The organism is Xenorhabdus sp. PB61.4 (genome assembly GCF_963894935.1).
Taxonomy (GTDB): domain Bacteria; phylum Pseudomonadota; class Gammaproteobacteria; order Enterobacterales; family Enterobacteriaceae; genus Xenorhabdus; species Xenorhabdus stockiae.
In genome coordinates, this window is sequence record NZ_CAWQJR010000135.1 from 1 (window position 1) to 49207 (window position 49207).

Annotated in this window: 44 protein-coding genes and 1 pseudogene; 27 read left to right on the top strand and 18 right to left on the bottom strand. The window is 41.3% G+C overall.

Annotated elements, in window-relative coordinates:
• Positions 1-274: 274 nt before the first annotated feature.
• A complete protein-coding gene (gene yiaA, locus AACX68_RS07360; RefSeq protein WP_228858660.1) occupies positions 275-736 on the top strand; it encodes an inner membrane protein YiaA in 462 nt (153 codons plus the stop codon).
• Between the two features lie 197 nt (positions 737-933).
• On the opposite strand, the gene apbC is transcribed toward yiaA, so the two are convergent.
• On the bottom strand, positions 934-2046 hold the full coding sequence (apbC, locus tag AACX68_RS07365; protein WP_228858661.1) for an iron-sulfur cluster carrier protein ApbC: 1113 nt from the start codon (positions 2044-2046) through the stop codon (positions 934-936).
• 415 nt (positions 2047-2461) lie between these two features.
• Here apbC and AACX68_RS07370 point away from each other — a divergent pair, with 415 nt between their 5' ends.
• The 7 genes from AACX68_RS07370 (at position 2462) to sanA (ending at position 10492) form a co-directional block, all read left to right on the top strand.
• Positions 2462-3097: an MFS transporter gene (locus AACX68_RS07370; protein WP_228858662.1), complete on the top strand. Its 636-nt coding sequence runs from the start codon at positions 2462-2464 to the stop codon at positions 3095-3097.
• Between the two features lie 202 nt (positions 3098-3299).
• Positions 3300-5327, top strand: coding sequence for a methionine--tRNA ligase (gene metG / locus AACX68_RS07375; RefSeq protein WP_228858663.1), 2028 nt, complete (start codon positions 3300-3302; stop codon positions 5325-5327).
• A 139-nt stretch (positions 5328-5466) separates the two neighbouring features.
• Positions 5467-5943: a CidA/LrgA family protein gene (locus AACX68_RS07380; RefSeq protein WP_228858664.1), complete on the top strand. Its 477-nt coding sequence runs from the start codon at positions 5467-5469 to the stop codon at positions 5941-5943.
• Positions 5940-6632: a CidB/LrgB family autolysis modulator gene (locus AACX68_RS07385; RefSeq protein WP_228858665.1), complete on the top strand. Its 693-nt coding sequence runs from the start codon at positions 5940-5942 to the stop codon at positions 6630-6632. Before AACX68_RS07380 ends, AACX68_RS07385 begins: the two co-directional genes overlap by 4 nt.
• Positions 6633-6792: 160 nt before the next feature.
• On the top strand, positions 6793-7677 hold the full coding sequence (cdd, locus tag AACX68_RS07390) for a cytidine deaminase (protein ID WP_228858666.1): 885 nt from the start codon (positions 6793-6795) through the stop codon (positions 7675-7677).
• A gap of 248 nt (positions 7678-7925) precedes the next feature.
• The gene (locus tag AACX68_RS07395) at positions 7926-9623 is read left to right on the top strand and encodes an NAD-dependent malic enzyme (protein WP_228858667.1); all 1698 of its coding nucleotides are present in this window, start codon (positions 7926-7928) and stop codon (positions 9621-9623) included.
• A gap of 146 nt (positions 9624-9769) precedes the next feature.
• Positions 9770-10492 (top strand): outer membrane permeability protein SanA, encoded by a 723-nt coding sequence (gene sanA / locus AACX68_RS07400; protein WP_228858668.1) that lies wholly within the window; start codon positions 9770-9772, stop codon positions 10490-10492.
• Positions 10493-10525: 33 nt separating this feature from the next.
• On the opposite strand, the gene yeiB is transcribed toward sanA, so the two are convergent.
• The 3 genes from yeiB to AACX68_RS07415 form a co-directional block, all read right to left on the bottom strand.
• Positions 10526-11641: a DUF418 domain-containing protein YeiB gene (gene yeiB, locus AACX68_RS07405; protein ID WP_339389304.1), complete on the bottom strand. Its 1116-nt coding sequence runs from the start codon at positions 11639-11641 to the stop codon at positions 10526-10528.
• A 78-nt stretch (positions 11642-11719) separates the two neighbouring features.
• Complete coding sequence (folE, locus tag AACX68_RS07410) at positions 11720-12388, bottom strand: GTP cyclohydrolase I FolE (RefSeq protein WP_099109162.1); 669 nt, start codon at positions 12386-12388, stop codon at positions 11720-11722.
• 207 nt (positions 12389-12595) lie between these two features.
• Complete coding sequence (locus AACX68_RS07415; RefSeq protein ID WP_228858670.1) at positions 12596-13774, bottom strand: YbfB/YjiJ family MFS transporter; 1179 nt, start codon at positions 13772-13774, stop codon at positions 12596-12598.
• A gap of 212 nt (positions 13775-13986) precedes the next feature.
• Here AACX68_RS07415 and moeA point away from each other — a divergent pair, with 212 nt between their 5' ends.
• Complete coding sequence (moeA, locus tag AACX68_RS07420; RefSeq protein ID WP_228858671.1) at positions 13987-15228, top strand: molybdopterin molybdotransferase MoeA; 1242 nt, start codon at positions 13987-13989, stop codon at positions 15226-15228.
• 12 nt (positions 15229-15240) lie between these two features.
• Positions 15241-15999 (top strand): molybdopterin-synthase adenylyltransferase MoeB, encoded by a 759-nt coding sequence (moeB, locus tag AACX68_RS07425; protein ID WP_228858672.1) that lies wholly within the window; start codon positions 15241-15243, stop codon positions 15997-15999.
• 433 nt (positions 16000-16432) lie between these two features.
• Here the strand turns inward: moeB and AACX68_RS07430 are convergent, their stop codons facing one another.
• The 3 genes from AACX68_RS07430 to AACX68_RS07440 all read right to left on the bottom strand — a co-directional run bounded on the left by AACX68_RS07430 (position 16433) and on the right by AACX68_RS07440 (position 20215).
• Complete coding sequence (locus AACX68_RS07430) at positions 16433-17413, bottom strand: 3-oxoacyl-ACP synthase III family protein (protein ID WP_228858673.1); 981 nt, start codon at positions 17411-17413, stop codon at positions 16433-16435.
• 67 nt (positions 17414-17480) lie between these two features.
• Complete coding sequence (locus tag AACX68_RS07435) at positions 17481-18521, bottom strand: 3-oxoacyl-[acyl-carrier-protein] synthase III C-terminal domain-containing protein (RefSeq protein ID WP_228858674.1); 1041 nt, start codon at positions 18519-18521, stop codon at positions 17481-17483.
• A gap of 2 nt (positions 18522-18523) precedes the next feature.
• Positions 18524-20215, bottom strand: coding sequence for a thiamine pyrophosphate-binding protein (locus tag AACX68_RS07440; protein WP_228858675.1), 1692 nt, complete (start codon positions 20213-20215; stop codon positions 18524-18526).
• 636 nt (positions 20216-20851) lie between these two features.
• On the opposite strand from AACX68_RS07440, the gene AACX68_RS20155 reads away from it, so the two are divergent.
• Positions 20852-20938, top strand: a complete 87-nt coding sequence (locus tag AACX68_RS20155; RefSeq protein WP_370630280.1) for an IS1-like element transposase — start codon at positions 20852-20854, stop codon at positions 20936-20938.
• A 44-nt stretch (positions 20939-20982) separates the two neighbouring features.
• A pseudogene (locus AACX68_RS20160) lies at positions 20983-21251 on the top strand (IS1 family transposase).
• Positions 21252-21328: 77 nt separating this feature from the next.
• Here AACX68_RS20160 and AACX68_RS07450 read toward each other — a convergent pair.
• On the bottom strand, positions 21329-22924 hold the full coding sequence (locus tag AACX68_RS07450) for an ABC-F family ATPase (RefSeq protein ID WP_228858676.1): 1596 nt from the start codon (positions 22922-22924) through the stop codon (positions 21329-21331).
• A 277-nt stretch (positions 22925-23201) separates the two neighbouring features.
• Here AACX68_RS07450 and AACX68_RS07455 point away from each other — a divergent pair, with 277 nt between their 5' ends.
• Complete coding sequence (locus AACX68_RS07455) at positions 23202-24206, top strand: Gfo/Idh/MocA family protein (protein ID WP_228858677.1); 1005 nt, start codon at positions 23202-23204, stop codon at positions 24204-24206.
• A gap of 46 nt (positions 24207-24252) precedes the next feature.
• A complete protein-coding gene (locus tag AACX68_RS07460; protein WP_228858678.1) occupies positions 24253-24870 on the top strand; it encodes a short chain dehydrogenase in 618 nt (205 codons plus the stop codon).
• A 77-nt stretch (positions 24871-24947) separates the two neighbouring features.
• On the opposite strand, the gene AACX68_RS07465 is transcribed toward AACX68_RS07460, so the two are convergent.
• The 3 genes from AACX68_RS07465 to AACX68_RS07475 form a co-directional block, all read right to left on the bottom strand.
• Entirely contained in the window at positions 24948-26165 is a 1218-nt protein-coding gene (locus AACX68_RS07465; protein WP_228858679.1) for an MFS transporter, read from the bottom strand.
• 333 nt (positions 26166-26498) lie between these two features.
• The gene (locus AACX68_RS07470) at positions 26499-26963 is read right to left on the bottom strand and encodes a GNAT family N-acetyltransferase (RefSeq protein ID WP_228858680.1); all 465 of its coding nucleotides are present in this window, start codon (positions 26961-26963) and stop codon (positions 26499-26501) included.
• Between the two features lie 14 nt (positions 26964-26977).
• Complete coding sequence (locus AACX68_RS07475) at positions 26978-27442, bottom strand: GNAT family N-acetyltransferase (RefSeq protein ID WP_228858681.1); 465 nt, start codon at positions 27440-27442, stop codon at positions 26978-26980.
• 274 nt (positions 27443-27716) lie between these two features.
• Between AACX68_RS07475 and rhtA the strand changes: the two genes are divergently transcribed.
• The 3 genes from rhtA to AACX68_RS07490 all read left to right on the top strand — a co-directional run bounded on the left by rhtA (position 27717) and on the right by AACX68_RS07490 (position 29833).
• Positions 27717-28607, top strand: a complete 891-nt coding sequence (rhtA, locus tag AACX68_RS07480) for a threonine/homoserine exporter RhtA (protein ID WP_228858682.1) — start codon at positions 27717-27719, stop codon at positions 28605-28607.
• A 197-nt stretch (positions 28608-28804) separates the two neighbouring features.
• Entirely contained in the window at positions 28805-29311 is a 507-nt protein-coding gene (dps, locus tag AACX68_RS07485; protein WP_228858683.1) for a DNA starvation/stationary phase protection protein Dps, read from the top strand.
• A gap of 300 nt (positions 29312-29611) precedes the next feature.
• Positions 29612-29833 (top strand): alkylphosphonate utilization protein, encoded by a 222-nt coding sequence (locus tag AACX68_RS07490; RefSeq protein ID WP_045969765.1) that lies wholly within the window; start codon positions 29612-29614, stop codon positions 29831-29833.
• A 58-nt stretch (positions 29834-29891) separates the two neighbouring features.
• Here the strand turns inward: AACX68_RS07490 and dinG are convergent, their stop codons facing one another.
• A complete protein-coding gene (gene dinG / locus AACX68_RS07495) occupies positions 29892-32024 on the bottom strand; it encodes an ATP-dependent DNA helicase DinG (protein WP_228858699.1) in 2133 nt (710 codons plus the stop codon).
• A gap of 264 nt (positions 32025-32288) precedes the next feature.
• Here dinG and AACX68_RS07500 point away from each other — a divergent pair, with 264 nt between their 5' ends.
• Both AACX68_RS07500 and sseA read left to right on the top strand, forming a co-directional pair.
• Positions 32289-32459: a hypothetical protein gene (locus AACX68_RS07500; protein ID WP_228858684.1), complete on the top strand. Its 171-nt coding sequence runs from the start codon at positions 32289-32291 to the stop codon at positions 32457-32459.
• 79 nt (positions 32460-32538) lie between these two features.
• A complete protein-coding gene (sseA, locus tag AACX68_RS07505; RefSeq protein WP_228858685.1) occupies positions 32539-33381 on the top strand; it encodes a 3-mercaptopyruvate sulfurtransferase in 843 nt (280 codons plus the stop codon).
• Positions 33382-33664: 283 nt separating this feature from the next.
• On the opposite strand, the gene AACX68_RS07510 is transcribed toward sseA, so the two are convergent.
• From AACX68_RS07510 to rhlE, 4 genes are all read right to left on the bottom strand, one after another.
• Positions 33665-33913 (bottom strand): GlsB/YeaQ/YmgE family stress response membrane protein, encoded by a 249-nt coding sequence (locus AACX68_RS07510; RefSeq protein WP_099109153.1) that lies wholly within the window; start codon positions 33911-33913, stop codon positions 33665-33667.
• Between the two features lie 774 nt (positions 33914-34687).
• Positions 34688-35962 (bottom strand): bifunctional O-acetylhomoserine aminocarboxypropyltransferase/cysteine synthase, encoded by a 1275-nt coding sequence (locus AACX68_RS07515; RefSeq protein WP_228858686.1) that lies wholly within the window; start codon positions 35960-35962, stop codon positions 34688-34690.
• Between the two features lie 420 nt (positions 35963-36382).
• Complete coding sequence (gene dusC, locus AACX68_RS07520; RefSeq protein WP_228858687.1) at positions 36383-37354, bottom strand: tRNA dihydrouridine(16) synthase DusC; 972 nt, start codon at positions 37352-37354, stop codon at positions 36383-36385.
• A 4-nt stretch (positions 37355-37358) separates the two neighbouring features.
• A complete protein-coding gene (gene rhlE, locus AACX68_RS07525; protein WP_228858688.1) occupies positions 37359-38693 on the bottom strand; it encodes an ATP-dependent RNA helicase RhlE in 1335 nt (444 codons plus the stop codon).
• Between the two features lie 271 nt (positions 38694-38964).
• On the opposite strand from rhlE, the gene cecR reads away from it, so the two are divergent.
• The 5 genes from cecR to AACX68_RS07550 are packed head-to-tail and all read left to right on the top strand — an operon-like array spanning position 38965 to position 44721.
• A complete protein-coding gene (gene cecR, locus AACX68_RS07530) occupies positions 38965-39642 on the top strand; it encodes a transcriptional regulator CecR (protein WP_228858689.1) in 678 nt (225 codons plus the stop codon).
• Positions 39643-39691: 49 nt separating this feature from the next.
• Entirely contained in the window at positions 39692-40681 is a 990-nt protein-coding gene (gene hlyD / locus AACX68_RS07535) for a secretion protein HlyD (protein ID WP_228858690.1), read from the top strand.
• A 9-nt stretch (positions 40682-40690) separates the two neighbouring features.
• Positions 40691-42427 carry an ATP-binding cassette domain-containing protein gene (locus AACX68_RS07540; protein ID WP_228858691.1) on the top strand — a complete coding sequence of 579 codons (1737 nt, stop codon included), beginning with the start codon at positions 40691-40693 and terminating at the stop codon, positions 42425-42427.
• On the top strand, positions 42424-43602 hold the full coding sequence (locus tag AACX68_RS07545; RefSeq protein WP_228858692.1) for an ABC transporter permease: 1179 nt from the start codon (positions 42424-42426) through the stop codon (positions 43600-43602). Before AACX68_RS07540 ends, AACX68_RS07545 begins: the two co-directional genes overlap by 4 nt.
• A gap of 12 nt (positions 43603-43614) precedes the next feature.
• Positions 43615-44721 carry an ABC transporter permease gene (locus AACX68_RS07550; protein ID WP_228858693.1) on the top strand — a complete coding sequence of 369 codons (1107 nt, stop codon included), beginning with the start codon at positions 43615-43617 and terminating at the stop codon, positions 44719-44721.
• A 226-nt stretch (positions 44722-44947) separates the two neighbouring features.
• On the opposite strand, the gene AACX68_RS07555 is transcribed toward AACX68_RS07550, so the two are convergent.
• Entirely contained in the window at positions 44948-45403 is a 456-nt protein-coding gene (locus tag AACX68_RS07555) for an MFS transporter (protein WP_228858694.1), read from the bottom strand.
• Between the two features lie 13 nt (positions 45404-45416).
• Complete coding sequence (locus AACX68_RS07560) at positions 45417-46127, bottom strand: MFS transporter (RefSeq protein ID WP_228858695.1); 711 nt, start codon at positions 46125-46127, stop codon at positions 45417-45419.
• 181 nt (positions 46128-46308) lie between these two features.
• Here AACX68_RS07560 and AACX68_RS07565 point away from each other — a divergent pair, with 181 nt between their 5' ends.
• From AACX68_RS07565 to AACX68_RS07575, 3 genes are all read left to right on the top strand, one after another.
• Entirely contained in the window at positions 46309-47208 is a 900-nt protein-coding gene (locus tag AACX68_RS07565) for a LysR family transcriptional regulator (RefSeq protein WP_228858696.1), read from the top strand.
• A 501-nt stretch (positions 47209-47709) separates the two neighbouring features.
• Positions 47710-48345, top strand: coding sequence for a hypothetical protein (locus AACX68_RS07570; RefSeq protein WP_228858697.1), 636 nt, complete (start codon positions 47710-47712; stop codon positions 48343-48345).
• 142 nt (positions 48346-48487) lie between these two features.
• The gene (locus AACX68_RS07575; RefSeq protein WP_228858698.1) at positions 48488-49090 is read left to right on the top strand and encodes a LysE family translocator; all 603 of its coding nucleotides are present in this window, start codon (positions 48488-48490) and stop codon (positions 49088-49090) included.
• Positions 49091-49207 lie beyond the last annotated feature (117 nt).

Sequence of the window (49207 nt, forward strand, 5' to 3'; positions counted from 1 at the left end):
ATGAGCATGACTCGATCCTTTTTTCTGTGATTTTGCGTTTTGGGAACAAAAATTTCGCAAATTTAGGATCGAGTTTCTTTGATACTCCTACCATTTTGACAAGCTATTTAAAGGCTCAAGAGAAAAACAATCAGTAAACTGACATAAAAGTTGATATTAACCGGATTCTTAACATTACACTTTTTCATAATAAACAAAAATCTCATTAAGTAGTTCCTAAGTTTAATCACTTTGGTATAGGATAGTTTAACTTTAATTTATGGAGATTATTTTTGTGAAGGATAGCGCTTCGTTAGATAATAAATTTACAGAATTTAATGCCTTTAACTTAATTTCTTGGATTGCTGTTATTGGTGGGATAGTTGTTTATCTCTCAGGGCTTTGGCGTTCAGATATGCAGTTAAATGAAAAAGGGTATTATTTTGCAATACTCATTTTAGGATTGTTTTCTTCAATTTCAATACAAAAAACAGTCAGGGATAAAGCTGATAATATACCAACAACACAAGCCTATTATATTGCTTGTATCATCGCTTTTCTTTCCTCTATCGCATTAATCGCTATTGGTTTGTTTAATGCTGACTTACTGCCAAGTGAAAAAGGGTTCTATGGGATTGCTTTTTTCCTGTGTTTATTCGGCTCCATCGCTGTACAAAAAAATATCAGGGATATGGAACTGACTAAATCACTAATGAAAAAAGAATTTAATACTAAATCAATCAGTGAAGATGATTGAGGAAAAGGCCAGTATTAAGCTGTACTCAGTTTACTGAAAATAAGGGAGTTGAGACAGACTCCCTTACAAAAGTCTGTCTATACACTTCGGCTTTCAGGTTGCCTCTTTGTTGGCTTCTCTCGCTCACCCCAGTCACCGTTTTTATAAACATACGGTTATCTATGCACCCGGGGATGAATTTCATCCAGCGCCTGACATCAAACTGCCCGGAAAGAAATTTCCGTCGGGATTTTTTCTCCCTGCCAGTACATTTGAGCTGCGATATTAGCAGCAATTTCCCGGTAAATATCAGCAAACTGGCTATCAGGCTGGCTAATAACCGTAGGCTCTCCGCGATCAAGGTCTTCACGCAGTGAAATATGCAGCGGAATTTTACCTAATAACTGGCACTCATATTTTTCCGCCAGCTTTTCAGCACCACCCGTGCCAAAAATCGCTTCATGGTGCCCGCAGTTATTACAGATATGTGTGCTCATATTTTCAATAATACCCAATACCGGCACACTGACTTTCTGGAACATCACAATACCTTTCATGGCATCAATCAGGGCAATATCCTGTGGTGTGGTAACCACTAAAGCGCCAGTCACCGGAATATTCTGCGATAGCGTTAGCTGAATATCACCCGTTCCCGGTGGCATATCAATGACCAGATAGTCCAGATCCGGCCACAGGGTATCCTGTAGCATTTGCATAAGCGCCTTACTTGCCATCGGGCCACGCCAGACCATCGCGTTATCATCGGTGACAAGGTAACCAATAGAGTTTGTCGCCATACCATGCACCATAATGGGAGCCATATGCTGACCATCAGGTGAGGTAGGACGTTCTTTGGCTGTTCCAAGCATACTGGGAACGGATGGGCCGTAAATATCTGCATCCAAAATGCCTACTTTTGCCCCTTCCTGCGCCAATGCCAGTGCCAGATTCACCGCAGTGCTGGATTTTCCCACACCACCTTTTCCTGAACTGACCGCCAGAATATTACGAACTCCATTAATTCCCGGCAGGTTATTGGCACGACGTAATGTACAGATATCATGGGAAAGCCGCCATTCAACGCCTTTTGCGCCAGTCGCATCTAATAAGAGTTGAGTGGTTTCTTCTTTCAGTGCTCCAAAAGCCCGTTTCCATACAAACGGCATCATGAGTTCAATATGCAGTACTCCATCAAGCACAGTGCAATGATGCAGGGCTTTCAGAGTCATTAAATCTTGTTCTAGTGTAGGATGCTTAAATGCTGTCAGTATTTTCGCAACGCTTTCTTTCAGCAGGTCAGGATTGGTCTGCTCGGGGGATTGTGAGTTCATCCCGGCTCCTTTTCATTTTCTTTTTCAACCTCAAACTGTCTGGCCATCATAACAGAAGCAAACAGCTTGCGATAAGGACACAAGCAAAAGTGATGAAGTTCTCGCATTGTTCCGAAGTCTGTGAACGTTTTATGTTCATCATTGTTACTTCATTGAAGAGTTCGACTTAATAATCACCCGAGTCTCTTTCACCCTATCCCTGCGAAGAAGTCAGGCGTTTCTTGCATTTGTTGATATTGGCACTCTTAGTTAAACGAAGAACCAAGCACACAAATTACCGGTGATAAAAGTAAATCCCGTTACACCCTTAGCTCTGACTGTAAGTTTAACCCAAAGCACGATGAGAAACGAAAAGGTGGAGACAAAACATACTCAATGCATTCCGAATAACATTGCTTAAAATTAAGGTATTATCATGGCTGAAATATCATCGGCTCAACAAATAAACTCGTCTAAAGTAATGACACATGTGTTCTTGCCTTTTGCATTCGGACACGGCACATCATTTCTGTTCAGAAATATAAATGCTGTCTTAACACCATTTTTAGTTTCAGCAATGTCATTGTCCGCAGGACAACTCGGGATCTTATCAAGTGCTTACTTTCTTTCATTTTCCTTAGCTCAACTGCCTGTTGGACTTGCCCTTGATCGCTATGGATCAAAACGAGTGCAACTGTTTCTTTTAGGGATTGCCGTGGTAGGAGCTTTACTATTTGGTATTGGACAGGACTTCACTACATTATTACTAGCCAGGATCCTTATTGGACTGGGATTAGCAGCCTGCTTTATGGGTTCGGTCAAAGTGCTTTCCTTTTGGGTTCCTGACAATAAACTCCCCTCTATTTATGGGTACTTACTGGCTGTTGGGGGATTAGGTGCCATGCTATCAACATTGCCGGTTGCCTGGCTGGTAGGTTTTGTTTCCTGGCGAACGCTATTCTTTGCTATGGCTGGTGTAACTCTGATTATCATGGTAGCTATCGCAATATGGGTTCCCAAAGATCCGTCAGCATATAACTTCAGAATAAATGAGTTCAGGATACTGTCTTGATGCAGATAACTTATTTCGCATGACCCCTAACAATATACATACTGGCATGATGGCTCGGTATAATCTTTTTTAGCGAAGACAGTAATACCGGACATCATGCCGCTTAAAATCCTTCCCGAAATGTCAACCTCCCCTAGCGACAATGCTCCTTATCAGGTAACATCGAAAGCCCTTTTTAATTTATGGAAGTCAGATCCTAACTATGTCTCAAGTCGCGAAAAAATTATTGGTGACCTGTGCGTTACCCTATGCTAACGGTCCAATTCATCTCGGTCACATTTTAGAACACATTCAGGCTGATATTTGGGTTCGTTATCATCGAATGCGCGGCAAAGAGGTTCACTTTGTCTGTGCTGACGATGCCCACGGTACACCAATCATGCTGAAAGCTCAGCAGGCCGGGATCACGCCAGAAGAAATGATCGACAAAGTGCATCTGGAGCATCAGCAGGATTTTGCTGGTTTTGCGATTAGTTATGATAACTATCACTCTACGCACAGCGAAGAAAACAGAGCTCTTGCATCCGAAATTTATCTGAAACTAAAGCAAAACGGTTACATCAAGAACCGGACGATTTCTCAGCTTTTCGATCCGGAAAAAAGCATGTTTCTGCCGGATCGTTTCGTTAAAGGAACCTGTCCGAAATGTAAGTCGGAAGATCAATATGGCGATAACTGCGAAGTGTGCGGAACGACTTATGCACCGACAGAGTTGATCAACCCGCGTTCAGTGGTATCCGGTGCAACACCTGAAATGCGCGAGACTGAGCATTTCTTCTTCGACCTGCCTGCATTCAGCGATATGCTGCAACAGTGGACTCGTTCCGGCACCCTGCAAGAGCAGGTAGCAAACAAAATGCAGGAATGGTTTGAGTCCGGTCTGCAACAGTGGGATATCACCCGTGATGCGCCTTATTTCGGTTTTGAGATCCCTGATGAACCGGGTAAATATTTTTATGTCTGGCTGGATGCGCCTATCGGTTATATGGGTTCATTCCAGAATCTGTGTAACAAGCGTGACGACCTGAATTTTGACGAATTCTGGGAAAAAGATTCCAAAACTGATCTGTACCACTTTATCGGTAAAGATATCGTCTATTTCCATAGCCTGTTCTGGCCTGCCATGCTGGAAGGCAGCAATTACCGTAAACCAACTAATGTGTTTGTTCACGGTTACATTACTGTCAACGGCACCAAGATGTCCAAGTCCCGCGGAACTTTCATCAAGGCGGAAACTTATCTTAAACATCTGGATGCAGATTGCCTGCGTTATTACTACGCCGCAAAACTCTCTTCCCGTATCGATGATATCGACCTGAATCTGGAAGATTTCGTTCAGCGCGTTAACAGTGACATCGTCAACAAAGTTGTTAACCTAGCTTCGCGTAACGCTGGTTTCATCAATAAACGTTTTGGCGGCAAACTGGCAGATAAACTTGCTGATCCTGCTTTGTACCAAAAATTTGTCGATGCAGCTCAGGGAATTGAAGACGATTTCACTAATCGCGAATTTGGTAAGGCAATACGTGAAATCATGGCGCTGGCAGATCTCGCCAACCGCTATGTTGATGAACAGGCACCGTGGGTTATCGCGAAACAAGAAGGCCGCGATGACGATCTTCAGGCTGTCTGCTCAATGGGTATTAACCTGTTCCGCGTCCTGATGACTTACCTGAAACCAATTCTTCCGGGTCTGACTGAACGTGCAGAAGCATTCCTGAATACTGAACTGACTTGGGATGGAATTTCGCAGCCACTGCTGAGCCATAATATTTCACCATTTAAGGCACTGTTTAACCGTATTGAAATGGCTAAAGTTGAAGCTATGGTGGCAGATTCCACAGAAAGTATTAAGCCACAAAAAACCGTGACAGGCCCTCTGGCTGATGATCCTATTCAGGATACCATCACATTTGATGACTTCGCCAAAGTTGATATGCGTATCGCATTAATTAAACAGGCTGATTTTGTTGATGGTTCAGATAAGCTGCTGAGATTAGTTCTTGACCTTGGCGGTGAAACTCGTCAGGTCTTCTCTGGTATTCGCTCAGCTTACCCAGATCCGAAAGCACTGGAAAATCGCCTGACGGTTATGGTTGCTAACCTTGCCCCACGTAAAATGCGTTTTGGTATTTCAGAAGGTATGGTGATGGCAGCAGGTCCTGGCGGAAAAGAAATTTTCCTGTTAAGCCCGGATAGCGGTGCACAACCGGGTATGCAGGTCAAATAATCACCAGCATAATCTGGCGAAAAATTAATCCCAAAAGTAAGAGTGCGGGTTTTTTAAGCCCGCATTTTTTATGTGACGTGTAGCACATTTACAATATTAGTCGTATGATAACCCTCTTTATATTGAGGAATTATACGTTATGTCTTTCCTGAACGTGTTGCTGATCGGCTGGCAATATCTGCGCGCATTTGCATTGCTCTATTTATGCCTCATTGTCGGAAACTTCACCTCAGCACACCTCCCCTTCTCTCTTCCCGGCAGCATTATTGGCTTACTTCTTCTGTTCTGTTTACTGTCACTCCAGATTATCCCCGCTCATTGGGTAAAACCGGGCTGTAATTTATTGATGAAAAATATGACTCTGCTCTTTTTGCCTATCGGGGTTGGTGTCATGCAGTATTATCCACAACTCAGCCAACAGATAGTCCCGATTGCCCTTTCCTGCATTATCAGTACCGTTATTGTCATGATTACCGTCGCTTACAGTTCTCACTATATCCATCGCGAACGAACCATTATTGGCACCCGTCAGGCAGATCAGCGATTACAAGAAAAGCCACTACAAAATCAACCATCACAAACAGAGCTTTCACAACAGGAAGGAAACAAAAAATGAGCCATATCTGGTGGTCACTCCCATTAACTCTGTCTGTCTTTTATGTTGCCAAAAAATTAGCCGTTCGGCTCAAATTTCCTATTTTCAATCCATTATTGATATCAATGGCGGTTATTATTCCTCTGCTGTTGTTAACCCACACGCCTTATAAGCACTATTTTGCCGGTAGCGAAATATTGAATGATTTATTACAACCTGCCATTGTTGCTCTGGCCTTTCCGCTGTACGAACAACTCCACCAAATCCGGGCTCAGTGGAAATCCCTCATCAGTATCTGTTTCATCGGCAGTATCACTGCAATGATAACCGGCACAGCTATCGCTTTATGGGCAGGAGCCACACCTGAAATCGCGGCTTCAATATTACCGAAATCAGTCACAACGCCTATCGCTATGGCTGTGGCTCATTCCATTGGTGGTATCCCGGCGATCAGTGCTGCCTGTGTAATTGCTGTCGGTATTCTCGGTGCCATTTTTGGTCACAATCTGTTTAATGTTTTAAAGATTAAAACTAAAGCCTCCAGAGGTCTGGCAATGGGGACTGCTTCCCATGCTGTCGGGACAGCACGATGTGCAGAAATAGATCATGTGGAAGGGGCATATAGTTCACTGGCACTGATGACTTGCGGAGTGATTACTTCGCTGGTGGCACCGTTTTTATTTCCTGTGCTACTACACCTGTTTAGCTAGTAATAATCATCAGAAAACTCGTTCAGATAGTAAAAATTTGACATAAGTTACTAAAATAATATTTTTGTTACAGAAATTTCATGAATTATATGGCATACATCACATTACAAACCTGAGCACTCATCCTAGAATAACCTTTAATTAATTTGGAGATTATTTTATGCAAGCTCGTTTTCATGCTATCTGGTCAGAAATCACGCCTGAATTGCAAAAGGCGTTATTGCCCTATATTGGTAATGACGATTTTCCAGCTATGCTGACAGCAGAGCAGGTGGAGTCAATTAAGCAGACCTGTGGCCTTGATGATCATGCACTGGCACTGGCCCTGCTACCACTCGCTGCGGCCTGTGCCATTTCCCCTATCTCAAACTTTCATGTTGGTGCTATCGCACGGGGAGAGAGCGGCAACCTCTATTTTGGCGCGAATATGGAGTTTACAGGTGTTGCATTACAGCAAACTGTTCATGCCGAACAATCAGCCATCACTCATGCCTGGTTACGTGGCGAGAAGAAACTGGTATCCATCACTATTAATTACTCTCCCTGTGGTCACTGCCGACAGTTTATGAATGAATTAAACAGCGGAACACAACTGGAAATCTGTTTACCTGATCGCCCACGCCTGACACTGGCCGATTATCTGCCAGAAGCATTTGGCCCACGTGACTTATCTGTCACTCAATTTCTGCTGGATAACACTCACCACGGCTATCAGCTCGATGCTGAAGATGAACTCGTCCTGGCCGCATTAAATGCGGCGAATCAGAGCCATGCACCCTATAGTCAGTCACACTCCGGTGTTGCCCTGATAGATGAACAAGATCGCGTTTATACTGGTCGCTATGCAGAAAATGCGGCATTTAATCCAAGCTTGCCACCTTTACAGGCAGCGCTAATATTAATGAATATGTCAGGAAGTGATTGCCATTCGATCAAGCGGGCAATACTTGTTGAGGGGCAAAATGGTCACCTGTCCCAGTGGAATACAACCGAATCTACTTTAAATTTCCTCGGCTGCAAACAAACGGAACGCCACACATTCTGACCACCCTGCAAGGTTTTTGGGCAAAAGTGAGAAATTAAATAACATTTAATTAGCCAATTCTGTATGTTATCTCTCATTTTTGCTCATGATAAACATATTTAAGTAACATTTACTGTACTTATTTTTTTATCTTCTTAGGATCTATACACAATGGATTTCAAGATGCATCACAGCCAACAAAGAGGCAACTTGAAAGACGAAGTATATGTAGCCGATTTTGTTATTGATTAGTCCAAAGAGTAAGCATCATGGAACTGGAACACGAAAGTAAACGTCCTCTTTATATTCCCTACGCTGGCCCCATCCTGTTGGAGTTTCCCCTGCTAAACAAAGGCAGCGCCTTTACGGAAGAAGAACGCAGCAATTTCAATCTGCATGGCTTATTGCCTCAAGCGGTTGAAACAATCGAAGAGCAGGCAGAACGCGCCTATCGCCAATACCGCGATTTTAAAAATGACGCGGATAAACATATTTATTTGAGGAATATTCAGGATACCAACGAAACTCTTTTCTACCGGCTCCTTGACGCACATCTCAGCGAAATGATGCCTATCATTTACACACCAACCGTCGGTGAAGCGTGCGAACATTTTTCTGATATTTACCGCCGTGCCCGTGGTTTGTTCATCTCCTACCCGAACCGGGCTTATATTGATGACATGCTGCAAAATGCCACCAAACAGAATGTTAAAGTTATCGTTGTAACCGACGGTGAGCGTATTCTGGGGCTTGGCGATCAGGGAATTGGTGGCATGGGTATCCCTATCGGTAAATTATCGCTATATACCTCCTGTGGCGGGATCAGTCCTGCTTATACCCTGCCTGTCGTGCTGGATGTAGGTACAAACAATCCGCAGCGCCTGAACGACCCGCTCTATATGGGCTGGCGCCATCCGCGTATTACCGGCAAAGAATATGATGATTTCGTCGATGAATTCATTCAGGCAGTAAAACGCCGCTGGCCGAATGTTCTGTTGCAGTTCGAAGACTTTGCTCAGAACAATGCCATGCCACTGTTGACCCGCTATCGTAATGATCTTTGCTGCTTCAATGATGATATTCAGGGTACTGCTGCTGTTGCTCTTGGCAGTCTGATTGCTGCCAGCCGTGCCGCAGGCCGTCAGCTGAAAGACCAGACAGTCACCTTCCTTGGTGCGGGTTCTGCTGGTTGTGGTATTGCAGAGCAGATTATCGCTCAGATGAAATCAGAAGGTTTGAGTGATGAACAGGCCCGTGCCCGTGTATTCATGGTCGACCGCTTCGGGTTACTCACAGATAAACAACCGAATCTGTTGGATTTCCAAAGCGTACTGGTCCAGAAAAGCAGCGCCCTGGATTCCTGGGACGTTGACAAAGACAGCCTGTCATTAATGGATGTTGTCCGTAACGCCAAACCTACTGTTCTGATTGGTGTTTCTGGTCAGTCAGGCCTGTTCACTGAAGAAATTATCCGTGAAATGCATAAGCACTGTGAGCGCCCGATTGTCATGCCGTTGTCTAACCCGACATCCCGCGTAGAAGCCCGTCCGGAAGACATTATTAACTGGACGGAAGGTAAAGCGCTGGTTGCAACAGGCAGCCCATTCTCACCAGTACAGTATGAAGGTCAGGAATTCCCGATTGCCCAGTGTAATAACTCTTATATCTTCCCGGGTATCGGGTTAGGTGTTATTGCTTCAGGAGCCAGACGTGTAACAGATGACATGTTAATGGCAGCAAGCCGCTCATTGGCAGATTGCTCTCCTCTGGCGCAAACCGGCTCTGGCCCACTACTGCCATTGATTGATGATATTCAGGATGTTTCCCGCAAAATAGCCAAAGAAGTGGCGAAAAAAGCCCAGATTCAGGGTGTCGCAACGGTCACGTCAGAAGACGCTTTGGAAGAAGCGATTGAGCGTAATTTCTGGAAACCAGAATATCGCATCTATAAACGTACATCATTCTGATAATCTTAATGCCTGCCAGTATTTTCGGCAGGCATTTATCTCACAAAGCATATTTATATTAATGTGGTTAATCCAGCACTTGCTTCAATATTCCAAGTAAAGTAGCCTTTAATGACTTGTTCATGGTTATATAAAAGGCAAAAATAATGTGGAAGTATCTAATTACCAGCCTAATCCTCATAATAGCTGTTTTTATATTATCAGCTGTTATGCTTGATCGCTGGATCAGCTGGAAAACGGCTCCCTACATTTTTGATGACCTCAGACAACTTCCGGAACGAGAAGTGGGCATGGTTTTGGGCACATCCAAATATTATAAAGCCGGTGCATATAACCAATATTATTTCTATCGTATTCAGGGAGCTGTTAACGCCTATAACAGTGAAAAAGTTAAATATCTGCTATTAAGCGGAGATAATGCCCAACACAGCTATAATGAACCCAATACGATGCGAAGAGATCTCATTAAAGCAGGTATTCCGGCCTCTAAAATCGTGATGGATTTTGCGGGATTCCGGACATTAGATTCGGTTGTCAGAACTCGCAAGGTCTTTGATACCAATGACTTCACCATTATCACCCAGCGCTTCCACTGTGAACGTGCTCTCTTTATTGCGATGCATATGGGCATAGAAGCGCAATGTTATGCTGTCTCTTCCCCTAAGAATATGATGACGATACGTTTTCGTGAAGTATTTGCCCGCCTTGGTGCCTGGGCTGACCTGTATCTCTTAAAACGTGAACCTCGTTTTCTGGGGCCTTTAACCCCTATTCCTAGCCAGCAGATCTCTCCTACAGGCATTGAAGGCTATCCGGCGGTATCACCAGAAGAGTTACAGGGAATGGAGACGAGGAATCGCAGCAAATAAGAGCCTATTCTCGGAAGATAGGCTCTTGATCGTTTAAAATCTTTCTTGCAGTTTTCTGGTCAGTACCCGCCAGAGTTTTTCAGCAGGCCCTTGCTGATAACGTTTTAACCACCAGCAGGCAAATCCGATATTACATCCCCAAATAAAAGGGACGAATATTAACAATTCCCAGCGAGCAAACTGATTAAACAGCCCCAAATGATAAAAAAGTGTGGTGCAGATTAAAGTTTGCATTAAATAGCAGCTCAGTGCCATTTTGCCAACCTGCTGTAGCCAGAAAACTACTCGACAACGGAATATAACCGGCCAGAACCCATAAATCAGCGCCACATACGATAATGCTATAAATGGTGTCGCTAATTCAGTGATCGTCTGTCGGACAGTCCAGGCAGTGAAGTAACTATAAGGATATAAATACAATACTGACAGGGCCAGAGACTGAATCAACAGGCCAATGACAAACAGCCACAGAGCCGCACGACGATAGTGATGAAGGCTGTACATGCCCTTTAGCCAACCATTACGTAATAGCATTGCGCCGCAAAGCATAGTTCCTATTATCTGCCAGCTATACTGCACAATAGTCACTATCATCACACCGCTAATCTGATTTATACGGTGCTCTATCGCCACTAGCCCGCCATGGGTTTTCCAGTAACTTTCATGCAAAATATCCTGCTCTAGCGGATGCCAGAAAGTACTGTTTTCCTCTACCGGGAATAGCCCCAATAGATAGAACATCATCAGCCCAAATAAATATAAGACAATACCCTGTTTGAATAAATTGGGTCTCTTATTGATCCAATGTAATACCAGAAGGCCAACCAGACCATATGACAATAGGATATCGCCATCCCATAGCAAAATTCCGTGCAATAAACCAATCACAGCCAGAATCACTAACCTGCAACGATTCCAGTAGTAATCCCGCTGCCTCAATAATTCAAGTGATGCGCCAAATAACAGCGTTAAAATAAATAAAAATTTTCCCTGAGCAAATGTATTCAGGACAGACCATGTTAATACATCAGAAAACAGAACATTGGCTTTATAAAAGAGATTAGTATAAGCGGCATAGGGCAACGCAAAGCCTGAGATATTCAGTAACAATATGCCCAGAACAGCGAAACCACGCACGCTATCAAGCACTGCAAACCTGTGGCACGCTGCTCCACTATTTAATTTACTACTTGTTAATTTACTACTTGTCATAGCAATGCAGGTTCATCACGATAAGTGCAAATGGCGCACGGCACGCAAAAATTCCTGTCGCGTATTTTGACTGGACTTAAACAAACCGCCAAGAGATGTGGTCGTTGTGGTACTGGTAGCATCACGGATACCACGCGCCTTTACACAGTAGTGCACAGCATCAATAGAAACAGCAACATTATTTGTGCCAAGCAGAGCCTGAAGTGCAATCAAGATTTGCTGTGTCAATCGTTCCTGTACCTGTGGGCGTTGCGCAAAAAACTGGACAATGCGGTTAATTTTCGATAACCCAATCACTTTATCCTTAGGAATATAAGCTACAGTGGCTTTCCCATCGATAGTCACAAAATGGTGTTCGCAAGTGCTGGTCAGTGTGATATCCCGCACTGTCACCATCTCATCGACTTTCATTTTATTTTCTATCAGCGTGATTTTCGGAAAATTTCTGTAATCCAAACCTGAAAATATTTCATCCACATACATTTTTGCAATACGGCTCGGTGTATCCGCCAGACTGTCATCACTCAAATCGAGGTTTAACAGCTTCATAATTTCTGTCATGTGTTCCTCAATGCGGACTTTTCGCACTTCAGGCTCTAAAGTCTGTTCACGCAGTGGGGTTTCAAGACCACGCTCAACCAGTGCCGAATGCACCAGCGCGGCTTCTGTACTTAAGGATGACATCGAATTCTCCAAAGATAATACTTCCATTACATGATATCCATTGATGGGACATTTGCTCATATTGTTACCACGAACAACTATATCAACATTGAATATTGAATAGCTATACCTGCCAACATTCAAATTGTAGCCTGACAGGCTATATACTGCCCCCCATCAGGGCAGGCGCACAATATACCTGCACAGTACCAATGCGCCAAATCAGGATTATTTATAAGAGGTTTTATTGCGATTAAATACTAGCAATCCCGCAATAACCAAGCCAATAAATGCAATATAGAGCGCCGGTTCCAATTTACCGGTCAGCCAAGTCGAAATAGCTGATAGCATCGGCCCGACCAATTGCCCCAGCGCATAACCGGTGGTTAATAGCCCGGCCATATAATGAGTATGGCTGGGAGCCAGTTCGCGCCCATACAGCAATGCCAGCTGCACCACACACATAAAACCACCTCCCACCAGAAATGCGCCGATAACAAGGCCACTGATTCCGGGTACAACTTCTGCTACCAATATACCCAGTGCCTGAAGCCAGAGTGTGATAGCCAGACGAACTTGTGCTGTTGAGACATGGCGCAACAGAATTCCCATCGCAATACCGATGACTGACGCTCCTCCGAATATCGGCCAGACAAACTGTGCAAACACGCTACCGGGGAAACGTTCTGAAGCCATTTGAGAAAGAAATGTGGCGGGTAGAATATAGCCGAATCCGGCAAGGGTGTAACTCCATACCAGCCGCTTAATTTCAGGCGTTAAAGCAAGTTTTTGCATTGCCGTTTGCGGACGATGCAATTCTCCCCGGCGTGGTAAATAGCGACTGGCATAAACACTGCACAATAACGCCAGAATGCCATAAATAACCCATGCCTGAGCCGCATCCATACCCCACGATTGAATCCCTACCGCCAGCACTCCGCTGACCAGAATGCCAATCCCGGTTCCGGCAAAGATCGCGGCACTTAACCCCGGGCGATTCAGCTTCGCCAGTTCATCGTTTGACCATGCAGCAACCAACACCAGTGTCCAGCCACTCGCCCAGCCAATAAAAAAGCGGGCAATACTGTGTAATACCGGGCCGTCAAGCAGGGCTGACAGAAGTGTAATAATAACTGCACCCCATAAGCCTGCCCACAAACGATACTCCACAAACCGCTTCGCCCGCATCGCATCGTAAGAACCGGCAAAATAGCCAAGGTAATTAAATGCAGCCACAATCCCGGCTTCCGTCAGCGTGAATTGTGATTCAGCAATCATCAGTGGAACTTGTGGTGTGAAGGTAAAACGCCCTATTCCCATCGCAACAACTAAAGCAAGAAAGCCGCTCAATGCAATTTGAATAGCCAGATAGTTACTATTACCAGATGTTGTAATTTGGTTACTCATAGTGATTAAATTTTAATGTAATCGTTTGTTTTAATTGTCGTAATTTAGTTATAGCAAATCATGGATATGATATACATCTTTTATTAGTCAATCCGCACCGCTTTCTTTTATCCTTCAGCAGTAATCTGGAATCTATTCGGTATAACAATTTCCCATTAAAAGGATCTTTGCCATAATGCCACCATGCTATTTGCCGCACATTGGGAGTTTTCATGGATCATTGTCATACCTCAGGCTTAATTTCACTCGAACAGGCGTTAGAAAAACTACTGGCCCAGACCGCCTCTCTCTCTGAAACCGAAACAATCAGTCTGATGCACTCAGCAGGCCGCATTACTGCCACAGATATTATTTCCCCAATTAATGTTCCCCCTTTTGATAACTCAGCGATGGATGGTTATGCCATTCGCCTTGCCGATTTGAACGAAACACAGACTTTACCGCAGACAGGGAAAGCGCTGGCTGGTGTTCCATTTCAGGGAGAATGGCCCGCAGGTACCTGCATCCGCATTATGACTGGCGCCCCTATCCCCACGGGTACCGATGCCGTTGTTATGCAAGAGCACACAGAAACAACGGAAACAGGCATCCGGTTTACGCATCCGGTTCGTCAGGGGCAGAACATCCGTACTATTGGCGAAGATATTGCCCAAAATACAGCTGTCCTGCCACAAGGCACTAAGTTATCTACAGCACAATTGCCTCTGCTTGCCTCGCTGGGGATTGCAAAGGTTGAAGTGTTCCGCAAATTAAAAGTTGCTGTTTTTTCTACCGGCGATGAACTACAAGCCATTGGTGAGCCACTGCAATCCGGACAAATTTATGACACAAACCGTTTTGCTGTTCGCCTGATGCTGGAAAAACTGGATTGTGAAGTTATCGACCTCGGTGTTATTCCGGATGATCCTGATGCCCTGCGCCACGCTTTTATTCAGGCTAACGACCTTGCTGATCTGGTTATCAGCAGTGGGGGTGTTTCCGTTGGTGAAGCCGATTACACTAAACAGATTCTGGATGAGATGGGCCAGATTAGCTTCTGGAAATTAGCCATTAAACCCGGTAAACCTTTTGCTTTCGGCAAACTGGAAAAAGCGTGGTTTTGTGGCCTGCCGGGCAATCCGGTATCCGCAGTTCTGACCTTCTATCAGTTAGTACAGCCTCTGATTGCACACTTGTCCGGCTTCAGTTCATGGCAGCCTCCTCTTCGGCTTAATGCCAAAGTGGTTACACCGCTGAAAAAATCGCCCGGCAGGCTGGATTTCCAACGCGGGATCGCGGGATTGAATGAACAGGGTGAATTAGAAGTAAAAACAACCGGTCATCAGGGCTCCCATATTTTCAGTTCATATAGTCTCGGCAATTGTTTTATTGTACTTGAAAGGGAACGCGGCTCTGTTGCAGCGGGGGAAACAGTACAGATAGAATTTTTCAACCAGCTGCTGAAAAATCAATAAATGATTAAAGAAATGACTAGTGAACTCACAGATAAAGAAATGCTTCGTTACAATCGGCAGATTGTCCTGCGGGGTTTCGATTTTGACGGTCAGGAAAAATTAAAATCATCCAACGTGTTAATAGTCGGTCTGGGAGGTCTCGGCTGTGCCGCTTCCCAATATCTGGCCGCAGCGGGAGTGGGAACAATCACATTATTGGATTTTGATACTGTTTCCCTGTCTAATTTACAGCGCCAAATCCTACATCGTGATGAGCGTATTGGTATGGCTAAGGTTCATTCCGCGGCGCTGACGCTGCGGGAGATAAACCCGCATATTACTGTCCGTCCCGTTGAAGGGCTATTAGATGATCCAGCTCTAAGTCAGTTGATTATCCAGCATGATGTTGTGCTGGATTGTACCGATAATGTCGCCATCCGCGAACAGCTTAACCGTCTGTGTTACCAGCATAAAACGGCCTTAGTTTCCGGGGCTGCCATACGAATGGAAGGACAACTGTCAGTCTTTACCTATCATGAGGAAGAACCCTGTTACCGTTGTCTGAGCCGATTATTCGGTGAAAATAGCCTGACCTGTGTTGAAGCGGGTGTCATGGCACCACTTGTAGGTACAATCGGCTCGTTACAGGCTATGGAGACAATTAAACTGCTGACTCAGTACGGGAAAGTTGCTCGAAGCAGAGTTCTACTGTTTGATGCCATGACAATGCAATTTCGCGAAATAAAACTAGTGAAAGACCCTAGGTGTGAAATCTGCCAACGATCATTATAAACCTAAATATCTATTAATGGTTATTCACTCACTACTCATCATCAGGATCAAAAAAGGCCCCTTCAGGAGCCTTTTTTGAAAAATATTACCCCGACCATCACAACGAGTAGGGCTGGGTGATTACACAAGTAGAGTTTCCTCTGGTCGAAAATTATATAACACACATCAATGTATATAAATGGTCATGTTCAGGGCGAATAGGTCTAACTTGAACAATAAGCTGGAATGTCTTTAGCATATAAAAGAGGATTTGATGATTGCTTGTGCTTTATAATCAATTTTCTCTCAATAGTAACCATAACAAACTACTATGAAAGCAACCACCCTCAGTATTACACCTATAGATAATTACCGAGACAAATTTAATAACAGCCAAATATTAGTTTGAGCTATAACATAGCAGTAGTTTGAAAGACAAAGAGTATTGCATCATTTAATACTCCATCAAAATAGCGGTACTTTGCCAACCAGCACCCACCGACCAAAAAACGATTAAGTCACCTCGTGCAATTTCTTTCCTTTCCAACGCTTCATAAAGTGCAACAAATGGACTATTAGTCGCAGTATAACCATACTTATCACCAATAAATAATGCCTTACTCTGATCCACGCCAAGGGCTTTACAAAGTAGCCTAATGTTACTTATAGAAAACTGTGAAAACATAAATCCCTTAATATCTTCAATAATTAAATTATTTCGTGAAAGTAATAATTGTATTGATTCGACTGCAACATCGATACAAATGGAATCATCAAAAGGTGTGAATTTCACTTGTGCTGAAATATTATGTTGATGAATATTAGATAATCCACATTCTGGAAAAAGTGAATTGTCAATTACTGAAGTTTGTATCCGATTTTCTGAATCTATAAAGCCATTTCCTTGTTCAGTTTTATGAAGAATAACAGCAACAGCAGCCTCAGAAAAACATGAATGATAGACAGGTGAATGACTACTGTGAGCACCAAGATAATCCCCACCTACAACCAGTGCAAGCTGACAGGAAGGATGCGCCATCATTACTCTGGAAACCGTTTCTATCGCTACTAATAGCCCTGCACAATTTGCATTAATGTCAAACGCCTGAGCTCTTTCCCCGCCTCCAATGGCATGATGTATTTTGAGCGCTGTTGAAGGAATAAGATATTCTGGTGTCTGTGAAGCAAATACAACTAAATCCAGATCATTAGCCTGACAACCGAGTTGTCGGATAGCATTATTAGAAGCTGCAACTGACATTGTTAGTGTTGTATCAGATGAGTCACGGATAAGATAACGGTTTTTATAGCCAAGACTATTCAGTAATCCTCTAACATCAATACCTTGTTCAGCGTAATACTCTATAAACCAATTATTATCAACTACAGTTGAAGGATGCCAAATTCCTAGCGCTGCAATTGCTACTCTTGTCATAATTTTTCCTGTTTATAACCATAGTTTATTATAGTTATTTAATTTATCGCACTTAACCCATCTTGTTTCAAGTTGCCATTCCTGCATTATTATGCTGAATATTTAAATCCACTGGATATGGTTGTGTAATCTGATCATAGCAATATATATTGCAAGGAATATCTTTCCATTGAAGTAAACAAGCTGTTGCAGTAGATGAAGGACTAAAGCCCATAATAATAACCCAATCAAAATCAGCCAATCTTTTATAATTCTTTATTTCCATAAAGCCAAAAAAACTCATTGATGGACCTAGACTTCCATATTTATGAAAGATAGATATAACTTTTTCTTTTTCTACACCCAAAGCTTCAGCTGCGCTGTTAGCAACCCATTCTACGGGGTCATAAATATAAAAAGCTTTCACCTCATTTAAAGTAATTCCATTTGATTCACATACCTTACTGCAACACTGATAAATAGTTTCTTTCAGGTGATTAAATATATATTCTCCTCCTTTGGGTTTATAACAAACATATCGTTCAGGAACTTCATTAAATTCTAACACATCGTAATGTGCTGTACTTAAGGTATGAAAACCATCGATTGTCGCACCTTGTTCACGGCTAAGTATGAGACATGCAGCTCCATCACTTAACAGAGATCTGGCAGGATCGTTTTTTGAAAACCAATGCGAATAATTACATCCTGCAATAACAGCAATATTATTAAATGCTGAGTTAGTAAGCATAGCCGTAGCAAGTTCTAGTGCAGTTACTCCACCACTAGTGCCAACATTTATTACCACCACCGGACAAGATAGATTTAATTCTCTGGCCAATTTTCCTGCTTCATCACTTAGTATGTTGTCAGACCATACTTGGCTAAGAATCAGATAATCAATATCTAATATATTCTTCTGTATCTGTTTCACGGCAGCTAACAAGCTTTCCTTCATTAATCCAAGTAGATCTTTTTTATGCCTTGAACGCCATAAAACACGTGTTCGAGATAATTGCTTTTTGTCCGGGACACTAAATGCATTATGCGTATCGTTTTCAGGATGAATAATAATTTTTTTTATCGGGAGAATACCTGCTGCTGAAACAACTGAGATAGCGTTCCTCATAATTATACCTCCTTTAATTCTTTTAGAGCCTTAATTCTATTATCAAGTGGAGGTAGTATATATCTATTAATAACCACATCAATTACTGCTGGCTTTTTATTTTCAATTGCATGAATAAGAGCTTGATGTAATTCTTCTATATTTCTTACTCTATAACCCATTGCACCAACAGCCCGCCCAAATAGCGCAAAATCAACTTCAGGGATATGACAATCAAGTTCTGCGTTACCCAATAACTCCAAACCTTGTCTGCACATATTGTAAGAAGCATCATTCATCACAAGCCAGATAGCAGGTAATCCATATCTAACAGCAGTACTTATTTCATTAGACATCAACATTGAACCGTCACCTATGATACCTATTGCACAACGATCTTTTGATGCGGTAATCCCAACCAACCCGCAAGCATAATGCCCCATAGCGCCATCTGCTGTACTTGTACGATATCTCAATGGATTAGAAAACTTCAAGTAACGATTAGCCCATACAAAGGAGTTTCCTGCTTCTGCAGCTACATGACAATCAAACCTATCAATCGCTATTTCCTGAACCATACGCAAGACATCAAGCGGGTGGAGAACGTTTTTTTCTGCATCTGAATAGTATTTATTACTGTAATCTAGCTTCGGAATGGTTTTTATCTGGCTGGAAGGTTTGATTTTTCCAGCCAGATAGGTCTCAATAGAGGCAAGAAATGTATCAATATCACTTTCAATGAGAACACTATGCGGAGGTAAATTATCTTTCACCTCATGTACATTTATACCTACATAATAAACATTTACCTTATTAAGATTATTTTGGATATAAGATGAACTAAGTTCACCTAATCTGGTTCCCATAATAATAACTGCTGATAATGCAGGACAATGTAATGCTTGATGAATACTCTCTGTATCTGTACCTAAACCACTGGTTCCAGCGTAAAGACGATGCTTTTCATCGAAGATCCCTTTTCCTCGTGGAGTCGATATTACCTGCGAATTTGTTTTTACAGCTATCTGAGTTATCAAATTGGAGGCATTCCGAGCACCAAATCCTGTCCAAAAAATAGCATTTTTATTAATAATTAAATCTGCTATTTCTTTTGAATGATATTTAATATTTTCATCTAAGTTATCATGAGATACAGATAACTCTTCACAATTTTCATAATCTATATCTAAAATCATTTTCTGTGCAGCTGTTGTCAGAAATATACCGACCACATAACCATCTTTTTTATTAAAACCTTTCTTCAATTTTCGTTCAACATCAAAGTAATCCTTATACTGGCTTATAATAATGACTTCATCAAAATAACCACGCCCATTTGAAATTACCAAGCTATCTATATCTTGTGCTGTTGTTTCTTGCAAACACCATTTTCCCGAAGGGTCGACAGATGTAATTGATGAAATGAAAACCACCTTTGCCCCATCTAATTTTGCTACTCTTAATCCTGTTAATGCATTACTTATTCCAGGCCCTGCTGTAGCAAAAGCTATTGCTGGAACCTGTTGACATAAGCTAAATTCAGATGCAGAAAAGACCCCACCAGACTCATGTCTACAATGGAATGTTTGTATTTTTTCTGATTCAGATAATGCTTCCCATATAGGGACAATAAACCCGCCAGAAACACCAAATGCGGCTTTAACCCCGAATCTTTCAAGCAATTTAACTAAATTTTTAGCAATACTAACTGACATACAATATATTTAATCCTGTTATTTAAAAGCAAAAAAAACATCAACAATATTTCATCATTTAAATTCATTTAATAATATTATTATTAAATGAATTATAACATTACAAAAATAATCACATAATTTCAAAAAAAGTGTTTTATTCACAAGTAAATAAATGGTAACTGTGAAAAATAATCAGTACGTAAAAATGGACATGAAGACCACGCGCTAGAAATCTAGCGGGAGTAATCATTGAATTAATAAAGGTACTTATCATTGGATTTTCATCTATATAAATTAAACCAGTTTATCCTGTTGGATCTGTGAATCTGAACGAAACAAGCGGTATACTGTGCCAAATTCACAAAGGACGCCGTCAGATAATGGCTATTGAAGCAATTACCCAATCACTTTCTGCCTCCAGATTTTCCACTTATCAGTCACCGTTTTTTGGCGGGAAATCCCCTGAACAATGCTTAGGAGTTTATCTATAGAATAAACAACTGGCCAGTATTTTCTTACCTGTATTATAACTCATTGAAATTTCATTACGTAACGCCGGTTATGATATCAATTTATTGATCATGCATAATCTTTCTATTATGCGCATGTCGTCCCGGAACCCATAAGCAAATCGTCGATATGGCCATGAATGGCATGGGATGTCGGGCGACAGCGCGGATGATGAGGATTGGCCTAAATACCGTGCTTCGCCACTTAAAAAGCTCAGACCCAAATCGGTAACAGAAGCCATTGCACCCGGCACCGAAGTGATTATCTGCTGTGAAATGGATGAACAATGGTCGTATGTGAAGACAAAGAAACAGCCACGCTGGCTCTTTTACGTCTACGACAGGACAAGACGAAAAGTGATGAAAAAACATTGGCAGGGAAACTGCATGTGGTCAGTAAGCGTTATACCCAACGTATAGGGAGGCATAATCTGAACCTTCGTCAGCATTTGGCAAGACTGGCCCGAAAAACATTATCTTTTTCAAAATCCATAGAAATGCATGACAGAGTTATAGGATATTATCTGAACATTCAACACTATTAATAAATCGTAGTCATAACCGAAAATTAAATAAACGCTCAATTTGAATTTTTGAGCGTTTATTTCAATATAAGTAAATTTTACTCAACAATTCCCTGACTTCTCAGATACTCATCATAAGTACCTTTAAAATCAATAACCTTATCAGATTTTATTTCCAGAATACGGCTGGCTAATGAGCTGACAAAAGCACGGTCATGAGAAACAAAAATCAGCGTACCTTCATAAAGTTCCAGTGACAGGTTCAGTGATTCGATAGATTCCATATCCAAGTGGTTGGTCGGTTCATCCATAACCAGAATATTTGGCTTCTGCATCATCAGCTTGCCAAACAACATCCGGCCTTTTTCACCACCGGATAAAACCCCGACTTTCTTCCTGATATCATCCTGATTGAACAATAAGCGCCCCAGTACACTGCGTACTGCCTGCTCATCATCACCTTCACGTCTCCACTGACTCATCCATTCAAACACAGTCAGATTACCATCAAAATCACTGGCATGATCCTGTGCATAATAGCCAATAGTACTGTTTTCAGACCATTTAACCGTACCGCTGGTTGGTTCAGTTTCACCGATCAGTGTTTTCAGCAGTGTCGTTTTACCGATACCGTTTTCACCAATCACCGCCATTTTTTCGCCAACTTCCATCAGCAGATTCAGGTTTTTAAACAGCGGGCCATTGTCATAACCTTTCGTCAGACCTTCTAACTCCAGTGCATTACGGAACAGTTTTTTCTCTTGATCAAAACGAATATAAGGGTTCTGACGGCTGGAGGCCTTCACTTCTTCTAACTGAATTTTGTCAATCTGACGGGCACGGGAAGTTGCCTGTTTGGATTTAGAGGCATTAGCGCTAAAACGGCTGACAAATGACTGCAATTCTGCGATCTGCGCTTTCTTCTTAGCATTATCTGCCAACAAACGCTCACGTGCCTGAGTTGCTGCCACCATATACTCATCATAATTACCCGGGAACTGGCGCAGTTCGCCGTAATCCAAATCAGCCATATGCGTACATACAGTGTTTAGAAAGTGACGGTCATGGGAAATAATAATCATGGTGCTATTGCGATCATTCAGTACTTGTTCCAGCCAGCGGATAGTATCAATATCCAGGTTGTTGGTTGGCTCATCAAGTAACAGAACATCAGGATCAGAAAACAGCGCCTGAGCCAGCAGGACACGCAATTTCCAGCCCGGAGCAACTGAACTCATCAAACCATAGTGCTGCTCTACCGGAATACCTACACCAAGTAATAACTCGCCGGCACGGGCTTCTGCGCTGTAGCCATCCATTTCACCATAAGCAACTTCCAAATCAGCAACACGATAGCCGTCTTCTTCGCTCATTTCTGCCATGGCATAAATACGGTCACGTTCCTGTTTCACTTCCCACAACTCTGTGTGGCCCATGATAACTGTATCCAGTACCGTATATTCTTCAAAGGCAAACTGATCCTGACGTAATTTACCCAAACGCTCATTCGGATCGAGGCTGACATTACCGGAGGTCGGAGCTAAGTCTCCCCCCAAAATTTTCATAAAGGTTGACTTACCCGCACCATTGGCACCAATCAGGCCATAGCGGTTGCCGTTACCGAATTTAACAGAAATGTTTTCAAACAGAGGCTTACTGCCAAACTGCATAGTGATGTTGTTTGTACTTAACACAACTTTTGCTCTTAAAGTGAATAAAAAGGGAATTTGGAAAAATCGATAGTTGCCTATTATGCCACAATAAGAAAAAAGTATCGCCAGAATGCTTTCACAGCGCGCGTCAAAATCCATAATCTGGGCATTTCTATATCCGGCATATGATATCAGGCAATAAATTTTACTAATGTAACAATATAAATTATCGTCCATAAAGACATAGAATAAGCAAAAAGGCTATTATAAAATCGAGCGAATATTTGCGATTCATAGATAAATATACCGGAAAAATAAAATGCAGAAAATCAGATGGGGTATTATTGGTTGTGGTAATGTAACAGAAGTAAAAAGTGGCCCCGCTTTCTATAAACTGGAAAATTCAGAATTAATTGCTGTTATGCGCCGAAATTCAGACTTAGCAAAAGATTTTGCTAACAGGCACAATGTACCCAAATGGTATTCTGATGCTGAATCTCTGATTAACGATCCGGAAATTGATGCCGTTTATATTGCAACTCCTCCCTCTAGTCATAAGAAATATACTTTATTAGCTGCCGCAGCCGGTAAAGCTGTTTATGTAGAAAAACCGATGGCTCTGACATTTTCAGAATGTAATGAAATGATTACTGCCTGCCAACGCCATAATGTGCCATTATTTGTTGCTTATTACCGTAGAGCGTTACCAAGATTTATAAAAATAAAAGAACTCATTGATTCAGGTGCGATTGGCACTCCACTTATTGTCAGTTGCCAATTATCCCGGGAAATGGAATCACGTTATCTTGATCCCGAAAACCTTCCCTGGTTTGTACAACCAGAAATATCCGGTGGGGGGTTATTTGTTGATTTAGCCTGCCATACACTGGATATACTAGATTTTCTGTTGGGCAAAATTGTTTCCGTCAAAGGGCATGCGAGCTCTCAGGCAAAAGCGTATCCGGCAGAAGATTGTGTTTCAATGTCATTCATGTTCGAAAATCAGGTACAGGGTGTCGGCATCTGGAATTTTGTTGCCAGCTCTCGTGAAGATAAGGTGGAAATAATGGGGACAAAAGGCAAAATAATTTTTGCCACATTCGGGGATTCTCCAATTTCATATTACGATGACAAAAATACATTACATCAGTTTAATTTTGAAAACCCAAAACATATTCAAATGCCATTTATACAGACAATTATTCAGCAATTACGAGGAAAAGATATCAGCCCTTCTACTGGCATATCTGCCTCACGTACCAGTTGGGTTATTGATGAAGTGCTGAAAGAATATAGAGCTGAGCTAAACTCAAAATTTAAATAAACATTATTTATCTAGCATCTTGTCATTCAATTACGGAGTCATAAATATGAAAATATTAGTGATAGGAGCAACAGGAAATATAGGAAAACACATTATCAGCAACATTAAAAAATATCATCCTTTGTTAGCTGATAACCCTACAAAGCTTGAGATTGTTCAAGCCAGCCGTAACTCACCTGAATATTCGCTTGATGTTTTTGACAATCAACAATTAGATAATTTTTTATCTAAAAATAAAATGTTTGAAGCTATTATATGTGCATTTGGTAAGACTAACTGGACGAAGCCAGAAAACCTACGCGATTATGAAGAAAGCATCAAAAATAAAGCATTTGGTCAGATCAATGTTGCGCTCCAAGCCTTAAAATACATTAAACCCGGTGGTTCAATTACTTTAACATCGGGTATTGTCGGCAAAATAATGTCACCTAATGGTTCTCAAACTGCCGTAACCAATGGGGCTATTGAAGCTTTTGTCCGCTCAGCAGCGACGGAAATCACAGATGCCCGAATTAACGTAGTCAGCCCCAAATTATTGGATGAATCATTTACCAGTTATGCTAAATTTTTTCCCGGGCAGGAAACCTGCACAGGTGAGCAGATAGCCAAAGGCTATATACGCAGTATTTATGGTAAAGAAACAGGTGTAGTAATTGAAATATAGCTGTGAAATATAGCTTCCGGGTGATTAGCGATTATACACATCGCCAATCACCTTTTGTTTTTAGACGCTTTTTAACATTAAGCCGCATCAAGTTTTTCATTTTTACCGATTATTATTCCCAAAATCCCTTGGATTGCCAGAACGAGGAAAAGCAACCACAAAACAAGAGTCCAGGAAGAGGTAAAGTCATGAATATAACCAGAAATAAGTGGCCCACAAAATGCAATCAAATAGCCGATTGACTGCATCATTGAGTTTGCTTTCGTAATATTAGTCGTATGATTAAAACGCAGCAGTGGTAACAAGAATGCAACTCCGGTACAAATACCTGCCCCAATCCCCATGATCATGACAGCAACAGGAATTAAATGTTTTTGACCATAAATAAATAAAATAATCCCCAGCATGCCAATAATAGGGTTAATAACAAATATGAATTCTTGTCTTTTTATTTTATAGATATAAAAAGCAGTCAATGTTGCAAAAGGTATTGCTACTAATGAGAAGAGTGCAGCATAAGATGCTGCTTCAGTCAGCCCCATGCCATAAGAACTGATAATTTCAGGGAACCAGGCAGTAATAATATAAAAGTTAAACGATAAAACAGAGAAATAGACAGCCATCATCCAGCATGAAATGCTTGACCACGGGTTAATCACCTTCACAGGTTTCTCGTCATAATCATTACGGGCATTTGGGTTACTAACTGAATTTTTTTGTTTTTTATCGGAAAAGAACAGGATAAGGAGCACTGAAAATAGGGGAATGAGCACCCAAACCCAGGAAACTTCATTCCAGGAAAAACCCAGCATATGCTTAATCGGTAACGTCAGGCCGGTCGCCATTGCTGGCCCCAGATACAAAGATGCCGTATAGGAAGATGACAGAAGAGCAACCCTGTTACTACCCAAACTTTTGAAGAATGAAGGTAACGCAATATTTCCCAGTGCAATAGCAAACCCAAACATAACTGTAGAAGCCAACAGCAATATCAGAGAACTATTTAACCTTAGGATGTAAGCAACAATAGCAACCACAAATGTCATTAATAAGGTTTTATACAACCCTATTCTTCTTTCAAAATAAGGTGTTAAAGGAGAAAAAAAGAAAAAACACAGCGGTGACAGGGATGTTATTAACCCAAAGGTAGAATAGTTTATGTTTAAATCGTCAATAATTTCCTGAGACATTGGCGGGATATAAGATATTGGTACTCTCAATCCCAATCCTGCAATCATGATAAAGAGCAATAATTTGAAGATAAAGCTATTATTAAAGTGTTTCCCTATATTCATTATTTCACCACAGAAGTTTGAAGGCTTATCGTATTTTTAATTAAAAAGTTTGAGGATATACCAAATAAACTTACTGCATAATTCGTTTAAATTCTGGCAGACAAACCTTCATTTAGCAAGCTTACAGAGAATTAACTTATCTATACTCAATGGATTTCAAGATGCATCGCGGCGGCAGAGGAACTCATTCCCGGGAGCATAGACAACTATGTGACCGGGATGAGTGAGTGCAGCCCACAAAGAGGCAACTTGAAAGACGAAGAGCATATAACTTCCACTACAAATGTTCACTATACGATAACTCTCTGTTCATTTTTAAAGAGAAGCTCACAGTTAACGAATTTTATTTTCTATAATTATTTCCGCCAGCATTTCCTCATACTCATCGCAATAACCTACTTCGGTAAAACCAAAACGCTGATAAAACTGGCTATGACGTTGACTTGTTTCATCATAACAGACAGATATTTTGTAGCAATCAGCATATTGTTTCATTTCATCCAGCAATAATTTCATCGCAAGACTGCCAATTCCTTTATTCTGATGAGATTTGTCAATCATCATCCGATAAAGATTATACTCATTTGGCTTTCCTTCATTAACACAACGTTCATACATAGCAAAACCGACAATTTCTTCGCCAAAACAAATTGCTCTTGGCCTACAATATTGATTAAACTTTGATTCTGCAATTGACTCTGAATTTGGTGCAACAAACTGCTCCTGTCCAGATTCAACTTCAAGAGACATCACTTCGCGATAGTTATTTTTATTTATATCTATTAAAGAAACCTTCACATTTAACTCCATAATCACAATGTAATAGCCATTAATTTATTGACTTCTTTATAACCTTCCCTTTCATAAAATTTTGTTGCCGAAATATTTTCAGATAACACGGTCAGCTCCAGATGAGTAAAATTATTTTCCTTCGCCCACTTTTTCATTTCTGCTAATAGCTTCTGGCCGATTCCCTGATTTCTTACATCTTGGCTGACAAATAAATCAATAACATAACCATATTTTCTCTGAACAAGGCAATTAAATGGTGGTGTCTGCTTTTTTTGGGCGATGCAAAAACCTTTTATATTTCCATTATTATCGTCTGCTACTAATAAATTAAAGTTATCATCACTAAGAGTGGAAATAATAAATGCCCTGTCCTGTTCAACCTTTTTCAGTCTTTCAGGCTGCAACTCAGCCATTTCTCTGAATAATGTTGTATAAAGTAATAAAATAGCATCAAGATCCTGCCCAGAAGCTGCCCTTATTAACATATCATTTCTCCTGAAAATCATGGTCTATTTATATTTAAGAAATAGCATAATAATCAAAGCCGATAAAACCATCAACGAATTCTACCGCCCTGCGTTTATACGAGGATATCGCTTTCATAATATGTGAATTAAGAGGAATTAATGACTATACTTCATGCTTATTCTTTTATACGTCAGCCTAGTGATCATAAGACATAATCATGTTGTATTCTGTCTATTTCACTGCGAAGATGGCACTTCTAAAATAACATGTTGTAATTGAGGTTTTCTGTAAATGTCCTTTTCTAAACATCGGGCTGCATCTTTTTCTCTGCTTCCGATATTTTTGTTATTAATTTCAATGACATCAATTCAGGCTGGCGCATCATTAGCTAAAACAGTATTTCATGTCATTGGTGCACCTGGTGTGACTGCCCTGAGACTTGCGCTGGGAACCCTTATTTTATTTCTGATTTTTAAACCCTGGCGTCTGAAATTTACGCGTTCATCTCTCACTCCTCTCCTTGCTTACGGCATTTCACTCGGTGGAATGAATTATCTGTTTTACATGGCATTATCCAAAATTCCCCTTGGTATTGCCGTTGCACTTGAATTTACCGGCCCACTGGCTGTCGCTATGTTTTCCTCACGCCGCCCCGTGGATTTTCTCTGGATCGTATTGGTTATTGCCGGTTTAGGTTTTCTGTTACCTATCGGTGATGACGTCAGTACTCTTGATCCTGTCGGCATTTTATATGCACTGGGAGCGGGCGTTTTCTGGGCACTTTATATTATCTTTGGTCAACGCGCTGGGGCAGGTTATGGTGCAGCTACAGTTTCTATCGGCTCATTAATTGCTGCTGTTATTTTCTTTCCGGTGGGATTAATCCAAACCGGCCCGGAACTTCTGTTTGATGCCTCATTACTGCCTATTGCTCTGGGCATCGCTATCTTATCGACCGCACTTCCCTATACATTGGAAATGATCGCCCTTACACGTTTGCCAGCCAAAACATTCGGTACGTTAATGAGTCTGGAACCAGCATTGGGTGCCTTATCCGGTATCATTTTCCTGAATGAGCATTTAACCACAACACAATGGCTCGCCCTTCTGTGCATCATTTGTGCTTCAATTGGCTCTACTACAACCATGAAACAGAAAACAAAAATAGAAAAAATCCAATAAAAACTGAATGTTAACTTAAGCTATCTATGAAAACCGAAAGGTATCAGTACCTTTCGGTTTTTACTATTACCGAGATTAATTACTGATGTTTTTATTAGCTATCAATTCAATAGCATAAAACGATATGACGTCTGCTCAATGTTCAGCTACTTTTAATGTATCCCATGTCATTAGTTTAAATTAAGGGAGCATTACAAATGAGTACTGCAAAATTTGTCAGAAAAAGTTCCTCCAAACTGATTTATACCCGTAATAATATCAGTGAGGGAGTCAAAAAAAGTTCAATTTATGTACTAAATCATATGGTCATCCAGTTTACTGACCTGTCTCTGATGACTAAGCAAGCACACTGGAATATCCGCGGCAGAAACTTCATCGCCATCCATAAAATGCTGGATGACTTCCGTACTGCGCTCGTTGAGCATCTCGATACCTTTGCCGAGCGAGTCGTGCAACTAGGTGGAGTAGCGTTAGGTACACTTCAGGAAGTTCACAAAGGAACTCAGCTGGAAAGTTACCCGACGGGTATTCATGATGTACAGGATCACTTAAAAGCACTGGCTGATCGTTATGCTATTGTTGCTAATGATATCCGTCAGGCTATTGGTGATGCGGAAGATGAAGATACAGCAGATATGTTCACAGCTGCTTCCCGTGATCTCGATAAGTTTTTATGGTTTCTTGAAGCCAATATTGAGCACTAAGATAAAAACACCATCATCATACACACTGGATTTCAAGATGCATCGCTGCCGCAAGGAAGTTCATCCCCAGAAGCGTAGAGCTATGTAACTGGGGTGAACGAGCGCAGCCACCAAAGAGATAATTTGAAAGACAAAGTGATTTGAAAGACAAAGTGTATAGGCCGTTATTACGGCCTTTTTTATTATAAAAAACATCTAAAATAGAAGTTATAACCTAAAAAATCAGACTAACCTTTAAAAAATTCATTTTTCTCTCTATAATCCCGTCTGCTTTAAAAATAAACATGAGGACAATATACAATGGATATCGAAGTTAAAGATTCCAACGGTGCCCTGCTGAATGATGGTGATTCAGTACAAGTTATCAAAGACCTGAAAGTCAAAGGCACCTCTAAGACACTGAAACGTGGCACATTAATTAAAAATATTCGCCTAACCCACCGTGAAGACGAAATCGAATGTAATGCTGATAAAATCAAAGGGTTAGTACTGAAAACCTGTTTCCTGAAAAAAATCGGATAAATAACAGTTATCAGCCTAACTTTACCTTAAGGATAAATAATATTAACTTTTATATTATTTATCCTTTTTTCATTTTCAGTAATATTTCTTCCGAAGGTATATCCGGTTGTTCAATCGGAAAAACAGGCAATGCATCCAGCAAACGGGATCCATAACGCTTGGTCAGCAGCCTTTTGTCATAAATTACCACATCACCATGACACTCATGACTACGTATGAGTCTTCCCACTTGTTGAATAAGACTGAAAGAAGCACTCGGCAAACTCTGCACTTCAAAAGGATAGCGTTTCAGGGATTTAAGCCACTCACTTTCAGTGATAATGACAGGGTTTGTGACAGGTGGAAAAGCTATTTTATGGATGTGTACCTGTGAAAGGTAATTACCTTTCAAATCCAGTCCTTCAGCAAAAGACTGCAACCCAACCAGAACACTGGGTTGCCCTTCGTCAATACGTTTGCAATGGGTTTCCACCAGCCGATATCGTGGCTGATCCCCCTGCACCAGTAACATCAGCCGTAAATCTTTTACAAATTGGAGAAAACCCTCCATCGCGCGTTGGCTGCTAAACAGTACTAACATTCCCTGATGAGTACCCAACAATATTTGCGAACGGAAATAACGCGCCATTTCCTCAAGGTGTTGCATTTCATTATGGATTGTAGGCTCCAGCGTCATTCGCGGAATAATCAGACGCCCTTGGCGCACATGTTCAAAAGGGGATGTCAAGGTAACAAAGCGATCATCATAATTTTCATGCAATCCCGTCAGCTCCTGAATACGGGAAAAGCTGTTAAGAGAACGCAATGTCGCAGATGTTACGACAATATGAGGAATGTTTCGCCACAATAACTGAGTTAATTGTTCACTGACCCGAATACCCGCGCAGTGAAAGTAAAGATGTGACTGATTCTTCTCATAACGGCGTGTCAGCCACTTTGAGATAGGAGCATGGGAGGATTCTTCCTGCGAAGCCAACCGCCACAGCTTTGCCATATTTTCGAAATAACCCAGTGTTCTGCTAGTCAGCAAGATAGCCCGATGCAACCTGACAATATCCTGTTTCGCGGTTTGATCGGTAAGATCATTCAGAATCGCTTCAGATAAGCTACGCAGGCCATCTGTCAGCTTAAATAGTGTCTGACAGCACAGCAGCAAATTATCCGGTAATTTTCCCAGTTCAAACAGGTATTCTTCCGCATCCCCTCGTTCGGGCAATAATGCCTGTGTGATATCAGCCAGCTCCCTGAAACACTCACGAATTTTTTCACAATGAGCCTGTAAACGGGTTATCTCAGCCAAAGCAGGCGGTTTTGTCGGACGGAACTGAAGCAAATATTGCTCGACATGACGAACAAAGGAATCAAGCTGCCCATTCAGCTGAAATAGCGTAATCTCTCCTTCCACCTCCAGTGAATCCCTTGCAACATCCGGGATATGGTGACCTTCATCCAGAACCAGCAACATATTTTTAGCTTCAGGCAGAACGGATTCACTTTCCAATGCCGCCATCACCAAAGAATGATTGGCAACGACAACATCAGCATCTTCAATCTCCCTTCGGGCCAGAAAGAATGGACAACGGTGATAAAACTGGCAGTTACGGGCCAGACAGTTCATCTTATCAGTACTGACCTTTGACCATAGCGAATCCGACAATGCCAGCTGATGATGATCCCGCAAACCATCCCAGCCAAAAGTAGAGTAATCATTGCGTAACCTGCGACACAGTTCTCGTTCTTCACTATTTGCTACAGCAGTCTGATCTTCCACCAGCAGCATTAAATCAATTTGCTCCCCCTCTGCGGCGCAAATAGCTTCCAGATTACGCGGGCAAACATAACGCGCTCGACCAAAAGCCCCGGTGAATTTCAAATCTGGGATGATTTTTCGTAATAGCGGTAGATCTTTACTGTAAATCTGATCCTGTAAAGCCACATTAGCAGTACTCACTACTAATGGTTTCTGCTCAGCCCGACTGACTGCAATACCAGGAATAAGGTAGGATAATGTTTTTCCTACTCCGGTGGGTGCTTCTATAACCAAATGCCGTCCTTCATCATCTGCCAGTGTTTTCGCCACTTCTGCAATCATCTGACGTTGGGGAGCTCTTGGAATGAAGCCATCAATGTGGGTGGATAACGCCTTATACCATTGACTGATTTGATTTTTTATTGAACTGGAAAGTGCCATATGTTTTGCTGCATGAGAATTATCACCCCATTCTCCCACAGAGTTACCCTCAGATCAGCCTGATATCACGATTATTGGGAACAGCTTTCCAGCTTTTTTACAGAAAAAACCAGAAAGTCGCTTATTGCTTGTCTGGAGTGTAGAAGCCGATATACTTCTATACCCGTTGTCTTTCAAGTTGTCTCTTTGTTATTGGCTGCGATGCAACTGGAAATCCATTGGGTATAACCTCCTACATGACTAAGAATTTTATCGGGAACAAAGATGAAAAAGATCCTGCTTGTTATTATCGTACTATTCACCCTCGGCTCTATCGGAGGCATTATTTTAGCAGGAATGAACATGTATAACCGTTCAACCGCCTCAGCAGAAGAGACACAACAAGTACAGCAAGAAACGGTACATCAGGAAAACGGACAATCCGGGCAACAGTAATAGCCGATATACCCTCAGATTTATTGCAGTACCCAATTTAGTAGTATAACGCACGGAATATCCAATGACGGGGAAGCTTATGAACAGTCAATATTTTGTTACTCCACAATGGCTAAGCGAACATCTCAATGATGAGAATGTTGTTGTTATTGATGCCAGTGCTCCCATGCCAACCGAATCCATTGATTATCAGCAGAAATGGCTGGAGAAACATATACCGGGCTCCGGCTTTTTTGATCTTGATAAAATAGCTGATCTTCAGAGTCCATTACCACATATGCTCCCTGCTCCGGAAACTTTCCAAAAAGCCGTTAGCGAAATGGGAATCAGTGAAAATCATCTGATCGTCATTTACGATCAGGGAAATATGTTTTCGGCTCCACGGGCATGGTGGACATTTAAAACTTTTGGCGCAAAAAACATCCGTATTCTTGAAGGTGGCTTACAAGGCTGGCAACGGGCTGGTTACCCAACTGAATCGGGAGAAGTCAGCCACCATGCACAGGTATTCAATATCCATTTTTCTCCCGAACATGTCATTTCCCGGCAACAGATCCTTGATATTCTCCATAATGAAGAGGAGAAAACACAAGTTGTCGATGCCAGATCAGTAGAGCGTTTTCAGGCCAGAGCACCTGAGCCACGCCCGGGTTTAAGAATGGGCCATGTTCCCGGTTCAAAAAATGTCCCGTGGACAGCGCTACTTGAAAATGGACATTACAAATCGCCAGATGAAATTAAACTTATCTTTAAACAACAAGGTGTCGATTTAGGGCAACCCATTATCACTAGTTGTGGCTCTGGAATGACAGCAGCTGTTTTAGTGCTAGGGCTCGATATAATTGGTCATAAAAAAGCAGCATTATACGATGGGTCATGGGCTGAATGGGGAGCTGATAATAATCTCCCATTAGAGAAATAAATAATAATGTACTTAAGTGGTGGGCTGTTTCACACTGGCAAAAATAATTTAAAAGATAAAAGTTATATACACAATGGATTTCAAGATGCGTCGCGGCGGCAAGAGAGTAAATCCCCAGGAGCATAGATAACCGTATGTTTATAAAAACAGTGACTGGGGTGAGCGAGCGCAGCCAACAAAGAGGCAACCTGAAAAACGAAGTGTATAAAGGGCATCAAATTATAATGCCCTTTTTCTATCACTCATCTTAAATCTATTATTAAGATCAATAAGTATAAATAAATTAATTAGAGACTTTGTGATATATAAACAGGACAACCAGCGCACCAATGACAGCAATAGCAAAACTTCCCAAATTAAATCCATCTACTTTTCCCATACCAAAAAATGTACTTATATAGCCTCCGACAACTGCACCAATAATCCCTAAAATCACCGTCATAATGATACCACTGCTATTATCACCCGGCATAATCCACTTCGCTATGATCCCGGCAATTAAACCAAAGATGATCCATGACAGAATACCCATACTCAACCCCCTGATTCGATTAGATATACCTACCCTATCTCAAACCACCTCTTTTTTGGCTGGCTTCATTTTCCCTGACCGCATAATTATCTATGCTCTCGGGAATCAACGCCCTTGACGCCGCGATGCAGCTCGAAACTCTGGGTATATTGGGTATCAATAAGAGCTAACGCCCTGATGAGATTTTATTGAGAATGTCTTAACTACATTCCCTAATTTAAGACACTAACTAAAAAAATTGCAAATAGTAGAAAGCAGGCAGTTTATGAATAATCATAAGGAATGATAGGGTTCAGTTAAATCAAAATATGTCGTTAATTAATTTAATATCATTGTTGTTTTTGATTAATTAAACATTTCCTCAGATATTTAAAAATTGAATTAATCGAAAAATAATCCGGACATTATATACACAATGGATTTCAAGATGCATCGCGACGGCAAGGGAACTCATCCCCGGGAGCATAGATAACTATGTGACCGGGATGAGTGAGCGTAGCTAACAAAGAGGCAACTTGAAAGACGATGTGTATAATTATATGAATTCTATATACCCGATAAAAAACAATGTGTGGATGCCATCGGAGTCGGCAAATATAGCCACTCATCCTCGGTACGTGGTTATGAATATAGAATCGTCTGTTTTTTACAGGATTACTGAGAGGCTCCTGCCTCTCACCAGAGGCCAGCTTTTGGCTGGACAAATTCGTTCATGACGAATTTGTCATTCCTTCGCCGCTACAACATAGTTTGCAATTCATTGGTATATTTCAATTATTTTGCCATATCCAACGCCTGTGCAAGATCGGCAATAATATCATCACTGTGCTCAATGCCGATAGATAAACGGATCAAATCACGTGATGCGCCGGCTTTTATCAATTCTTCTTCATTTAATTGACGATGAGTTGTAGATGCCGGATGACAAGCCAATGATTTAGCATCACCAATATTAACCAAACGTGTAATCAGTTGCAGAGCATCAATAAAACGTGTTGCTGCTTTTTCCTCTCCTTTAATACCGAAAGATAGAATAGCAGAAGGTTTACCCCCCATATAATGTACAGCCAAATCATATTCAGGGTGTGTTGGTAGTCCGGCGTATTTAACCCAGGATACCAGAGGATGTTGTTCCAGATACTGAGCAACTTTCAAGGCATTTTCAGTATGACGTTCCATACGAAGAGCGAGTGTTTCAAGGCCCTGTAAAATCAAAAAGGCATTAAAAGGAGAAAGGGATGCACCAGTACTACGCAGCTGCCCAACACGACAGCGGGCAATAAATGCTGCTACACCAAAATGTTCGAGATAATTTATACCATGATAGGAAGGATCTGGCGTATTCAAAACAGCAAAACGATCCTTATGATCTGCCCAGGGGAAATTGCCTGAATCAATCACCATTCCGCCCATGGAATTTCCATGACCACCAATATACTTGGTCAGGGAATGTACGATAATATCGGCACCATGTTCAAACGGACGACACAAATAAGGTGTTGCAACGGTATTATCGACAATAAGTGGAATACCGTGCCGATGAGCAATATCAGCGAATGCGCTGATATCAGCAATATTCCCGCTTGGATTAGTGATCGTTTCACAAAAAACGGCTTTGGTTCTTTCATCAATCATCGATTCAAGAGCAGCAAGATCGTCATGATCAATAAAACGGACTTCAATCCCAATATTTTGGAAATTATGTGTCATCAAGTTATAAGTTCCGCCATACAATTTTGCTACAGAAACAATGTTATCTCCCAGGCCAGTAATTGTCTGAATAGCATAGGTGATTGCTGCCATGCCAGAAGCAACAGCAAGTGCACCCACTCCCCCCTCTAAAGCAGCAATACGTTTTTCCAGCACATCATTAGTCGGGTTCATAATGCGGGTGTAAATGTTGCCTTCAACTTTTAAATCAAATAAATCAGCCCCATGCTGCGAATCATCAAAGGCATAGGACGTTGTTTGATAAATTGGGACGGCAACCGCTTTAGTTGTAGGATCAGGAGAGTAACCGGCATGGATGGACAGTGTTTCTAATTTCATTGGCATTTCCTTCATTGAATTACAAGTAAGGTCATAATGAAATAGACATTTCTCAGGCCCGCTTCAGCATCCGATGATGAATAACATCAGCAAAACATGAAGAAGTGTCTCACGGAACAAATGATCAAGTTTGTGACAATCCAACTGACTGAAGTGGTCAATTCAGACAATTTGCTTATGAAATTCTCAATATGTATACACAATTTATTTCAGGCTACATCGCAACAGCAAGGGTGTCCATCCCCGAAAGCATAGATAACCGTATGTCTATAAAAAAGGTGACTGGGGTGAATAAGTGCAACCAGCAAAGACGCAACCTGAAAAACGAAGTGTATAGCATCTTTCAGAATAGAGAACAATAACGATAAAAATAACATCATTATCATCATAGAAACTGAGAGGAAACTGAAGATACGTTAACTAAACCAATGCATTATCAATCAAATACATGTCGTTCTCTACAACTTGAGAAATCACTTCAGCTATAGCCGAAGATGTTTTTAATGCCCTGACTTGCATAAATAACTCCTCAGCTTCACTGTATTCTCTGCGTAGATAACCAAGCCATTGCTTAATGCGGGCAACATGATATAAACCGGTATCCCCTTGTTTTTCCAACAGGGTGTATTTCTGTAATAGCCGGAGCACACCATGCCACGACATTTTCGGTTCATTAAATTTAATCACACGGCTTAAATTCGGCACATGCAGCGCACCACGGCCAATCATCACTGAATCACATCCGGTGACTTTGAGACACTCCTGTGCACTTTGCCAGTCCCATATTTCTCCATTTGCAATAACCGGTATGGCAAGGCGACGGCGGATCTCGCCAATCGCCTGCCAGTTTATGCGTTCTGCTTTATAGCCATCTTCCTTAGTACGTCCATGCACTACCAGTTCAGTTGCACCTGCCTGCTGAACAGCATCTGCAATTTCAAACTGCCGGGCATCGGAATCCCATCCCAGACGTACTTTGACTGTAACCGGCAATTCTGCCGGTACAGCTTGCCGCATGGCTTTGGCTCCACGGTAGATAAGTTCGGGATCTTTCAGTAATGTAGCCCCGCCACCATTACCATTGACGGTTTTGGAAGGGCAGCCACAATTTAAATCAACTCCCCACGAACCCAATTCCACCGCTCTGACTGCATTTTCAGCCAGCCATGACGGATCTTGCCCTAAAAGCTGTATCCTGACCGGTGTTCCCGATGGCGTCCTGCTCTGGCGATGCAGCTCAGGACACAAACGGTAAAAAGACCTTACCGGCAATAAGCTATCCACGATCCGCAGGAATTCCGTAATACAGAGATCATAATCATTGACCTCACTCAGCAATTCCCTGACCAGTGAATCCAGAACTCCTTCCATCGGAGCCAGCAAAACGCGCATGGTATTACTCTCCTGCTACCGCTTTAGCTGGTCTGCGATTGCGAGGTTTCTGTGATGAGGCATTCTTTGGCCATACATTCTTGTTGCGTGAGTGGCCATGATTTTGCCGGTTAGCGCCCTGTTTATCACCGGTGCGCTGAGCTCGGGGCTGATTGCTGCGCCCGTTACGACCATTCTGAATAGGTTCTGCTTTAATCGAAGGGTCAGGTTCATAGCCGGGAGTGGTGATACGCGGAATTTCCCGCTTCAACAAGAGCTCAATATCTTTCAATAACTTATGTTCATCAACACATACCAGAGAGATTGCCTGCCCTGTTGCTTCGGCACGACCGGTACGACCGATACGATGCACATAATCTTCTGCAACATTCGGCAATTCATAGTTAACAACATGAGGTAGCTGGTCAATATCCAGTCCACGGGCCGCGATATCCGTTGCAACTAATGCCCGTATCTGACCACTTTTAAAATCAGCCAATGCACGGGTTCTGGCCCCCTGGCTCTTATTGCCATGAATCGCTGCCGCAGTAACACCATCTTTATTGAGCTGTTCTGCCAAACGGTTTGCGCCATGTTTCGTACGGGTAAATACCAGTACCTGTTGCCAGTTCTGGCTGCCAATCATATAAGAAAGCAATTCCCCTTTGCGTTTCTTATCTACAAAATGAACAGCCTGTTCAATTTGCTCAGAAGCTGAATTACGACGGGCAACTTCGACACTGACCGGATCACGCAGCAATTTATTAGCCAGATTTTTGATCTCATCCGAGAATGTTGCTGAAAACAGCAGATTCTGACGTTTGGCTGGCAGTTTATTCAGTACCCGACGAATGTCATGAATAAAACCCATATCCAACATACGATCCGCTTCATCCAGGACCAGCATTTCCACGTGGGATAGGTCTACGGCATTTTGGTGTTCCAGATCCAGCAAACGCCCTGGTGTTGCGACTAAAATATCGACTCCACCACGCAATTTCATCATTTGCGGGTTGATACTTACCCCTCCAAATACCACAAAGGAACGTAGCCGGAGATATTTGCTGTAATTGCGGACATTTTCCCCTACTTGTGCCGCCAGTTCACGGGTTGGCGTCAGGATCAAAGCCCTGACCGGGCGACGCCCTTTAGATTGAATGGGAGATTCACTCAATAACTGTAAGATAGGCAAAGTAAAACCTGCCGTTTTCCCCGTTCCGGTCTGGGCACTCGCCAGTAGATCTTTACCGGACAACACAACAGGAATCGCCTGTTGCTGAATAGGGGTAGGCTCTGCGTATCCTTGTTCTTCAATGGCACGCAAAATATCAGCCTTCAAGCCGAGTGACTCAAAATTCATAAATAAGAAATACTCCAGACTTCACCATTCCTGATATCAATTCAGGGGCAGTTTTATGGGAAGAGAAAAGACGCGATAAAACGCTTAGAAATTACATAAACTGCAATGCACCATAGGTGCGGCATTATAACAGATATGTTTTTTCAAACAGCATGAAGCGTAGGTAAATTTATGTCATCTTTACATCAGGATGCTTTAGTTTTAAAGTTAATCATACGATTGATATATTTATGACCATTTTAATGGCTCTTATCACAGGATATTTTCCAACATGGCAGCGAAAACGGCTCAGACGTCACGAGGCGAACAAGCTAAGCAACAACTTCTTGAATCTGCATTAGAGATTTTTGGTAAATCAGGTCTGGAAGGTGCAACTACCCGTAATATTGCTCAACACGCAAAACAAAATATCGCCGCCATTGCTTATTATTTTGGCTCTAAAGAAGGGCTATACCTTGCTGTTGCACAACATATTGCCGACAGGCTGAAAGCAGAATTTTCCCTGCTGATTGCGTCTATTGACCAATTTTTTATCACAACGCCTCAACCTTATCCGCCAGAACAGATACTGACATTTATTCATCAGGGGCTAATCAGCTATAACCATCTCATTTTCGATAAAAGCAGCCTTAATCTCAGCCGTATTATGTCGCATGAACAATTGACGCCGACAGAAGCTTATAGTGTTATTCATGAACAGGGACTTGCTCCGATTTATTCCCGCCTGAATAAACTCATCGCCCATTATATCGGCGCTGATGAAGGTCACGTTTCCACCCAAATCCACACACATGCCTTATTAGGGGAAATCCTCTCTTTCCGGCTGGCACGGGAAGCCCTTTTACGTCAGACCGGCTGGGATAATATTGGTACCAGAGAATACGAGTTAATTAATCAGGTTTTAACTCAGCATATTAATATATTACTTAATGGACTGAGGAAAAAATAACCGCCCGCAGGACGATTCGAAAATTTAATAACGTATAAGGGATAGTAGTATGAACACTAAAAAGTTTGCTCTTGTCCTATTAGCGATCATCATTATTACTGCTGTCATTGGTATTTACTATTATCAGGAACGAAATGGCAAAGAGTTAACCCTGTATGGCAATGTTGATATCAGAACAGTCAACCTTGGGTTCCGGGTCAATGGCAAGCTGGAAACCCTGCAAGTGGATGAAGGAGATACCATCACCGCAGGCCAGCTTCTGGGCCAGCTCGATAACTCTCCCTTTATTAACGCCCTGAATCAGGCCAGAGCCAACCGCGATGCTGCTAAAGCAAATCTTATAAAAGCAGAAGCAGGTTATCGCTCCGAAGAAATTGCACAGGTGCGTGCTGAAGTTGCCCAAAAAGAATCTGCATTCCGCTTCGCTGATAGTTTCCTGAAGCGCCAGCAGGAATTATGGCAACGCAAAATGATTTCAGCCAACGATCTGGAAAATGCGAAAACCGGGCAACATCAGGCATTGGCCGCTTATCAGGCAGCCAAAGATAAATTACGTCAGTTTGAGGCGGGAAATCGTAAAGAAGATATTTCTACTGCCAAAGCCCAGTTAGCTCAGGCTGAAGCGACTGTCGCTCAGGCTGAACTCAATTTACAGGACACCCATCTTCTTTCCCCTTCCGACGGAATTATCCTTACCAGAGCCATTGAGCCGGGTACAATTCTGGCCGCCGGCAATACGGTCTTTACGCTATCACTGACTAATCCTGTCTGGATAAGAGCATACATTGATGAACCAAATCTCAGTCAGGCAACAGCAGGACGAGATATTCTGATTTATACCGATGGCCGAAAAAATCAGCCTTACCACGGCAAAATTGGTTTTGTTTCCCCGACCGCAGAATTTACCCCGAAAAATGTTGAAACTCCCGACTTGAGGACAGATTTAGTTTATCGCCTGCGTATTATTGTCAGTGATCCAGATGAAGGGCTAAAGCAAGGAATGCCGGTTACGTTGCGTTTTACTGACTCAGACAAGTAAGGCAACAATATGACCAGTTCAGCCTATACAATAAAACTGAACGGTGTGGAGAAAACTTTTCCGGGGTTAGAAATTCCGGCGGTATCCCAGTTAAATGCAGAGCTGTTCGGAGGATCTGTGACTGGGCTTGTCGGCCCGGATGGTGCGGGAAAAACCACACTGATACGAATGTTGGCCGGGTTACTGAAACCAAATCGCGGCACTATTGAAATCATGGGGCTTGATCCCATCAAAGACAGTGTCGAAGTTCGTTCTAAACTGGGCTATATGCCCCAAAAATTTGGCCTGTATGAAGACTTAACCGTACAGGAAAACCTCAATTTATATGCAGATCTGCGTAGTGTAACTGGAGAAGAGCGACACTCCACTTTCCGGAAGCTACTGACTTTTACTGATTTAACCCGCTTTACTGGCCGACTGGCAGGTAAGCTCTCCGGCGGGATGAAACAAAAGCTAGGTCTGGCCTGTACATTGGTCGGCAGCCCCAAAGTGTTATTGCTTGATGAACCCGGTGTAGGTGTAGATCCCATTGCCCGACGGGAATTATGGCAAATGGTGCATGAGCTTGCTTCTGATGGCATGCTGATTTTATGGAGCACCTCTTATTTAGATGAAGCCGAACTTTGCCCTGATGTTTTATTGCTGAATCAGGGGAAATTACTTTATCGCGGTCAGCCGCAAAAACTGACTCAGGGTATTGCCGGACGCTCTTTTCTGCTTGATATCAAACCAGACTCCCGCCGGAAAATTCTGCAACAGGCACTCACATTGCCACAAGTCACCGATGGCGTAATTCAGGGCAGATACCTTCGGCTAATTTTAAGAGCCGGCGCTGACAGTGCTGAGCTATGTCAGCAACTAGGGCTACCTGATATCAAGCTCTTTGATGCGGAACCACGTTTTGAGGATGCCTTTATTGATTTACTGGGTGGCATCCCTTCCCGCCGTTCAGAGCTGGCAGAAATCATGCCGCAGATCCCGCCAAATCCGACAGAAACCGTAATAGAAGCCCGTAATCTGACAAAAAAATTCGGCGATTTTACTGCTACAGATCATGTGAACTTTCAGGTAAAACGAGGGGAAATTTTCGGCTTACTGGGGCCCAATGGAGCCGGAAAATCTACGACATTCAAAATGATGTGTGGATTGATGCTTCCGACACATGGTAATGCGTTGGTATTGAATATGGATTTAAAGACTGATTCAGGTCAGGCTCGCCAGCACCTCGGTTATATGGCGCAAAAATTTTCACTCTATGGTGATTTAACTGTAGAGCAAAACCTGAAATTCTTTTCCGGCGTTTATGGTTTAACTGGTCGCCAGCAAAAGAAAAAAATGGCAGAAATGATTAGTGCTTTTAGCCTGAAACCCATTTTGCACCAAACGACCGACAGCCTGCCACTCGGTTTTAAACAGCGGTTGGCCCTTGCCTGCGCTCTGATGCATGAACCCGATATTCTGTTTCTGGATGAACCGACATCAGGAGTTGATCCACTGACACGCCGTGAATTCTGGTTACACATCAATGGGATGGTGGATAAAGGTGTTACCGTGATGGTCACGACACATTTCATGGATGAAGCAGAGTATTGTGACCGTATCGGTTTGGTTTTTCGCGGAAAACTAATTGCGGCAGGTACACCTGACAAATTGAAGCGACAGGTATCAACGACAGAGTGCCCTAACCCGTCAATGGAAGATGTTTTTATCGACCTCGTGGTGAATTACGATAAGGAGCCGCAATGAGTCGTAATGAAGAAAATCATGCTGAACAAGCTCCCAAAACTCCAAAAGCAGTCAGTTTTTCATGGCGGCGACTAAAAGCACTTTGTATTAAAGAGAGTAAGCAGATTATACGAGATCCCAGCAGTACCTTAATTGCTGTCGTAATTCCACTTATGCTGTTATTTATTTTCGGTTACGGGATTAATCTTGATTCCAGTAAACTTCGCCTCGGTATCTTGATGGAGCAACAAAGCAAAGATGCACAGGAACTGGTTCATGCATTCACCGGATCACCTTATATTGATGCCACAATCAGCAATAATCGCCAGCTTTTGATCAATAAAATACAGGCCGGTGAAATTCGCGGCATTATTGTTATTCCGGTCAATTTTGATGCACAGCTTGCCCGGGTTGGTGATCATGCACCAATTCAGGTGATCACAGATGGCAGTGAACCTAATACAGCCAATTTTGTACAGGGTTACGCTAAAGGGGTTTGGCAAATCTGGTTACAGCAACGAGGGCAAAATCAGGGAACCTCAACAACCCCACTCATTGATATGCAAATCCGCTACTGGTTTAATCCGGCTGCAATCAGCCAGCATTTTCTGATTCCCGGTGCGATTTCAATTATCATAACAGTTGTTGGCGCAATCCTGACTTCTCTGGTTGTCGCTCGCGAATGGGAACGAGGTACAATGGAAGCCCTTTTATCCACTCAGGTTACCCGAACCGAATTATTGCTTTCCAAATTACTGCCCTATCAGGTGCTCGGCTCTTTCGTCATGGTACTTTGCATGGTTTTTGCCGTCTTTATTATGGGTATTCCTTATCATGGTTCGCTTTGGATACTGGCTTTAGTTTCCAGCTTGTATCTCGCTACTGCTTTAGGAATGGGGTTATTAATCTCAACAGTGACCCGTAACCAATTTAACGCGGCAATGATTTCCCTTAATGCTGCTTTTTTACCCGCCATTATGCTATCCGGCTTTGTATTTGAAATAAATAGTATGCCGTGGCTGATTCAGCTTTCTACTTATATTGTTCCTGCCCGTTATTTTGTCAGTAGCTTACAAACGTTGTTTTTGGCAGGTAATATCGGCACCGTTTTAATCACAAATTTGCTGTTTTTAATTGCCAGCGCCATCGTGTTTATTGGCCTGACTGCATGGAAAACCCGCCGACATCTGGATTAAAAAGGAAAGAACATGTTTCATCGCCTATATACACTCGTCATGAAAGAATTACAGTCTCTCCTGCGAGATCCTCAGACACGGGCGACTCTGATTCTGCCCGTTATTTTTCAGATGATACTGTTTCCGTGGGCTGCAACACTGGAAGTTAAAAATGCCACCATCGCAATTTATGACGAAGATAAAGGGCAGGCATCCATCGAACTGACCCAACGGCTGGCTAACTCTAAAGCCTTTCCTGATCTGATTATGCTGAACAGCTCTCAGGAGATTCGACCGACACTGGATAACCGTGATGCCTTGCTATTAGTTCGTTTTCCACAAAATTTCAGTGCTCATATTGCCAGCCATTCCTCTACTTCTATTCAGGTTCTGCTGGACGGACGTAACTCAAACAGCGCACAAATTGCTGCCAACTATCTTCAACAAATAGTGATGAACTATCAGAAAGAATTACAGGGTAATACACCGGGGATCAATAACAGCGAACTCATTATCCGCAACTGGTATAACGCCAATCTGGATTATAAATGGTTTGTGGTTCCATCTCTGGTTGCCATGATAACAACCATTGGCGTTCTGATCGTCACTGCTCTTTCCGTTGCCCGAGAGCGAGAACAGGGAACATTGGACCAATTGCTCGTTTCCCCTCTGACCACATGGCAAATTTTCATTGGTAAAGCTATTCCGGCGTTAGTGGTAGCAACCGTGCAGGCAAGTATCGTTTTGCTGATTGGAACATTATGTTATCAAATTCCATTTTCAGGCTCACTACTGCTGTTTTACGGCTGTATCCTGATTTATGGGCTATCTCTGGTCGGGTTTGGCTTGCTCATTTCCGCTATTTGTTCAACACAACAACAGGCTTTTATCGGCGTGTTTGTATTTATGATGCCTGCCATCCTTCTTTCTGGATATATCTCTCCCGTTGAGAACATGCCCATCTGGTTACAGGATATAACATGGATAAACCCAATCCGGCACTTTACTGACATCACTAAACAGATTTATTTGAAAGGCGCTGATTTTTCGGTGATCTGGCACAGCCTATGGCCTTTACTGGTGATTATTGTAACAACAAGTGGAATTGCTTATCGGTTATTTCGGAGCAAAATTGCGTGATGTTTTAATTTATAATGATCTGACAGATGAAATTTAATAATAGAGATATAAAATAGGGTAATGAGACAACGGCAATATTAATAATACTCTTTATCTAAAGAATATTTAAATTTTGTGAATACAAGTTTAATATTAACCGTTGTCATATAATACACTCTCATACAACTGAAAATATAGAATTATCTTATTAGGCGAATCCAAGCCATATAAATACTACATAAACATGTTACTTATCCTGACCTACAAAGGCCTTAGTTGGTCTTGGAGTCAAGAACATAACACACACACCAGCCAAAGATATTATAACTCCACCTAATGCAAGATAAATAATAGATGCATGAGAAATAATGACTCCTCCAACAACAGAACCTAAAGCTATTCCTGAGTTAAAACCTGCAATATTAAGTCCTGAAGCCACTGGAATTGCTTCAGGAACATAATTCTTAGCAATATTTATTACTCTAGCTTGCATAGCAGGAACTGCTGCATAAGAAATTGCACCAATGGTAGCGACGAGAATACCCATAATTATCATGGAGTTTCCGAAGAAGTACATAAGTAATAGATCAGCACTTAATAACAATAATATTGTCATAACAGAACGTTCCGTCCCAAGAAAATCTGTCATTTTTCCACCTATTACATTACCAACGGCAGCAAATACTCCATAAAATAACATCATATAACTTGCTGTCTCAATTGAAACGTTGGTTACCTGATAGAGCAAAGGTGATATATATATACAAAGTAAATGCACCTGTATAACCCAGTACAGTAACAAGTGCACCTAAAAGAAGAATAGGACTAAATATATAAGATAATGATTTTATCGGATGTACCATAACATTTTCTTTATCTCCTGTATTAGCTGGCATCCAAAAAATCAATCCTATGAATCCAACTAATCCAAAAACTGTAACCAAAGAAAAACTGAGTTTCCAAGATATGACACTTCCCAAATATGTTCCCACTGGAACACCTAATGCAAGAGCCAGAGTTAACCCAGTAAAAACACATGCTACTGCCGCTCCACTTTTTTCTGGGGGAACAAGCGCAGTAGCTACACTCGCGGAAACAGCCAAAAATAATCCATGAGCAAGTCCAGCCACAAATCTCGAAATAATCATCATTTCAACACTACTTGAAATTGTTGCCGCCAAACTTCCAAGAGAAAAAATCACCATTGTAACGAGCATTACACCTTTTCGAGACCATTTAGTAGTTATTGCAGTAAGAAATGGAGCTCCAATCGTCGCCCCTACAGCATAAGCTGTAATTGTCAGGCCTACTGAATCCACTGAGACATGAAAATCATTAGAAATAGCTGATACAAGTCCAATCACTAAAAATTCTGTCAGCCCGAGTGCAAACGCACATAAAGAGAAAATATAAATAACAAATGGCATATTTAACTCCCAAATATCTAATTACCATGTAAAATCATAGTAATTACAGAGTAGATATAATAAAAATAATTTTATTTTAGATATGATATCTGAATTTTTATATCACTTATTTTTCAATAAGTAGCTCAATATACTTTCACAATAATTAATTATAATTATTTCTTAGATAGGAGAAATTCCAATGAGTTACCTTATTCAATTACGTAGTTTTCTTGATGTTTATCGATCTGGTTCTATTTCAAAAGCAGCAACTAGGCTTGGGATTAGCCAACCAGCAGTATCTGCTCACATACAATCTCTAGAATCATTCATGGGAAATATCTTGTTTACTCGACGTTCTCATGGTGTTACACCGACTGCTGAAGCCGATGCTCTTGCACTTCAAATAGCAACTCATTTGGATGTAATTGAAACTAAACTTTCATTAATTCGTGGTAAGTCAAAAAAAATTGAAGGCGTTATAAGAATAATTGCACCAGCAGATTTTTTATGGGCAAAATCAGCAAATATATTATCCACTATCACTAATAAACAACTTAGATTTAAATTTTTAATTGGTGATAGGAAAAAAATTTATTCTAGTCTGAATGATGGTGATAGTGATTTAGCTTTTACAACTTCACCACCGGATGAAAATAAATTTGGATTTGAAGTAATTGGAACTGAAAAGCTCATCATAGTCGCATCACTATCCATAGCAAATGAGTTAAAAAACAAACTAATTACCCCTGATATATTAGAGAAACATCCACTAATCTCTTACGATAATCAATTACCCTTAATTAGAGATTATTATAAATTGGTTTTTGGTATTGATGCTAATGTTTTACCATCAATTATCATATCCGACCTAAGAATTATTGAAAGAATAATTAGTGATAGCACTGGTTGGACTATTATGCCTGAATATTTATGCGAAGAAGGACTAAATAATGGAAAAATTTTCAAAATAAATGGTGGAATTAATACTCCAGAAAATAATTTTTATCTTGTTTGGAATAAGAGTTCCTTGCGACACCCAAGAGTTTTATATGTTAAAGAACATATAATAAACTTAGCTAAGGTGGGTTACTTTAAATGAATAAATTAGTCAAGGGCTGTGGCATAAATATACGTCAATGATAGTTAATTTAGTAACCTCATGATTTGTGTCTGGAAGAGGGAAAGAACTGACATAATAGGACAAATCTACGTGCCTTTACCATTTTTTGAACAGTATTTTTCGACCGCAATACTTTAAAAAAGCATGTTTTCTCCCTGCCTATTATCCTAAAAACGAATCTTTCAATGTAAATTCGTCTACCAAACGTGAAAACTTATTCTATGGAAACGTAGTTAAGTTATTGAACAGAAAACACAACATAGAGATAGAGCTACTTAAAATCACCTGAAATAATTATCGTAATGGAGTACTAAATGTAAGGTAATTTATCAGGTTGAATGCAAAATCCATTTATTAACAATAAATTCAAATAGATTTCTGACTCTTACTCTTTCAATTTTACAAACAACAATTTTATACAATATTTAACATTGTAGTAGAGGTATAGTTAATGTAAAACCAAATTATGTGAATTAAAATATGATATTTAGAACTGATGATTTTTGGATTAAAAATCCACCAGAAATTTCTTCAATTGCAACTCTTGGTCCCGAAGGAGCAAGCAGTCAATCAGCAGCAAAATATCTGAGAAACTTAATTAGAAAACCCTTAGATATACTTCTTTTTGATACTTTTGAACTCGCCTCTAATTATATGAAAAAAAATGAATCGTGCATTCTTCTAGTCACCAACGCATATCAGCAAGTAGATAACTTTTACATGGACAAAAACACCATTCTAATTGGATCCTTTTTCTATTCACCTCCTGATTATTATCTTGGCTGTAAAACTTATCTTGCTTTAAAGAAAAAAATAGCTGAGCAACAGACCATAAAAGTAGCCACACATTACGCTTCCCTATCTCGTTTGGAGAGCTTAATTAGATCGCCTAAAAACAGGATATTTGGAATATCTGATGCTTGTTTAGAACTAGAAATTATAAACTCTACAAGCCATGGAGCGAGGCTAGTTGTAAATGGCGATATTGATTGTTGCTTAGCCAATGCTAACGCAATTAAACATTATGGGCTTACACCAATATCTCATCCTCTACATATTGAAATGACATGGGGAGTATTTTTTAACAGCCGAATTCATAAAAGGAACATTGCATAATTGATAACAAAAATTTTGTATCAATAATCGATAAAAATCTTCCTTTTGGAGTAATTACAAACACAGTAGCAATACTAGCTATTAGTCTTGGCAATACTCGCCTGATAACATAAAATCACTGACTTTTAGGATGAAAATTCTTATGACTCAATTAATTGCAATGGCAGTTTTTGCTTTTGTAACTTCTATATCGCCAGGGCCTGTAAACATAATAGCAACAGTTACCGGAGCTAATTGCGGATATATTAGAACTGTTCCACATATAACCGGTGCTACAATTGGTTTTGTATCAATTCTATTTTTACTAGGCTTTGGATTAGCTCAATTTATAAATGAAATACCATACCTAACCGAAACTCTTACTTATATAGGAGGCTGTTTCCTATTATACCTAGCCTATAAAGTTGCTGTACAAAATACAAGGGTTAGTGATAATAGTGAGCTAAAGATTAGTGCTCCATCCCTTATACAGGGGGTAATGTGCCAATGGCTTAATCCAAAAGCATGGATTGTGTCTTTAGCAGGCATATCCGTTTTTAGTAGTCATGATGCCGAAATTAATACACTACTACTTTTTTGTGCGATTTTTTTTATTGTCTGTTATGCATCAATTTCAGCATGGGCTGTTTTGGGAATTACTATTAGGAAAATTTTGAATATACCTGAACATTATAAGATTTTTAATCTCACTATGGGTCTATTGTTAGCAATTACGGTCATATACACTTTTTTTATGTCAGGCTAAAAGCTATTGATGTTGTAAGGCCATAATTTATTCAATTCATATTGATAAACAGGTCATAATAAATGCCAGTAAAAACATGCTGGCATAATTTTAGTATATTCCTTATTACTTTGATAT

Bases quoted from the DNA above. Each gene is read 5' to 3' on its own strand.
- apbC (WP_228858661.1), bottom strand. From the start codon at position 2,046: ATGAACTCACAATCCCCCGAGCAGACCAATCCTGACCTGCTGAAAGAA.
- AACX68_RS07370 (WP_228858662.1), top strand. From the start codon at position 2,462: ATGGCTGAAATATCATCGGCTCAACAAATAAACTCGTCTAAAGTAATG.
- metG (WP_228858663.1), top strand. From the start codon at position 3,300: ATGTCTCAAGTCGCGAAAAAATTATTGGTGACCTGTGCGTTACCCTAT.
- AACX68_RS07380 (WP_228858664.1), top strand. From the start codon at position 5,467: ATGTCTTTCCTGAACGTGTTGCTGATCGGCTGGCAATATCTGCGCGCA.
- AACX68_RS07385 (WP_228858665.1), top strand. From the start codon at position 5,940: ATGAGCCATATCTGGTGGTCACTCCCATTAACTCTGTCTGTCTTTTAT.
- cdd (WP_228858666.1), top strand. From the start codon at position 6,793: ATGCAAGCTCGTTTTCATGCTATCTGGTCAGAAATCACGCCTGAATTG.
- AACX68_RS07395 (WP_228858667.1), top strand. From the start codon at position 7,926: ATGGAACTGGAACACGAAAGTAAACGTCCTCTTTATATTCCCTACGCT.
- sanA (WP_228858668.1), top strand. From the start codon at position 9,770: ATGTGGAAGTATCTAATTACCAGCCTAATCCTCATAATAGCTGTTTTT.
- folE (WP_099109162.1), bottom strand. From the start codon at position 12,388: ATGTCATCCTTAAGTACAGAAGCCGCGCTGGTGCATTCGGCACTGGTT.
- AACX68_RS07415 (WP_228858670.1), bottom strand. From the start codon at position 13,774: ATGAGTAACCAAATTACAACATCTGGTAATAGTAACTATCTGGCTATT.
- moeA (WP_228858671.1), top strand. From the start codon at position 13,987: ATGGATCATTGTCATACCTCAGGCTTAATTTCACTCGAACAGGCGTTA.
- moeB (WP_228858672.1), top strand. From the start codon at position 15,241: ATGACTAGTGAACTCACAGATAAAGAAATGCTTCGTTACAATCGGCAG.
- AACX68_RS07430 (WP_228858673.1), bottom strand. From the start codon at position 17,413: ATGACAAGAGTAGCAATTGCAGCGCTAGGAATTTGGCATCCTTCAACT.
- AACX68_RS07435 (WP_228858674.1), bottom strand. From the start codon at position 18,521: ATGAGGAACGCTATCTCAGTTGTTTCAGCAGCAGGTATTCTCCCGATA.
- AACX68_RS07440 (WP_228858675.1), bottom strand. From the start codon at position 20,215: ATGTCAGTTAGTATTGCTAAAAATTTAGTTAAATTGCTTGAAAGATTC.
- AACX68_RS20155 (WP_370630280.1), top strand. From the start codon at position 20,852: ATGGGATGTCGGGCGACAGCGCGGATGATGAGGATTGGCCTAAATACC.
- AACX68_RS07455 (WP_228858677.1), top strand. From the start codon at position 23,202: ATGCAGAAAATCAGATGGGGTATTATTGGTTGTGGTAATGTAACAGAA.
- AACX68_RS07460 (WP_228858678.1), top strand. From the start codon at position 24,253: ATGAAAATATTAGTGATAGGAGCAACAGGAAATATAGGAAAACACATT.
- AACX68_RS07465 (WP_228858679.1), bottom strand. From the start codon at position 26,165: ATGAATATAGGGAAACACTTTAATAATAGCTTTATCTTCAAATTATTG.
- AACX68_RS07475 (WP_228858681.1), bottom strand. From the start codon at position 27,442: ATGTTAATAAGGGCAGCTTCTGGGCAGGATCTTGATGCTATTTTATTA.
- rhtA (WP_228858682.1), top strand. From the start codon at position 27,717: ATGTCCTTTTCTAAACATCGGGCTGCATCTTTTTCTCTGCTTCCGATA.
- dps (WP_228858683.1), top strand. From the start codon at position 28,805: ATGAGTACTGCAAAATTTGTCAGAAAAAGTTCCTCCAAACTGATTTAT.
- AACX68_RS07490 (WP_045969765.1), top strand. From the start codon at position 29,612: ATGGATATCGAAGTTAAAGATTCCAACGGTGCCCTGCTGAATGATGGT.
- dinG (WP_228858699.1), bottom strand. From the start codon at position 32,024: ATGGCACTTTCCAGTTCAATAAAAAATCAAATCAGTCAATGGTATAAG.
- AACX68_RS07500 (WP_228858684.1), top strand. From the start codon at position 32,289: ATGAAAAAGATCCTGCTTGTTATTATCGTACTATTCACCCTCGGCTCT.
- sseA (WP_228858685.1), top strand. From the start codon at position 32,539: ATGAACAGTCAATATTTTGTTACTCCACAATGGCTAAGCGAACATCTC.
- AACX68_RS07510 (WP_099109153.1), bottom strand. From the start codon at position 33,913: ATGGGTATTCTGTCATGGATCATCTTTGGTTTAATTGCCGGGATCATA.
- AACX68_RS07515 (WP_228858686.1), bottom strand. From the start codon at position 35,962: ATGAAATTAGAAACACTGTCCATCCATGCCGGTTACTCTCCTGATCCT.
- dusC (WP_228858687.1), bottom strand. From the start codon at position 37,354: ATGCGCGTTTTGCTGGCTCCGATGGAAGGAGTTCTGGATTCACTGGTC.
- rhlE (WP_228858688.1), bottom strand. From the start codon at position 38,693: ATGAATTTTGAGTCACTCGGCTTGAAGGCTGATATTTTGCGTGCCATT.
- cecR (WP_228858689.1), top strand. From the start codon at position 38,965: ATGGCAGCGAAAACGGCTCAGACGTCACGAGGCGAACAAGCTAAGCAA.
- hlyD (WP_228858690.1), top strand. From the start codon at position 39,692: ATGAACACTAAAAAGTTTGCTCTTGTCCTATTAGCGATCATCATTATT.
- AACX68_RS07540 (WP_228858691.1), top strand. From the start codon at position 40,691: ATGACCAGTTCAGCCTATACAATAAAACTGAACGGTGTGGAGAAAACT.
- AACX68_RS07545 (WP_228858692.1), top strand. From the start codon at position 42,424: ATGAGTCGTAATGAAGAAAATCATGCTGAACAAGCTCCCAAAACTCCA.
- AACX68_RS07550 (WP_228858693.1), top strand. From the start codon at position 43,615: ATGTTTCATCGCCTATATACACTCGTCATGAAAGAATTACAGTCTCTC.
- AACX68_RS07555 (WP_228858694.1), bottom strand. From the start codon at position 45,403: ATGATGTTATTTTATGGAGTATTTGCTGCCGTTGGTAATGTAATAGGT.
- AACX68_RS07560 (WP_228858695.1), bottom strand. From the start codon at position 46,127: ATGCCATTTGTTATTTATATTTTCTCTTTATGTGCGTTTGCACTCGGG.
- AACX68_RS07565 (WP_228858696.1), top strand. From the start codon at position 46,309: ATGAGTTACCTTATTCAATTACGTAGTTTTCTTGATGTTTATCGATCT.
- AACX68_RS07570 (WP_228858697.1), top strand. From the start codon at position 47,710: ATGATATTTAGAACTGATGATTTTTGGATTAAAAATCCACCAGAAATT.
- AACX68_RS07575 (WP_228858698.1), top strand. From the start codon at position 48,488: ATGACTCAATTAATTGCAATGGCAGTTTTTGCTTTTGTAACTTCTATA.